The 57,671-nt window shown below is 43.0% G+C and carries 51 protein-coding genes, 2 tRNA genes and 1 pseudogene (2 of these 54 running past the window's edge); 33 read left to right on the forward strand and 21 right to left on the reverse strand.

All coding sequences use genetic code 11. The features are described 5' to 3' along the window. From Xhom_RS44820 to Xhom_RS44810, 3 genes are all read left to right on the forward strand, one after another. Window positions 1–127, forward strand: the final stretch of a protein-coding gene (locus Xhom_RS44820) for a co-chaperone GroES (protein ID WP_069316972.1). The gene continues 167 nt to the left of window position 1, outside the view; 127 of the gene's 294 nt are visible here — the last part of the coding sequence; its start codon lies beyond the left edge, outside the window; it ends in the stop codon at window positions 125–127. A gap of 53 nt (window positions 128–180) precedes the next feature. Further along, complete coding sequence (gene groL, locus Xhom_RS44815) at window positions 181–1,827, forward strand: chaperonin GroEL (RefSeq protein ID WP_069316971.1); 1,647 nt, start codon at window positions 181–183, stop codon at window positions 1,825–1,827. 157 nt (window positions 1,828–1,984) lie between these two features. Next, window positions 1,985–2,326, forward strand: a complete 342-nt coding sequence (locus Xhom_RS44810; RefSeq protein WP_069316970.1) for a DUF4156 domain-containing protein — start codon at window positions 1,985–1,987, stop codon at window positions 2,324–2,326. 69 nt (window positions 2,327–2,395) lie between these two features. Here the strand turns inward: Xhom_RS44810 and epmB are convergent, their stop codons facing one another. Beyond that, on the reverse strand, window positions 2,396–3,421 hold the full coding sequence (epmB, locus tag Xhom_RS44805; RefSeq protein ID WP_069316969.1) for an EF-P beta-lysylation protein EpmB: 1,026 nt from the start codon (window positions 3,419–3,421) through the stop codon (window positions 2,396–2,398). Between the two features lie 40 nt (window positions 3,422–3,461). On the opposite strand from epmB, the gene efp reads away from it, so the two are divergent. Further along, window positions 3,462–4,028 (forward strand): elongation factor P, encoded by a 567-nt coding sequence (efp, locus tag Xhom_RS44800; RefSeq protein WP_069316968.1) that lies wholly within the window; start codon window positions 3,462–3,464, stop codon window positions 4,026–4,028. A 201-nt stretch (window positions 4,029–4,229) separates the two neighbouring features. Next, window positions 4,230–4,544 (forward strand): quaternary ammonium compound efflux SMR transporter SugE, encoded by a 315-nt coding sequence (sugE, locus tag Xhom_RS44795; protein ID WP_069316967.1) that lies wholly within the window; start codon window positions 4,230–4,232, stop codon window positions 4,542–4,544. Window positions 4,545–4,588: 44 nt separating this feature from the next. Here sugE and Xhom_RS44790 read toward each other — a convergent pair whose 3' ends face one another. Further along, window positions 4,589–4,801 carry a helix-turn-helix domain-containing protein gene (locus tag Xhom_RS44790; RefSeq protein WP_069316966.1) on the reverse strand — a complete coding sequence of 71 codons (213 nt, stop codon included), beginning with the start codon at window positions 4,799–4,801 and terminating at the stop codon, window positions 4,589–4,591. Between the two features lie 217 nt (window positions 4,802–5,018). Between Xhom_RS44790 and Xhom_RS44785 the strand changes: the two genes are divergently transcribed. Further along, window positions 5,019–5,195 carry a helix-turn-helix domain-containing protein gene (locus tag Xhom_RS44785; protein WP_069316965.1) on the forward strand — a complete coding sequence of 59 codons (177 nt, stop codon included), beginning with the start codon at window positions 5,019–5,021 and terminating at the stop codon, window positions 5,193–5,195. A 138-nt stretch (window positions 5,196–5,333) separates the two neighbouring features. Here Xhom_RS44785 and uriH read toward each other — a convergent pair whose 3' ends face one another. Next, window positions 5,334–6,284 carry a uridine-preferring nucleoside hydrolase UriH gene (uriH, locus tag Xhom_RS44780; protein WP_069316964.1) on the reverse strand — a complete coding sequence of 317 codons (951 nt, stop codon included), beginning with the start codon at window positions 6,282–6,284 and terminating at the stop codon, window positions 5,334–5,336. A gap of 452 nt (window positions 6,285–6,736) precedes the next feature. Here uriH and Xhom_RS44775 point away from each other — a divergent pair, with 452 nt between their 5' ends. The 5 genes and pseudogenes from Xhom_RS44775 (at window position 6,737) to Xhom_RS44755 (ending at window position 12,100) form a co-directional block, all read left to right on the forward strand. Further along, the gene (locus tag Xhom_RS44775) at window positions 6,737–8,038 is read left to right on the forward strand and encodes an NAD(P)/FAD-dependent oxidoreductase (RefSeq protein WP_069316963.1); all 1,302 of its coding nucleotides are present in this window, start codon (window positions 6,737–6,739) and stop codon (window positions 8,036–8,038) included. Window positions 8,039–8,119: 81 nt separating this feature from the next. Further along, entirely contained in the window at window positions 8,120–8,500 is a 381-nt protein-coding gene (locus Xhom_RS44770; protein WP_069316962.1) for a cupin domain-containing protein, read from the forward strand. A gap of 15 nt (window positions 8,501–8,515) precedes the next feature. Then, entirely contained in the window at window positions 8,516–10,027 is a 1,512-nt protein-coding gene (locus Xhom_RS44765) for an aldehyde dehydrogenase family protein (protein WP_069316961.1), read from the forward strand. Between the two features lie 271 nt (window positions 10,028–10,298). Next, window positions 10,299–11,685, forward strand: a pseudogene (gene phoA, locus Xhom_RS44760) (alkaline phosphatase). A gap of 133 nt (window positions 11,686–11,818) precedes the next feature. Next, a complete protein-coding gene (locus Xhom_RS44755; RefSeq protein ID WP_069316960.1) occupies window positions 11,819–12,100 on the forward strand; it encodes a DUF1435 family protein in 282 nt (93 codons plus the stop codon). Between the two features lie 105 nt (window positions 12,101–12,205). Here the strand turns inward: Xhom_RS44755 and Xhom_RS44750 are convergent. The 3 genes from Xhom_RS44750 to rsmC all read right to left on the reverse strand — a co-directional run bounded on the left by Xhom_RS44750 (window position 12,206) and on the right by rsmC (window position 13,650). Further along, window positions 12,206–12,292 (reverse strand) — tRNA-Leu (locus Xhom_RS44750). A gap of 46 nt (window positions 12,293–12,338) precedes the next feature. Beyond that, window positions 12,339–12,425 (reverse strand) — tRNA-Leu (locus Xhom_RS44745). A 211-nt stretch (window positions 12,426–12,636) separates the two neighbouring features. After that, window positions 12,637–13,650, reverse strand: coding sequence for a 16S rRNA (guanine(1207)-N(2))-methyltransferase RsmC (rsmC, locus tag Xhom_RS44740; protein WP_069316959.1), 1,014 nt, complete (start codon window positions 13,648–13,650; stop codon window positions 12,637–12,639). A 145-nt stretch (window positions 13,651–13,795) separates the two neighbouring features. Here rsmC and Xhom_RS44735 point away from each other — a divergent pair, with 145 nt between their 5' ends. From Xhom_RS44735 to Xhom_RS44655, 17 genes are all read left to right on the forward strand, one after another. After that, entirely contained in the window at window positions 13,796–14,206 is a 411-nt protein-coding gene (locus Xhom_RS44735) for a DNA polymerase III subunit psi (RefSeq protein ID WP_069316958.1), read from the forward strand. After that, complete coding sequence (rimI, locus tag Xhom_RS44730) at window positions 14,175–14,624, forward strand: ribosomal protein S18-alanine N-acetyltransferase (RefSeq protein WP_069316957.1); 450 nt, start codon at window positions 14,175–14,177, stop codon at window positions 14,622–14,624. The genes Xhom_RS44735 and rimI overlap by 32 nt, the downstream gene beginning before the upstream one ends. A 566-nt stretch (window positions 14,625–15,190) precedes the next feature. Continuing rightward, a complete protein-coding gene (prfC, locus tag Xhom_RS44725) occupies window positions 15,191–16,780 on the forward strand; it encodes a peptide chain release factor 3 (protein WP_069316956.1) in 1,590 nt (529 codons plus the stop codon). Between the two features lie 326 nt (window positions 16,781–17,106). Beyond that, complete coding sequence (locus Xhom_RS44720) at window positions 17,107–17,475, forward strand: BON domain-containing protein (RefSeq protein ID WP_069316955.1); 369 nt, start codon at window positions 17,107–17,109, stop codon at window positions 17,473–17,475. A 268-nt stretch (window positions 17,476–17,743) separates the two neighbouring features. Then, a complete protein-coding gene (locus Xhom_RS44715; protein WP_069316954.1) occupies window positions 17,744–18,868 on the forward strand; it encodes a patatin-like phospholipase family protein in 1,125 nt (374 codons plus the stop codon). An 11-nt stretch (window positions 18,869–18,879) separates the two neighbouring features. Further along, the gene (locus Xhom_RS44710) at window positions 18,880–19,650 is read left to right on the forward strand and encodes a TatD family hydrolase (protein ID WP_069316953.1); all 771 of its coding nucleotides are present in this window, start codon (window positions 18,880–18,882) and stop codon (window positions 19,648–19,650) included. Between the two features lie 348 nt (window positions 19,651–19,998). Further along, window positions 19,999–21,264, forward strand: a complete 1,266-nt coding sequence (locus Xhom_RS44705; protein ID WP_198148783.1) for a NupC/NupG family nucleoside CNT transporter — start codon at window positions 19,999–20,001, stop codon at window positions 21,262–21,264. A 218-nt stretch (window positions 21,265–21,482) separates the two neighbouring features. Continuing rightward, a complete protein-coding gene (gene deoC / locus Xhom_RS44700) occupies window positions 21,483–22,262 on the forward strand; it encodes a deoxyribose-phosphate aldolase (protein WP_069316951.1) in 780 nt (259 codons plus the stop codon). Window positions 22,263–22,346: 84 nt separating this feature from the next. Then, window positions 22,347–23,714 (forward strand): thymidine phosphorylase, encoded by a 1,368-nt coding sequence (deoA, locus tag Xhom_RS44695; protein WP_069316950.1) that lies wholly within the window; start codon window positions 22,347–22,349, stop codon window positions 23,712–23,714. An 80-nt stretch (window positions 23,715–23,794) separates the two neighbouring features. Beyond that, complete coding sequence (gene deoB, locus Xhom_RS44690) at window positions 23,795–25,018, forward strand: phosphopentomutase (protein WP_069316949.1); 1,224 nt, start codon at window positions 23,795–23,797, stop codon at window positions 25,016–25,018. A gap of 75 nt (window positions 25,019–25,093) precedes the next feature. After that, entirely contained in the window at window positions 25,094–25,810 is a 717-nt protein-coding gene (gene deoD / locus Xhom_RS44685; protein ID WP_069316948.1) for a purine-nucleoside phosphorylase, read from the forward strand. A 731-nt stretch (window positions 25,811–26,541) separates the two neighbouring features. After that, window positions 26,542–27,084, forward strand: a complete 543-nt coding sequence (locus Xhom_RS44680; protein ID WP_069316947.1) for a fimbrial protein — start codon at window positions 26,542–26,544, stop codon at window positions 27,082–27,084. Between the two features lie 549 nt (window positions 27,085–27,633). Further along, window positions 27,634–30,342, forward strand: coding sequence for an outer membrane usher protein (locus Xhom_RS44675; RefSeq protein WP_069316946.1), 2,709 nt, complete (start codon window positions 27,634–27,636; stop codon window positions 30,340–30,342). A gap of 143 nt (window positions 30,343–30,485) precedes the next feature. Next, the gene (locus tag Xhom_RS44670; protein ID WP_069316945.1) at window positions 30,486–31,244 is read left to right on the forward strand and encodes a fimbria/pilus periplasmic chaperone; all 759 of its coding nucleotides are present in this window, start codon (window positions 30,486–30,488) and stop codon (window positions 31,242–31,244) included. A gap of 115 nt (window positions 31,245–31,359) precedes the next feature. After that, window positions 31,360–31,923, forward strand: a complete 564-nt coding sequence (locus tag Xhom_RS44665; RefSeq protein WP_069316944.1) for a fimbrial protein — start codon at window positions 31,360–31,362, stop codon at window positions 31,921–31,923. Between the two features lie 64 nt (window positions 31,924–31,987). Beyond that, entirely contained in the window at window positions 31,988–32,830 is an 843-nt protein-coding gene (locus Xhom_RS44660) for an MrpH family fimbial adhesin (protein WP_069316943.1), read from the forward strand. 18 nt (window positions 32,831–32,848) lie between these two features. Beyond that, a complete protein-coding gene (locus Xhom_RS44655) occupies window positions 32,849–33,127 on the forward strand; it encodes a helix-turn-helix domain-containing protein (RefSeq protein WP_069316942.1) in 279 nt (92 codons plus the stop codon). A 319-nt stretch (window positions 33,128–33,446) separates the two neighbouring features. Here Xhom_RS44655 and Xhom_RS44650 read toward each other — a convergent pair whose 3' ends face one another. The 5 genes from Xhom_RS44650 to Xhom_RS44630 form a co-directional block, all read right to left on the reverse strand. Further along, window positions 33,447–34,127, reverse strand: coding sequence for a tyrosine-type DNA invertase (locus Xhom_RS44650; RefSeq protein WP_084023335.1), 681 nt, complete (start codon window positions 34,125–34,127; stop codon window positions 33,447–33,449). 221 nt (window positions 34,128–34,348) lie between these two features. Next, window positions 34,349–37,570: a carbamoyl-phosphate synthase large subunit gene (gene carB / locus Xhom_RS44645; RefSeq protein WP_069316941.1), complete on the reverse strand. Its 3,222-nt coding sequence runs from the start codon at window positions 37,568–37,570 to the stop codon at window positions 34,349–34,351. A 17-nt stretch (window positions 37,571–37,587) separates the two neighbouring features. After that, a complete protein-coding gene (gene carA / locus Xhom_RS44640; protein WP_069316940.1) occupies window positions 37,588–38,748 on the reverse strand; it encodes a glutamine-hydrolyzing carbamoyl-phosphate synthase small subunit in 1,161 nt (386 codons plus the stop codon). A gap of 436 nt (window positions 38,749–39,184) precedes the next feature. Then, complete coding sequence (gene dapB, locus Xhom_RS44635) at window positions 39,185–40,006, reverse strand: 4-hydroxy-tetrahydrodipicolinate reductase (protein WP_069316939.1); 822 nt, start codon at window positions 40,004–40,006, stop codon at window positions 39,185–39,187. 166 nt (window positions 40,007–40,172) lie between these two features. Further along, complete coding sequence (locus tag Xhom_RS44630; RefSeq protein ID WP_069316938.1) at window positions 40,173–41,174, reverse strand: LysR family transcriptional regulator; 1,002 nt, start codon at window positions 41,172–41,174, stop codon at window positions 40,173–40,175. Between the two features lie 92 nt (window positions 41,175–41,266). Between Xhom_RS44630 and Xhom_RS44625 the strand changes: the two genes are divergently transcribed. After that, complete coding sequence (locus Xhom_RS44625; RefSeq protein ID WP_069316937.1) at window positions 41,267–41,908, forward strand: alanyl-tRNA editing protein; 642 nt, start codon at window positions 41,267–41,269, stop codon at window positions 41,906–41,908. Between the two features lie 184 nt (window positions 41,909–42,092). Further along, on the forward strand, window positions 42,093–42,767 hold the full coding sequence (locus tag Xhom_RS44620; protein WP_069316936.1) for a GNAT family N-acetyltransferase: 675 nt from the start codon (window positions 42,093–42,095) through the stop codon (window positions 42,765–42,767). A gap of 179 nt (window positions 42,768–42,946) precedes the next feature. On the opposite strand, the gene ispH is transcribed toward Xhom_RS44620, so the two are convergent. The 5 genes from ispH to ribF all read right to left on the reverse strand — a co-directional run bounded on the left by ispH (window position 42,947) and on the right by ribF (window position 48,823). Then, the gene (ispH, locus tag Xhom_RS44615) at window positions 42,947–43,900 is read right to left on the reverse strand and encodes a 4-hydroxy-3-methylbut-2-enyl diphosphate reductase (protein ID WP_069316935.1); all 954 of its coding nucleotides are present in this window, start codon (window positions 43,898–43,900) and stop codon (window positions 42,947–42,949) included. Further along, on the reverse strand, window positions 43,881–44,351 hold the full coding sequence (fkpB, locus tag Xhom_RS44610) for an FKBP-type peptidyl-prolyl cis-trans isomerase (protein WP_069316934.1): 471 nt from the start codon (window positions 44,349–44,351) through the stop codon (window positions 43,881–43,883). Before fkpB ends, ispH begins: the two co-directional genes overlap by 20 nt. A 137-nt stretch (window positions 44,352–44,488) precedes the next feature. Then, on the reverse strand, window positions 44,489–44,995 hold the full coding sequence (lspA, locus tag Xhom_RS44605) for a signal peptidase II (protein WP_069316933.1): 507 nt from the start codon (window positions 44,993–44,995) through the stop codon (window positions 44,489–44,491). After that, complete coding sequence (ileS, locus tag Xhom_RS44600) at window positions 44,995–47,808, reverse strand: isoleucine--tRNA ligase (RefSeq protein WP_069316932.1); 2,814 nt, start codon at window positions 47,806–47,808, stop codon at window positions 44,995–44,997. The genes lspA and ileS overlap by 1 nt, the downstream gene beginning before the upstream one ends. Before the next feature lie 70 nt (window positions 47,809–47,878). Then, window positions 47,879–48,823: a bifunctional riboflavin kinase/FAD synthetase gene (gene ribF, locus Xhom_RS44595; RefSeq protein ID WP_069316931.1), complete on the reverse strand. Its 945-nt coding sequence runs from the start codon at window positions 48,821–48,823 to the stop codon at window positions 47,879–47,881. A 348-nt stretch (window positions 48,824–49,171) separates the two neighbouring features. Between ribF and rpsT the strand changes: the two genes are divergently transcribed. Next, on the forward strand, window positions 49,172–49,432 hold the full coding sequence (gene rpsT, locus Xhom_RS44590) for a 30S ribosomal protein S20 (RefSeq protein WP_069316930.1): 261 nt from the start codon (window positions 49,172–49,174) through the stop codon (window positions 49,430–49,432). A gap of 113 nt (window positions 49,433–49,545) precedes the next feature. Here the strand turns inward: rpsT and nhaR are convergent, their stop codons facing one another. Together nhaR and nhaA are read right to left on the reverse strand one after the other, a co-directional pair. Further along, a complete protein-coding gene (nhaR, locus tag Xhom_RS44585) occupies window positions 49,546–50,472 on the reverse strand; it encodes a transcriptional activator NhaR (protein ID WP_069316929.1) in 927 nt (308 codons plus the stop codon). A gap of 247 nt (window positions 50,473–50,719) precedes the next feature. After that, window positions 50,720–51,889 carry a Na+/H+ antiporter NhaA gene (nhaA, locus tag Xhom_RS44580; protein WP_069316928.1) on the reverse strand — a complete coding sequence of 390 codons (1,170 nt, stop codon included), beginning with the start codon at window positions 51,887–51,889 and terminating at the stop codon, window positions 50,720–50,722. 206 nt (window positions 51,890–52,095) lie between these two features. On the opposite strand from nhaA, the gene Xhom_RS44575 reads away from it, so the two are divergent. Next, on the forward strand, window positions 52,096–52,941 hold the full coding sequence (locus Xhom_RS44575) for a DMT family transporter (RefSeq protein ID WP_069316927.1): 846 nt from the start codon (window positions 52,096–52,098) through the stop codon (window positions 52,939–52,941). A gap of 13 nt (window positions 52,942–52,954) precedes the next feature. Here the strand turns inward: Xhom_RS44575 and Xhom_RS44570 are convergent, their stop codons facing one another. The 3 genes from Xhom_RS44570 to dnaK form a co-directional block, all read right to left on the reverse strand. Beyond that, entirely contained in the window at window positions 52,955–53,695 is a 741-nt protein-coding gene (locus Xhom_RS44570) for a hypothetical protein (RefSeq protein ID WP_069316926.1), read from the reverse strand. Window positions 53,696–53,992: 297 nt separating this feature from the next. Next, window positions 53,993–55,120: a molecular chaperone DnaJ gene (gene dnaJ / locus Xhom_RS44565; protein WP_069316925.1), complete on the reverse strand. Its 1,128-nt coding sequence runs from the start codon at window positions 55,118–55,120 to the stop codon at window positions 53,993–53,995. 228 nt (window positions 55,121–55,348) lie between these two features. After that, complete coding sequence (gene dnaK, locus Xhom_RS44560) at window positions 55,349–57,259, reverse strand: molecular chaperone DnaK (RefSeq protein WP_069316924.1); 1,911 nt, start codon at window positions 57,257–57,259, stop codon at window positions 55,349–55,351. 349 nt (window positions 57,260–57,608) lie between these two features. Between dnaK and satP the strand changes: the two genes are divergently transcribed. Further along, on the forward strand, window positions 57,609–57,671 hold the beginning of the coding sequence (gene satP, locus Xhom_RS44555; RefSeq protein ID WP_069316923.1) for an acetate uptake transporter. 510 nt of this gene lie beyond the right edge of the window; the window shows 63 of its 573 coding nt (coding positions 1–63); its start codon is at window positions 57,609–57,611; its stop codon lies off the right edge, out of view.

The following is a 57,671-nucleotide window of genomic DNA, read 5'->3' on the forward strand; positions in this document are numbered from 1 at the left end:
GCTGGATGTAAAAGTGGGTGATACCGTCATTTTTAATGAAGGTTACGGCGTTAAAGCAGAGAAGATCGATAATGAAGAAGTATTGATCATGTCTGAAAGCGACATTCTTGCAATTGTTGAAGCGTAATTGAATCCTCACGCTAACCCTTCTTAATTGAGCGAATTTAAAGGAAAGACACAATGGCAGCTAAAGACGTAAAATTTGGTAATGATGCTCGCAGCAAAATGCTGCGCGGTGTGAATGTACTGGCTGATGCAGTTAAAGTGACCTTGGGTCCTAAAGGCCGTAACGTAATTTTGGATAAATCTTTCGGTGCGCCTGTTATCACTAAAGACGGTGTATCTGTAGCACGTGAAATCGAATTAGAAGATAAATTCGAGAACATGGGTGCACAAATGGTTAAAGAGGTTGCCTCTAAAGCCAACGATGCAGCCGGCGATGGTACTACTACTGCAACCGTATTGGCTCAATCTATCGTCACTGAAGGTCTGAAAGCTGTTGCCGCTGGTATGAACCCAATGGATCTGAAACGGGGTATCGATAAAGCGGTTGTTGCTGCTGTTGAAGAGCTGAAAAACCTGTCCGTACCTTGCTCTGATTCCACTGCCATTGCGCAGGTTGGTACTATCTCCGCAAACTCCGACGAAACTGTAGGTAAACTGATCGCAGAAGCGATGGACAAAGTCGGTAAAGAAGGTGTAATCACTGTTGAAGAAGGTACTGGCCTGGAAGACGAACTGGATGTTGTTGAAGGTATGCAGTTCGACCGTGGTTACCTGTCTCCTTATTTCATCAACAAACCAGAATCAGGTTCTGTTGAACTAGAAAGCCCGTACATCCTGCTGGTTGACAAAAAAATCTCCAATATCCGTGAACTGCTGCCAGTTCTGGAAGGTGTTGCTAAAGCAAGCAAGTCTCTGGTTATCATCGCTGAAGACGTTGAAGGTGAAGCACTGGCAACTCTGGTTGTTAACAACATGCGTGGTATCGTGAAAGTTGCTGCGGTTAAGGCACCTGGTTTCGGTGATCGTCGCAAAGCGATGTTGCAGGATATCGCTACCCTGACCAATGGTACTGTGATTTCTGAAGAGATCGGTCTGGAGCTGGAAAAAGCGACTCTGGAAGATCTGGGTCAGGCAAAACGCATTGTTATCAACAAAGACACCACAATTATCATTGATGGTGTAGGTGAAGAAGTCGTAATCGCTGCACGTGTTACTCAAATTCGTCAGCAAATTGAAGAATCTACTTCTGATTATGACCGTGAAAAACTGCAAGAGCGTGTAGCTAAACTGGCAGGCGGTGTTGCTGTAATCAAAGTAGGTGCGGCGACTGAAATTGAAATGAAAGAAAAACGCGCTCGCGTTGACGATGCTCTGCACGCAACCCGCGCAGCAGTAGAAGAAGGCGTTGTTGCTGGTGGTGGTGTCGCACTGGTTCGCGTTGCTAGCGCGATCTCTAACCTGACTGGCGACAACGAAGATCAGAACGTTGGTATTCGCGTTGCACTGCGTGCAATGGAAGCGCCAATGCGTCAGATCGTAGACAACGCAGGTGAAGAGCCATCTGTTGTTGTTAACAACGTGAAAGCGGGTAAAGACAACTACGGCTATAACGCATCAACTGAACAGTACGGCGATATGATCGACATGGGTATCTTGGATCCAACTAAAGTAACCCGTTCCGCGCTGCAATTCGCCGCTTCTATCGCTGGTCTGATGATCACCACTGAAGCAATGGTGACTGATCTGCCTAAAGATGACAAATCTGACTTAGGTGCAGCTGGTGGAATGGGCGGCATGGGTGGAATGGGCGGCATGATGTAATGTTGCTCATCCTGCTGATGGAATTGCCCATCCGATAGGATAAGATTTTAAAGGCGAGCAGATTTTTCTGCTCGCCTTTTTATTTTTTGTTCTAATGGAATACAAAAGGGTATATTTATCATCATTATAGAAATTTCTATAATCAATGAGGAAAGTTATGCGAATCAAAATGTTATTTGGTGCGTCAGTATTGTTGCTGGCGGGGTGTACAACAAACCATCAATTAACCTCTGCTGGTGCTAATGTACGTTTCATGGATACTCAGCCGGGCAGTGAATGCCAACGGTTAGGTGAAGTTGTTGGTACTCAAAGCAATTGGTTCAATGGTGTCAGCAATGAGAGTAGCTCTATGCGTAGCGCCGCCAATGACCTGCGTAATAAAGTGGCTGAAATGGGCGGAAATGTTATTTATGGCGTAAATAGCCCATCCCAGAATCTATTGGGAAGCTTTGTTCCCCTTGATAGCAAAATGGTTGGTCAGGTCTATAAGTGTCCTTAATCACTAGTATCCCTAATGGGATTTCAAGTTGCAGCCCAGTCAACGAAGCTGCAACTTGAAAGGGGAAGATTATAGCCCTAAGCCCAAATCCAGAGGCGTTTTACTGGGTTCTCCACCAATTTCTCTTGTCAGGCAAGGAACCAGATAACCGGAGACTTTCGTTAATAATTCCCGCATTATTGCTTTTGCTTCTTCATCATCAACGAGAAAGTGTGCGGCGCCTTGAACTTTATCCAGAACATGGATGTAGTAAGGCAAAATACCCGCATCGAATAATGCATTACTTAAGTCTGCCAGTGTTTCTGCATTATCATTGATATCACGCAGCATCACGCTTTGATTTAGAAGTGTCACGCCAGCCTGTTTTAGCCGAGTTATACTTTCTCGGAAGGCATCATCAATTTCATTTGCATGGTTGATGTGGGTCACCATGATCACCTGCAAGTTTGATTGTGCCAAACGATTACACAGGGTTAGGGTGATACGATCAGGGATAACAACCGGTAAACGTGTGTGGATCCGTAAGCGTTTAATGTGTGGAATAAATTCAATGTGGCTAATTAACCAGTCCAATTCATGATCTTTCGCCATCAATGGGTCACCACCAGAGAAGATGATTTCATCTAACTCAGTATGTTGCTCGATATAATCCAGAGCGAGCTGCCAATTGTTTTTATTTCCCTTGTTATCTTCATAAGGAAAATGACGACGGAAGCAATAACGGCAATTGACTGCACAACCCCCTTTGACTAATAGCAATGCTCGGTTGCGGTATTTATGCAACAGCCCGGGCACGACATTACGCTGTTCATCTAGCGGATCTGTTGAAAAGCCAGGAGATATTACAAACTCTTCCCGTGCAGTCAGGACTTGCAATAGTAGAGGATCACGCGGATCGCCTTTTTTCATTCGTGCTACAAATGCTTTTGGCACACGTAGGGGAAATAATCGCTTCGCCTCATTACCGTCTTTCAGTATGGCGTGTGAGTTTAGGGATAATAATTGCAACAACTCATTGGGATCTGTAATTACATCCGCAAGTTGTTGTAGCCAGACTTCTCTGACAGGGGGAATATGGGTTATAATGTGTGCCATTTTTTGGCTAAGCCATTTTGTTAAAAATTAGAGGATCTCCATGGCTACTTATAGTACCAATGAATTCCGTTCAGGTCTTAAAATCATGTTAGATGGCGAGCCGTGCGCTATTCTAGAAAGTGAATTTGTTAAACCAGGAAAAGGGCAGGCATTTGCCCGTGTTCGTATTCGTAAACTGATTTCTGGTAAATTACTAGAAAAAACCTTTAAATCAACAGATTCCGTTGAAAGCGCAGATGTCATGGATATGAACCTGACCTATTTGTACAACGACGGTGAATTCTGGCATTTCATGAACAACGAAACTTTCGAGCAGTTAGCTGCAGATGAGAAAGCCGTTGGTGACAATGCAAAATGGCTGATCGATCAGGCAGAATGTATTCTGACTCTGTGGGATGGCCGTCCTATCGCTGTAACCCCGCCAAACTTTGTTGAACTGGAAATTACTGAGACTGATCCAGGTCTGAAAGGTGATACCGCCGGTACTGGTGGTAAACCTGCTACCCTGAGCACTGGTGCTGTAGTAAAAGTTCCTCTGTTCGTACAGATCGGTGAAGTTATTAAAGTTGATACCCGTTCCGGCGAATACGTTTCTCGCGTGAAATAATCGCGTTTGCTATTTTAGAAAAGCCGTGGCCTCTTCGTCTAGAGGCTGCGGCTTTTTTTATTGTGTTTTTGTTCTGCGATTGCGGTTGTAAAATCGGCTAGTTATAATTCAGTTTCATTTCTTAATCGTTGTCTGGGACGACCCAGATAAACGCCATCATATTGGGGACGGCCCCATTTGCCACTCGATAAAGGGAAAATCATGTCTTGGTTGGTCCTCCTTATAGCAGGTTTGCTGGAAGTAGTGTGGGCTGTAGGCCTTAAATATACCCACGGTTTTTCACGTGTGGTGCCGAGCTTAATTACGATCAGTGCGATGATTGTCAGTGTGGGATTGCTGGCCTACGCCATGAAAAATTTACCGACAGGAACAGCCTATGCTGTGTGGACAGGCATTGGTGCTGTAGGTACGGCGATTTTTGGCATAGTGGTGTTGGGGGAGTCAGCAAACTTGGCCAGGGTGATAAGCCTTGGCCTGATTATAGCTGGTATTATTGGTTTAAAGCTGGCGAGTTGATAATTGGTGAGTAAACCCAGCATTGAGCTGGGTTCTATTGCAGGTCATTTTCTTTCATAGCGCGAAGGCCATATCTCTTCTGGTGTGCTTTCCAGCGCTGCCGCGATAAGACGTTCGCCTTTTGGCCAGTGGCGTTGCAGTGCGTTGGCAAGAGTTGATGAAGCCAGTCCCGCAGCACGCGATACTTCTGATAACGTGGTTCCGCGTTTTTTCAATGCTGCAATGATGTCAGCAGAGTGCCAGTCTTTTTTTTCCATTCTAAATCTCCAGTTACCTATCATTTTTTTAAATTAAAAAGTAAGCCATTAATAAGTAGACTATAAGTCACACATCATAGCATAAATTAGATTGAAATGTGACTCATAGTCCGTGGTCGGATAAGTAACAAGAATCGATACTTTTCGGATGAAAACGTCGAACAATATCAGATCCCTTTTTGGGCAAAGAATTAGGTATCTCAGGAAAGAAGCAGGGATGTCGCAGGAGGCTTTTGCCGATAAATGTGGATTGGATCGAACTTATGTCAGCGGTATTGAGCGCGGAGTAAGAAATCCTACCTTAGAAATTATTTATGTCATCTCCAATGGATTACAAATTGAACTGAATGAATTGTTCGATTTTGAGACGATGACTTCGTTTCATGAAGTCTAATTTATAAATTAAATAGAAGTTCCTTTGGCCATTAGTTAGAGAAGTTTTTCAATGGTCAAAGGAAATACCTCCCTTCATCGTTCAAGTTGTAGCCTGTAAAGCGGTAACTCGGAATTTATGGAGCCGTGGTGATTGAAATCAATAAGTGGTTTCACCGATATTTTTCAAGGCATCAATCACTAACTGCCAGAATTTAGTTTGATCCAATTTGACGGCAACTTGCGTATGGCAATCGTCAGGAAGAGGCCAACGAAAATCTGCGACGGTCATTCCTGTTGTCAGTGTTCCTGTCAGCTCGATATTAACGGGGACTTTTTGAGTCGTCATCACAGTAGGGTCAATCACGTAGGCTACTGCACAGGGATCATGCACAGGAGGATAGCTAAACCCTTGAGTTTCACGACATCTCTTCCCATAAAATTTCAGAGCATCCAAAACGAACTGAGCAGAACGTGTTTTAATCTGGGCGATAGCTTCAAGAATATCAGGTGTCGCTTGAGCTTGGTGAGTGAGATCTAAGCCGACCATTGTCAGCGACCATTTTTCATTAAAAACGATATGTGCCGCTTCCGGATCTATAAAGATATTGAATTCTGCAACAGCACTTCTGTTACCTTTATGATAGCCACCGCCCATCAAGACCACTTCCTTCACCCGCTCAACGATATGAGGAGCCTTACGTACAGCCATGGCGATATTAGTCAAACCGGCAGTCGGAACCAGAGTCACACTTTTGGGGGGATTTTCCATAATCACATCAATGATTAAATCAACGGCGTGACGGGCATCTAGCCTCGTTGCAGGTTCAGGCAGAATCGGACCATCTAAGCCTGTTTCACCATGAATATCCGGCGCAGTTTTGATTTCTCTAACAAGTGGTCTGTGACATCCTGCAGCGAAAGGAACATTGTGAATATTGGCTATACGGGCAATGCAGAGGGCATTACGGGTGACTTTGTCTAGGGTTTGGTTGCCAACAACGGTTGTTACCGCCAATAGTTCAATATTAGGGTCTCCGTGGGCAAGCAGGAGGGCAATGGCATCATCATGACCGGGGTCGCAATCAAGGATAATTTTTTTGGGTAGCATATTTATTCCTTTTAGTCATTATCCCCTTTCATCTTTCAAACGGTTGCTTTGTGATCGCAAATTGAAATCGATTGGGTACACATGCAAATATCCATTCTCAGAATAATTCACTATTGGAAAAAATTCCCCTTCCGCTCATCACAAAATGAAAACATAAAAACTATAAATAATTAATAAACATGTCTTTAATTGTGATTTAATTAACATATAAATAACAAATGATTTGAGCATTTTAAGTACATATGATTCATATATAGGCAAGATAAGGGGTGCGCCGATATCTGCCTCATTATTTTATTAATTTGTTAATGGTTTTGGTCTTGATTGCTTTGTTAATACACCTGAATAATTAATATTCAACAACATGATAAATGCTCCCCCTGAAAAATAGCAGTAGTAAGACAGATGGCAGTACATCATCAGGGGATAGGCAGAGGCTCACGGGGTATAACATGTACAATGATATTGATTCATTAACCTATTATGCGGCAACTAAAAAATACGATCTCCATTTCCCGACACTGACAGAAGATTTGGATGTTGATGTCGTTATTATTGGTGGCGGCTTTTCCGGTATCAATACGGCACTGGAACTAGCTGAAAAAGGAATCACCAATATCGCTATTTTGGAAGGTCGAACCTTGGGATATGGCGGAACAGGTCGTAATGGTGGTCAGGTGATGACGGGGATTGGTCATGACTTGGACAGGATCAAACGCCATATTGGTGAAAAAGGCCTAGAAACCATATTTAAAATCAGTAGCTTGGGTGCTGGAATTATTCGAGAGCGAATAGCCAGATACGACATTAAGGCCGATTTTTGTCGAGGTTATGCGTATCTTGGTTGGAACTCTCGACACGATAAAACCTTACAAAGTTGGTTGAAAGAGTTTCGTTTAGCTTCTCCTGATGAGGAAATTGAACTTTATACTGGCTCTGATGTGAAACAAGTCATTGGCTCAGATCGCTATACCAGTGCATTGAAGCACATGGGAGGCGGGCATGTTCATTCACTCAATTTGTTGTTAGGGGAGGCCAAGGCAGTCTCGGAATATGGCGTCAAAATTTTTGAGAACAGTCAGGTTGTGAATGTAGAGTATGGCTCAAGGGTCACAGTGCATACACCATTAGGTTCGGTTCGTGCCAATAAAATGTTGTGGGCATGTAATGGCTTTTTGGATGGGCTTGATCCCACTATCTACAAAAAAACCATCAATACCTATGCCTTCCAATTGATGACGGAAGAACTGCCAGACGATCTGATCGAAAGGATCAGCCCGATTCGGGGCGCTTACAGTGATATTAGCCCTGTCATCGATTACTACCGCGTTACTAAAGAAAACCGCCTGTTATATGGCAGTGCGACACATTTTATTGAATATATGCCTTCCGATTTAAAAGCATGGAACCGCAATCTCATGCTGAAAACCTTTCCTTACCTGAAAGATGTGAAAATTGAACTGGCATGGGGTGGTCCATTATGTTGTAGCGCTAATTTGTTCCCACAAATTGGTTCCCTGCCTAAGCATAAAAATGTGTTCTATGTTCAAGGTTATTCAGGTTTTGGTGTGACACCGAGTCATATTATCTGCAAGATTTTGGCTGAGGGAATGAGTGAAGGCTCTGATCGTTACTCGCTGCTGAGCTCTATTCCACATCTCGATATTATCGGGAAAGACAAATTGAGAAATGTGCTTCTCTCTGCTGGCAAGATTTGGCACCAAACTTCAGGTTATTGGAAAGGGCGTCGTTAGTTTTATCCCTGTTTAACGTTTTTTCTTTTTCTATTTTTGAACTGTAACTTTTTGAACGGTAACTGTTAAAAGGTAAAAGTCATGATAAAGCCATTATTGTTAGATAAAGAACTTCCTGAATTAATGCCAATTGGCAGTGTTACTAATCTCGGTTCTATTGTGGTAGAGGGTGATCCACAGGCGAGTGGAGCAATGATTCACGGAGAACCAATGGATAACCTGACTTGCGGTATTTTTGTCTGCACTAAGGGGAAATTCAAAATGACTTACCCCTTTGATGAACTGGCAACGGTTCATGAAGGTTCAGTGAAACTGACTGATATTAAAACTGGGATGACGGTTGAATATCATAAAGGGGATTCTTGGTTTGCCGCGAAAGGTACGGAAGTGTTGTGGGACATCACCAGTGAACGTTTCGTCAAACATTATATGGCTTGTATAAATGCTCAAATGTCAGGCTAACCAGAGGAAAAAATAATGAGTGAAATTAATTTGCTGGAGTCAGTTACGGCTTTTTTGCAACGTTCTCACGGTCATTATATTAATGGAGCCTCTGTTCTTAGTCAGGAAAGTACGATAAATCAGAAAAATACGATGCTTTCTGTCGTTAATCCAGCTTCCGGTGAAATCATAGCTACAGTCAATCAAGCCGGAGAGGCAGAAGTTAATCAAGCAATGCAGGCGGCATCTAGCGCTTTTCACGGCGTCTGGGCTCAGACTTCTCCCATCGAGCGGGGAAATTGCCTAAATCGGTTGGCTGACTTACTGCAAAAAAATGGTGAGGAGCTGGCACAACTGGAAAGTTTATGTTCCGGTAAACCGATTCAACTATCTCGTATGCTGGAAGTGGGGGCATCTGCCGACTACTTACGTTATTTTGCAGGTTGGTCGAGTAAAATCAGCGGGGAAACACTGAATGTTTCTTTGCCATCGCTCAAAGGGGAGCATTATACCGCGTTTACCCGGCGTGAACCCATTGGGGTTGTGGTTGGCATTATCCCATGGAATTTTTCCATTATGATAGCTATTTGGAAATTGGGAGCGGCATTGGCCAGTGGTTGCACCATTGTACTCAAACCCAGTGAATATACCCCTTTAACTATATTGCGAGTGGCTGAACTGGCAAAAGAAGCGGGAATTCCAGATGGTGTGATCAATATCGTTAATGGTTCAGGTGCTCATATTGGATCGGCTCTGGTCAGTCATCCACAATGTGCCAAAGTTACTTTTACTGGTTCCGTTTCAACGGGAATGAATGTGGGAAAATCAGCTCTGGAGCAAGGATTAAAGCGGGTAACATTGGAGCTGGGAGGTAAAAATGCGGCAGCTTTCCTGCCAGATATGACTGTTGATAAAATCGTTGATGGCATATTGGAAGCGGGGTATGTGTATCAAGGGCAAATTTGTGCAGCTGCGGAACGCTTTTATATTCCTTCCATTCATATGGATGCGGTTTTGAAACTGCTTTCTGAACGTTTGTCAGCGATGAAAATTGGCTCTCCTCTGGATGAATCTACTGAGATGGGGCCTTTGGCAAATAAAGAACATTATGAAAAAATTCTGTCTCTGTTTGAAAAAGCGCGTCAGGAAGGTAATGAAATAGTTTATGGCGGCCATGTGCTGGAAGGCGCCGGATTTTTTGTCGCACCAACGATCATTAAAGCCAATAGTGCTGATGACACGTTGATGAAAGAAGAGACATTCGGGCCAATTGGTACTTTCCTCAGTTACGATGATGAGGAAGAATTGATAACCATGATGAATGCGACACCATTTGGCTTGTCTGCCAGTTTATGGACTAATGACTTGAGCAAGGCAATGCGTATGCTTCCTCGCATAAAAGCCGGCACTCTATGGGTTAATATGCATACGTTTTTAGACCCAGCAGTTCCATTTGGTGGCATGAATTCTTCCGGCATTGGCCGCGAGTTTGGCAGTGCATTCATTGAGCACTATACGGAGTTGAAGTCGGTTATGATGCGTTACTGATAGATAATTGACGGATAACTGACGGTTTATGAAGAGCCTATTCTACTGGGCTCTTTTTTCAGGTGAAAATCACATTCATCATTGATAGGGCTAAAGAACGATCAATCGCCTGTCACAATAATGTCGCCATAGGTTCAAATAAGTGTCATACGACATATTTATTATTCCTGCAATTCAACATCAGAATTTTTATTCTCTATCCGATTGCAAGGAAAATAATATGTCGCGTAATTATGAAAAAAATCTGCTTGCTGCTGTGATTGCTGTATTGATGTCAGGCACTACACTGCCTGTATGGGCAGCAAGCAATCCAGAGAATATTATGGCGCAACAGCGTGTAGCACAAGGTGATGTTACTCAGTTTGGTGGTGCTCGCCGCTTGACCCAAGATCAAACTGAGGCACTTAAGGCTGCGTTGAATAATACAAAAGCCAAGAATGTGATCTTGTTTATCGGCGATGGGATGGGGGATTCTGAAATTACTCTTGCTCGTAATTATGCAGAAGGTGCAGGAGGTTTCTTCACGGGAATAGATGCCTTGTCATTTACCGGTCAATACACACATTACTCGCTAGATAAGAAAACGAAAAAGCCGAATTATGTTACCGACTCTGCGGCTTCAGCCACAGCTTGGGCAACGGGAGTCAAAACCTATAATGGTGCGTTGGGAGTCGATGTTTTTGGCAAAGATCATCAATCTCTTTTAGAGCTGGCTAAAAAGAACGGCAAAGCAACGGGAAATGTCACCACGGCTGAAATTCAGGATGCAACACCAGCAGCTTTGTATGCCCATGTTACGGATCGTAAATGCTATGGGCCGGACGAAACGTCGAAAAAATGTCCCGAAAATGCTTTAGAAAATGGCGGTAAAGGCTCTATTACAGAACAATTGCTGGCAGCTCGTGCTGATGTGACTCTGGGAGGCGGAGCAAAATTGTTTACTCAACAATCGGTATCTGGCGTCAATAAAGGAAAAACTCTGCAACAACAGGCTTTGGCGCAGGGATATCAGTGGGTAACAGATACGAAATCGTTGGCGGCTGTTAAAGAGGCTACTCAGAAAAAGCCGTTGTTGGGGCTGTTCCACGATGAAAACATGGATGTGGCATGGGAAGGGCCAAAAGCTGTTTATCACGGCAATCTTACTGAAGAGCCAGTGAAGTGCGAGGTTAATTCTAAATTAGATCCTAACGTTCCGACGTTAGAACAAATGACAGAAAAAGCCATTGATTTACTGAAACAGAACAAAAATGGTTTTTTTCTGCAAGTTGAAAGCGCTTCGATTGATAAACAGGATCATAATGCCAATCCTTGTGCACAGATTGGTGAAACAGTCGCTTTGGACAAGGCTGTACAAGTTGGCCTTAAATTTGCGAAAGAACAGGGGGATACTTTAGTGATTGTGACCGCTGATCATGCACATGCCAGCCAGATCATTGAACCCAAGGTTAAATCACCGGGTTTTACTCGTTCACTGATTACTAAAGATGGTACTGTGATGACGGTAAATTATGGTAATTCAGAAGGGGGATAGTCAGAAGCATACTGGTACACAGTTGCGGGTTGCAGCGTATGGTCCTTATGCTGCCAATGTTGTCGGTTTGACCGATCAGACGGATCTATTCTTTACCATACGTGGTGCGATGGATTTGAAATAATAGATATACCTTGATGCAACTCGAAATCTATTGGGTATATCTTTCATTTTCGTTATTGATTTCTTGATTGTGATTAAGCTGCCATCACTATATGATATTGCGAATTATTATCATTTGTGTTTGGCGGTTTATCATGCTCGGTGCAAAACGGAGTTTAAAGCTCGCTTTTTGGCAAAGTATTACGGGATCTTGGGGAATGCTGTTATTTAGCTTGATAGGATCAGGATTGGTCGTGTCAGTGCTGATAATAGAGGGTGCTGGGATCGAGCAATTTAAAATCAGTATTCAAGGAGCTTTGTTATTGACGCTTGCGTTATTGTTACATCGTAATGCGCGTCATTTCTTGTTGATTCCAGCTTGCATTGCTATTGTTTGCAGTCTGTTCGCTATTTTGCGCCACCTTGCGTACTTATGATAAGAATTTAATGCTTGATTAATTGCTGAAATAAGGAAAATTGCTTAAATAGAGTAAAGCGAGAAGAGAGCAAAAGAAAAGGAATAGAGCAGGAAAATGAAACAGTGGTGCGAAGGGGGGGACTTGAACCCCCACGTCCGTTAGGACACTAACACCTGAAGCTAGCGCGTCTACCAATTCCGCCACCCTCGCAGGTACTGTCATTCATCCAATTTGTTTAACTTATAATTATCTGATTTGGTGCGAAGGGGGGGACTTGAACCCCCACGTCCGTTAGAACACTAACACCTGAAGCTAGCGCGTCTACCAATTCCGCCACCCTCGCATACCCAGATACTATCACTTAAACAAATAGCATGGAGGCGCATTCTAGAGATTTTATGGCTGGCGTCAATCATTATTTAGCGAGATAACGTGCAATTGGTGCAAAAATCAGCGTGTTGATATTTTGAAAGGGAGGATGTTCCAGATGGGAAAATAGAAATTGCCTGCCCGTGGAACTGGAGCAGGCAAAGTAGCGGGATTTAATGCCTAAATTACTTTTTCGTTGCTTGATACACTTTAAATTTACCTGTCTGTGCAATCACTTCATGATTCCCGAAAGCACTATCCAGCAAATTAGAATAAGGCAGGAAAGAGTTTGCGACGATCCGCAATTTACCACCGGATTTTAAATGGCTCGGAGCCATGCGGATCATGTCATCAGCGGCAGACAGATTAGTCTTTAAGCCATCATGGAATGGTGGATTGGAAATAATCCAGTCGAATTTTTCCTCAATCGCTGAATACACATTGCTGGTGATAACATTGCCTTCCAATTTATTGGCTTTCAGTGTCGCTTTACTGGATGTGATAGCTGCAGCATTAACATCACTCAATGTTAGGGCCAAATCAGGGTTCTTTTTACCCAGTACAGTCGCCAATACTCCGGAGCCACAGGCAATATCCAGCAGACTGCCAGAAACAGGCGCATCAAATGTCGAAAGCAACAGACGGCTGCCGACATCCAAATCATCCTGACTGAACACGCCGGGCAGGGTATTGATCGTGACATCATCCACCTGATAGCTATTCCACCAATTGTTTTGATCAAACTGAACCTGATTTTTCAGTTGACCATAAAACAGGCTACAACGGCGAGCAGTGTCAATTTTATGAAAAGTTGCTATACCTTCCATTAACTTATCAACACTGCGTACACCACTACGATTTTCTCCTACAATAAAAATATCTGTCCCGGGAGGCAGAATGGAAAACAGATTACGTAGTTGGAAACGCGCTTCTTGCTTGCTTTTTGGCCAGTAATAAATCAGGGTATCACATCCTTTGATAAATGCGCTGTCTGCTACAAGGCCAAACCACGCATTTTCGCCGAGTTGGCGGATCAAAGATTGCCAGTGGTGATACTGGTTAGTGTGCACTCGCACGCTTTCAGCTTCAATTTCCGTTGCCAGATTATCCTGAAGATCACCCGCAAAGAGCAGATGATGGGAGTGCAATTGCTCCTGATGGCGCAGGATAACTTCGCTGGCTGGGGTTAATACAGACATCTATGTATAAGCTCCTTATAAATCTTTATCCAAGTATCATAAATAGCAGAGGGCAGAATTGAAATGCCATGCCGATTGGCGCAGAGATAAGCCCTCTGATAATATGTTACCTGTTATTTTTTTATGGCAGATGGAATAAAACACGATGACGAAGCGTGACAGATTACTCTCCCAATTGGGGATCACCCAATGGGTTCTGCGTAGCCCGATGGCCTTGCAAGGTGAATTGTCTGTCCTCATCCCTGACTCAACCCGTCTATTGATCATTAGCCATGATCAAATTGATTTAAGTCATTCATTGTTTGCTGATATTTTTACAGCCATGGGGATTGATGCCTCATCGGTATATTGCATCACGACAAAAGATGTTGAGCTACTTTCGGAATCAATCCACTGTCCGTGCTGGCTGTTGGGGGTTGATATTACCGTATCAATACAAGGGATTTCTTTGAGAAGCCCAGCATTAAATGACTTATCTCTTGATGGGAATGCAAAACGCGCTCTTTGGCAACAAATTTACCATTATGAAGAATATTTCTCTATTAACTCCCGCTGATCTTTCCATAGCATTGCAAATAGAACAGGCCAGTCATATGTTTCCGTGGAGTGAAAAAACGTTTTACTCCAATCAAGGGGAGCGCTATCTCAACTATAAAATAACGCTGAATGACCAAATTATCGGCTTTGCGATCACGCAATATGTGATGGATGAAGCCACGTTATTTAATATTGCTATTCACCCTGATCATCAATCGCGGGGATATGGCCGGGCATTGTTGGATCATCTTATCAATATATTGCCTGAAAAACAGATAAATACACTATGGCTTGAAGTACGTCGTTCTAATCAATCCGCAATCCGTTTGTATGAAGACCTCGGCTTTAACGAGGTTTTCATCCGCAAGAATTATTACCCGACAACAACAGGAAAGGAAGATGCCATTATTATGGCGTTGCCGTTATTTGGGGGATGAACCGTTTTTGATGAAAAATCTTGCGAGGCGGAATGCAAAATCATCTGATAAAAAGAACATTTTTGACTGAGTATCGTATAAATGCAGGAAAATTAATAGGCTGTTTTAGGTAAGGATGGTCGGAAATGAAAACCTCGGCTTAAGGCCGAGGCGGATTTTCCAGATCGTTGTGGATGGTCATAGATTAAATCCATTGGAACCAAACACCAATCTTGTTACCTAATTTATAGCCTGTAGCTAGCAGAGTCAAAGATTCTAAGTAGATGAAAAAATTTGATAAAAATAGGCATCGGATGCTAAAAAACACACCTTCTCTTTCCATTCTCGTTATATTTGGAACAGCTACATTTGTGCTTCTTTGTATCCCCTTTTAAATATCGTTGAAGTTTCTCTGAGAAATTCCATTGATTCGGCACTTATCTTGAACATCATTGGTTGTTTATAAATCCAAGTTCAGCGAAAATATGCTCCAATCACGATTAACCTGACGGATTTGAAGGCGGGGCGCCAATAGGGGCATTTCCCAATTGATATTAATCCGTGTACTGACTAGAAGATTCCAATTGATGTCAAATTCCCCATTTCTGCAAGAAGTCGCGAAAAGGCGCACCTTTGCGATAATTTCGCATCCTGATGCAGGTAAAACTACCATTACCGAAAAAGTGTTATTGTTCGGACAGGCTATCCAAAAAGCAGGTACGGTAAAAGGCCGAGGCTCTAACCAACATGCTAAATCCGACTGGATGGAAATGGAAAAACAGCGTGGTATCTCCATTACCACTTCTGTGATGCAGTTTCCTTATAGTGATTGTCTGGTGAACTTGCTGGATACGCCAGGGCACGAAGACTTTTCCGAAGATACCTACCGTACTTTAACGGCGGTGGACTGTTGCCTGATGGTAATTGATGCCGCAAAAGGGGTTGAGGATCGCACCCGTAAGCTGATGGAAGTTACCCGCCTGCGTGACACACCAATCCTGACATTCATGAACAAGCTTGACCGTGATATCCGTGATCCGATGGAGCTGATGGATGAAGTGGAAAATGAACTGAATATCGCCTGTAGTCCAATTACATGGCCGATTGGCTGTGGTAAATCCTTCAAGGGCGTTTATCACCTCTACCTTGATAAAATTTATCTATACCAATCCGGTCAAGGTCATACCATTCAGGAAGTGCGCGCTATCAAAGGGTTGGATAACCCTGAATTGGATGCGGCAGTGGGTGAAGATTTGGCGAATCAATTGCGTGAAGAGCTGGAACTGGTTAAAGGTGCGTCCCATGAATTTGATCAGGATGCCTTTTTGCAAGGGGAGTTGACACCAGTCTTTTTCGGTACTGCATTGGGCAACTTTGGTGTTGATCATATGTTGGATGGCTTGGTTGAATGGGCTCCGACCCCAATGCCCCGTCAAACTGATGCACGTGTAGTCACTGCTAATGAAGAGAAGTTTACGGGCTTTGTTTTCAAAATCCAGGCCAATATGGATCCGAAACACCGTGACCGTGTTGCATTCATGCGCGTTGTTTCCGGTAAATATGAAAAAGGCATGAAACTGCGCCAAGTCCGCATTAAGAAAGATGTTGTCATTTCCGATGCACTGACCTTTATGGCAGGAGATCGTTCTCATGTTGAGCACGCTTATCCAGGGGATATTATCGGCCTGCACAACCATGGCACAATCCAGATTGGTGATACCTTTAGCCAAGGTGAAGAGTTGAAATTCACCGGTATCCCTAACTTTGCACCAGAATTGTTCCGCCGTATTCGTCTGCGTGATCCATTGAAACAGAAGCAACTGCTGAAAGGTCTGGTTCAATTATCAGAAGAAGGGGCTGTGCAGGTATTCCGTCCATTGTCCAATAATGACCTGATCGTTGGCGCGGTCGGTGTGCTCCAGTTCGATGTTGTTGTTGCTCGATTGAAGAGCGAGTACAACGTTGAAGCACTGTATGAGCCGGTGAATGTATCTACGGCTCGTTGGGTAGAGTGTTCTGATGTGAAAACATTAGAAGAGTTTAAACGCAAGAGTGAGCAGAACTTAGCTCTCGATGGCGGTGATAATCTGACTTACATTGCTCCAACAATGGTCAACCTAAACCTGACCAGCGAACGTTATCCTGATATTGCTTTCCGTAAGACACGGGAACATTAATGTTTGGGGAGCCAACTATTTTGTTCTGTTGGCTCTTTTTTTTTCGCATATCCTCGTCGTCTTTCAAGTTACCGCTTTGTTGGTTACGCTCTTTTACCCCAGTCATGTAGTTATAAACATAGAGTTAGCGATGCTTCCGAGAAGATATAAGTGCTGCATCTTGGAATCTATCGGGTACACAACGCTTACCTTTTTTCTTCATTTAGAATAATTCCCTGTTTTAATGAAAATATACGTTATTTTTTGTAAAGCTCATTTTATCACTTCGGTCTAATTGACATACTGTTCTGGTAACAATTCCGGCTAACGTAAAAGAAGGTGGTAGGATGAAAAATATTAAGTTTACACATTCACTACTGGCTGTTGTTCTCGGCTCGGTACTGATCAGTAGCAGCGCTCTAGCAGAAGAAAGTCCTTCAGGAAAAATATTTGAGAGCGCGGGACAGAAGATAGATAGCTCTTTACAGCATGCAGATAATTTTCTTGATGACAGCACCATTACGGCAAAAGTGAAAGGGGAATTGTTAGGGCATAAGGGCTTGAACAGCAATGAAATCTCAGTGAAAACGGAAAAAGGCATTGTTTACCTTTCGGGGTTTGTCAAAAACAAGAGGCAAGCAGCAGAAATAGCTGAAATTGTCCATGGAGTGGAAGGTGTCAAAGCGGTTAAGAGTACGTTAGAGATTAAAAAATAACTGAAGTTACTTATAGAGTGGCTGATAATAAGCCACTCTTTTTCTTTCTTTTCCCTTCTTTTCCTCAAGTAAAACCCTGCTAAATTAGGCGATTATCTCATAGGAAAATCTATTGGGATAATTTGCTGAATTAATCTCTTTTGATATTTTAGTTTTCACTACTTAACGAAAATTTTACAAACAGGTTGTTTGAACAACAATATACTGATAGATATTCGACATGCGGATTATGCTTTGATGTCGTTATTGATTTTGAGGGAGGAGAATAGTGGGGAAACATATTCCAATAACGTTGGGTAATATAGAACCTTTAGCTTATAAATCACAGATCAAACCAGGAAAAATAGCGCTTGTTTGTGAAGGTGGGGGCCAGCGAGGTATTTTTACAGCAGGTGTTTTGGATGAATTCCTTCGTCTTAGCTTTAATCCATTTGAGTTGTTTCTTGGGACATCGGCAGGAGCCCAAAACCTCTCGGCTTATATTTGTGGTCAGCAGGGTTATGCCCGCAGAGTGATCAACCGTTATACAACCGATCCCGCTTTTTTTAATCCATTTCGTTTTGTTCGCGGTGGGCACCTGATCGATCTGGATTGGTATATTGATACTATATCTGAACAATTACCACTCGATATCACAGCAGCGATGCGCCAGTTTGATGCAGGGCGTGAATTCTACATGTGTGCCTGTCGTGCTGATAACTTTAAACCTGATTATTTGCATCCTGATGACAAAAATTGGATGGAAATCATTAAAGCCTCCAGTGCTATTCCCGGTTTTTATCGTAATGGTGTCTCCTTTGGCGATGTAATCTATCAAGATGGTGGTATTTGCGATGCTATTCCTGTGCAAGAAGCTTATCGCCGTGGTGCAGATACGATTGTTGTGATCAGGACAGTTCCTTCACAGCCTTACTATACTCCTCAGTGGTTCAAGAGAATGGAACGCTGGTTGGAAACCAGTAGTTTGCAAAAGATGGTCAAAATGCTCAATCTTCACGCCCAGAGTTACCGTCGGACGCAGGAATTTATCAAAAAACCACCGGATGACGTGCAAATATTCGAAATTTATCCACCTGCACCATTGGCTACGATGGCGTTGGGCAGCAAAATTAGGGCATTAACTCAGGATTACCACTTGGGACGGCGTTGTGGTCGATACTTTTTGGCGACTATTGGTCATACTTTTGTGGGTGGGAAATTTGGGCAAGCAGAACGCAAGAGTTATGGTGTATGCCGTAATAGCTTAAGTACTGATGGCGTCAATCGTCATTGCTTCCGGCGAAACCATTTCCTGAATAATATAGAACGTTCGGTAGCCGATGTGCCCATTGTTGAGATAGTTGATAACGTTCCGCCGACAGAGAAAATAGTGGTGAACAACACGGACAAGTAACGGACAAATAGATGTTTATCGATACACATTGTCATTTTGATTTCCCTCCCTTTTTGGGTGATGAAATAACGAGCTTAGAACAAGCCAGACGAGTGGGAGTGGAAAAAATTATTGTGCCTACAGTCAGCGAAAGGAATTTTCAGCGAGTTGTTGCGTTAGCAGAAAATTACCCTGCAATCTATGCTGCTTTGGGGTTACATCCACTCTATATCCGTGAACATCAAAGTGCTCATTTGGATGAGTTGGCTCAGAGGTTACAGGAAAAAAATGCCAAATGCGTAGCCGTCGGGGAAATTGGTCTTGATCTTTATATGCCAGAACCGCAGTTTGAGAAGCAAAAAAGTGTGTTGGAAGCGCAGGTAAAGCTGGCTAAACAACATGATTTACCGGTGATACTGCACTCCAGAAAAAGCCATGATCAATTGGCTGCCATTTTGCGAAAGCATAAATTGCCCCGCACAGGGGTAATTCATGGTTTTGCGGGCAGTTTATCTCAAGCTCAAGCTTTTATTCGACTGGGTTTCTACATTGGTGTAGGGGGAACGATTACTTACGATCGGGCACAAAAAACACGTCATACGATTTCACAACTCCCCCTGTCATCTTTGGTTTTGGAAACAGATGCACCGGATATGCCATTGTCGGGATACCAAGGGCAGCCAAACCGACCAGAAAGAGTTGCTGCGATTTTTTCAGTACTTTGTGACTTGCGCCAAGAATCATCAGATGAAATTGCTAATCAAGTTTATCAAAATAGTATGGCATTATTCGAACTGAACTGATCTTAGTCAGTGAGAATTAAAGAGATTTTAGTATATAAAACATTCGATTGGTTTTTAGTAATCATTAATGATGTTTAACTTATATTGCTTGCTTATTTATCCTTTTTTTTACCATTTTACCCGTAAGATTATCTAATCCCCCCGAAATTAGATGGTTTTATGTGACGGGTATCTCATTTTGCGTTTTTATATTACTTTTTGCTGTATTAATTTGTGAAGTTAGTTACTTGTTCCTTTTAGGTACTAGGTATAATCGGCTCACACACAATGTCAGTAGAAACTCACAAAATAACTGACATATTTTTATTATTCATTCAGTGAACAGGGATTCTTCCAATGCAACTCTTTATGAGCCTGGTCGGGATGGCAGTGCTGATTTTCATCGCAGTACTCTTCTCCAGTAACTATCGAGCTATTAAAATCCGTACTGTCCTGGGCGCCTTTCTGATTCAGGTTGCTATTGGGGCATTTGTGCTTTACGTGCCAGCGGGCAAAGACATTCTAGGGGGAATGTCAAGAGGTGTGTCCAACGTGATTGGATATGGTCAGAAAGGAACAGACTTTATTTTTGGCGGATTAGTCTCTGACAAAATGTTTGAATTGTTCGGTGGCGCTGGCTTTATTTTTGCCCTGCGTGTTCTGCCAGTAATCGTTTTCTTCTCCTCACTTATTGCGGTGCTGTATTACATGGGCATCATGCAGATCATCATCAAAGTATTGGGTGGTGGCTTGCAGAAAATGTTGGGAACATCACGCACTGAATCTTTGTCTGCGACAGCAAATATTTTCGTAGGCCAAACCGAAGCACCTCTGGTTGTTCGTCCTTATATTGCGACCATGACCCAATCTGAGCTGTTCGCCGTTATGTGTGGTGGATTGGCTTCTGTAGCAGGTTCAGTATTGGCGGGTTACGCATCTATGGGTGTTCCACTGGAATATCTGATTGCAGCTTCCTTTATGGCTGCGCCGGGTGGTTTGCTGTTTGCTAAACTGATCGTACCTGAAACCGAAGAAACACACGATACCGTTGATGCAATGTCTCTGATTGCAGCGGAAGATCGTCCAGCCAATGTCATTGATGCCGCAGCATCGGGCGCAGCATCAGGTATGCAACTGGCTTTGAACGTTGGTGCAATGCTGTTGGCATTCACCGCATTGATTGCTTTGCTGAATGGTATTTTAGGTGGCATCGGCGGCTGGTTCGATTACCCTCAATTATCCATGGAATTGGTGTTGGGCTGGGTGTTTTCGCCAATTGCTTACCTGATTGGTGTTCCATGGCATGAAGCGACTATCGCGGGTTCTTTCATCGGCCAGAAAGTCGTGGTCAATGAATTCGTGGCATTCATGAACTTTGGTGAATACCTGAAAGCAGATGATGTTGTTCAGGCTGCAGGTCTGCAAGTGCTTTCCGACCATACTAAAGCGATTATCGCTTTTGCTCTGTGTGGCTTCGCTAACTTGTCTTCTGTTGCTATTCTGTTGGGTGGCTTGGGTGGTATGGCACCAAACCGTCGTGGTGACATTGCACGCTTTGGTATCAAAGCTGTACTGGCCGGTTCACTCTCTAACTTGATGAGTGCAACTATTGCAGGCTTCTTCCTCGCGTTGTAATACGTAGAAAGTGAGTCTCAAATTAAATGCAGGTGAGGTTTCTCACCTGCTTTTGTTTTTCCTGAAAGCAGAAAAACAAAATAAAAAAGCAAAATGAAAAAGCAAAATAGTGCGGAGAGAAGGAACTCTGTTGTTGTTGTGGTATATAACCATAGCGATATCTTCAAGGAACCAAGTCCGCTCACCAACAAACGAACCTAATACCGTTGGAGAGTTTTATGACCGATTTAACCGCCGCCGCTCAGCGTGCGCTGAGTTTGATGGATTTAACGACACTTAATGACGATGACACAGATGAGAAAGTGACTGCACTTTGTCGTCAAGCTAATAGTCCTGCCGGACATACCGCTGCTGTCTGTATCTACCCTCGTTTTATTCCTGTGGCACGTAAGGTATTACGTGAACAGGGAACCCCTGATATTCGTATTGCCACCGTGACCAACTTCCCACATGGCAACGATAATATTGATATTGCACTGGCTGAAACTCGCGCTGCTATAGCCTATGGTGCTGATGAAGTGGATGTTGTTTTCCCTTATCGTGCCTTGATGGCAGGCAATGAACAAATCGGTTTCGAGCTGGTTAAAGCTTGCAAAATGGTTTGTGCTGAATCCGGTGTTTGGCTAAAAGTGATTATTGAATCCGGTGAATTAAAAGAAGTTGACCTGATTCGTAAGGCATCAGAAATTTCAATTAAAGCCGGTGCGGATTTCATCAAAACCTCAACAGGTAAAGTTCCCGTTAACGCGACGCTGGAAAGTGCTGAAATCATGCTGAGTGTTATCCGTGACATGGGCGTGGGTGAAACCGTTGGTTTTAAACCTGCTGGTGGAGTGCGTACTGCCGAAGAAGCGGAACAGTATCTGATGCTGGTTGGACGTATCATGGGAGACAAATGGGCTGATTCCCGTCATTTCCGCTTCGGTGCTTCCAGTTTGTTGAGTAGTTTGCTGACCGTGCTTGGACATCAGGGCCAAAAGCAGAACAGTAGTTATTGAGATCAATAATGACTTATTCAATACGCACTAAGATAGTGTGTATTACTGCCATTCTTTTCAGATAATAATGATTGGGGGGTAGCTTTGTTGCTGGCACAGGAAATAATCCGCAAAAAACGTGATGGTCACCCTTTGAGTGCAGAAGAACTCCGTTTCTTTATTAATGGAGTGCGTGATAACACGGTCTCCGAAGGGCAGATCGCTGCATTGGCAATGACCATCTATTACCATGATATGACGATGGAAGAGTGCGTTGCCTTGACATTGGCAATGCGTGATTCTGGTACAGTCTTAGATTGGAAGAAATTGAACCTCCCCGGCCCGATTGTGGACAAGCATTCAACGGGCGGAGTAGGTGATGTTACCTCTCTGATGCTTGGGCCGATGGTGGCAGCCTGTGGGGGATATGTACCGATGATCTCTGGACGGGGTTTGGGACATACCGGAGGCACACTGGATAAATTAGAGTCTATCCCCGGTTTTGACATTTTCCCTGATGAGCAGTGTTTCCGTGACATTATTCGGGATGTGGGAGTTGCAATTATCGGGCAGACCAATTCATTAGCACCTGCGGATAAACGCTTTTATGCGACGCGTGATATTACTGCGACTGTTGATTCCATCCCTTTGATTACCGCTTCGATCTTGGGTAAAAAACTGGCCGAGGGATTGGATGCACTGGTAATGGATGTGAAAGTCGGCTCAGGTGCATTCATGCCGACTTATGAACAATCAGAACGATTGGCTGAGTCCATCGTCAGAGTAGCCAATGGGGCTGGTTGTAGAACAACCGCGTTATTGACAGATATGAATCAAGTCTTAGCATCCAGTGCCGGCAATGCGCTGGAAGTGCGTGAAGCTGTTCAATTCCTGACAGGAGAATACCGTAATCCTCGGTTATTTGAGGTGACAATGGCATTGTCTGCTGAAATGCTGCTGTCAGGTCATCTGGCAACTGATCGTGATGATGCCCATCGTAAGTTACAGGCGGTGCTGGACAGCGGCAAAGCCGCTGAAATATTTGGTCGTATGGTGGCTGCACAGAAAGGGCCAGTTGATTTCGTCGAAAATTACCCCCGTTATCTACCCACTGCCGGATTCAGCAAGCCAGTATTGGCAGGAGAAAGGGGCATCGAAAGTGGCATTGTTACAGAGATGGATACCCGAGCGTTGGGAATGATTGTTGTTGCATTGGGAGGTGGTCGTCGTAAAGCGGCCGATCCTATTAATTACAGTGTGGGGCTGAGTAATATCGTTGCGTTGGGGACAAAAGTGAATGCAGATACCCCTCTGGCGATGATTCATGCTAATAGCGAGAACGCTTGGCATGAAACCGCAGAAGCAGTACGTAACGCTTTTGTTTTTAATGATACAGTTTTTGATGAAACCGTTTTAGAGAAAACCAAGGTAAAAACCGGCACGCCAATGGTTTATCGTCATATCAGTGAATAAACCATCACAAGTATTTAAAATAGATTTTAATAGCTGGCAGTTTCCGCATTGATAGGCGTGAATTGACGCAGGAGAAAATTATGAAACGTACATTCATCATGGTATTGGATTCCTTTGGTATTGGTGCAAGCGCAGATGCTGGAAAGTTTGGCGACCAAGGATCTAACACCTTAGGGCATATCGCAGAACAATGTGCCCGTGGTGAGGCTGATATCGGCCGTAAAGGGCTATTAACCCTACCGAACCTGAGCCGGTTGGGATTGGGCAAAGCAGCGGAAGAATCCAGTGGAACTTTCCCGGTTGGTCTGGATAAAGATGCCGAAATTATTGGCGCCTATGGTTATGCAAGTGAACTTTCTTCTGGTAAAGACACGCCATCAGGTCACTGGGAAATTGCGGGCGTTCCGGTTTTGTTCGATTGGGGATATTTCCACGACGAAGAAAACAGTTTTCCACAAGAATTGTTGGATAAACTCGTTGAACGTGCCAACCTGCCGGGATATCTGGGGAACTGCCACTCTTCCGGTACGGTTATCCTGGATAAACTGGGCGAAGAGCACATGAAAACCGGCAAGCCAATTTTCTATACTTCTGCGGATTCTGTTTTCCAGATTGCCTGTCATGAAGAGACATTCGGCTTAGATCGTCTCTATGAGCTGTGTGAAATCGCTCGTGAAGAGCTGAATATTGGCGAATATAATATTGGCCGTGTGATTGCCCGCCCATTTGTAGGGGATAAAGTGGGTGATTTCCAACGTACCGGTAACCGTCATGATTTGGCGGTTGAGCCACCAGCGGCAACCATCCTGAAAAAGTTGGTTGATGAAAAACAGGGTGAAGTCGTTTCTATTGGTAAAATTGCTGATATCTACGCGAACGTGGGGATCACGAAAAAAGTCAAAGCGACGGGAATTGATGCTTTGTTTGATGCTTCACTGATTGAAATGGAGCAGGCCGGAGATAACACCATCGTATTTACCAATTTTGTTGATTTCGACTCCTCTTACGGCCATCGCCGTGATGTTGCCGGTTATGCGGCAGCACTGGAACTGTTTGATCGTCGTCTGCCAGAAATGCTGAAACTGGTTAAAGAAGATGACATTCTGATCTTTACCGCTGACCATGGTTGTGACCCAACTTGGGCGGGTACTGATCATACACGTGAACACATTCCTGTTTTGGTATACGGCCCTAACGTTAAACCAGGTTCATTAGGGCATCGTGAAACATTTGCCGACATTGGGCAGACAGTGGCGAAATATTTCGACCTGACGCCGATGGATTACGGGAAAGTGATGTTTTAATTTTTGTGGGAGGTCAATTGGCTTTCCTCGATTTTCACCTATTTTGATACGTAATAAAAACAAGGAAATAAATTTATGGCTACCCCACATATTAATGCTGAGATGGGCGATTTTGCTGATGTTATTTTGATGCCGGGTGATCCACTGCGTGCAAAATATATTGCGGAAACCTTTTTGGAAGATGCCCGTCAAGTGAACAATGTTCGCGGTATGTTGGGCTTTACGGGTACTTACAAAGGCCGTCGCATCTCTGTTATGGGCCACGGTATGGGTATCCCATCCTGTTCAATCTATGCCAAGGAATTGATCACTGAATTTGGTGTGAAAAAGATCATTCGTATCGGCTCCTGTGGTGCAGTTAGTGAAGACGTTAAAATCCGCGATGTTGTGATTGGTATGGGAGCATGTACCGATTCCAAAGTGAACCGCCTACGTTTTAAGGATCATGATTTTGCGGCGATTGCTGACTTTGAGCTGGTTCGTAACGCTGTTGACGCTGCTAAGGCGAAGAATATCAACACGCGCGTTGGTAATATTTTCTCTGTAGATCTGTTCTATACGCCAGATCCTCAGATGTTCGACGTGATGGAAAAATACGGTATTCTGGGGGTTGAAATGGAAGCGGCGGGCATTTACGGCGTTGCTGCTGAATTTGGCGCAAAAGCACTGGCTATTTGTACTGTTTCTGACCATATTCGTACTGGCGAACAAACAACTGCTGAAGAACGTCAACATACATTTAATGACATGATCGAAATCGCGCTTGAATCCATTTTACTGGGTGATAATTAAAAAAGCGTAAATAGTTTTATCACTTTATATAGAAATTATAAGCCCTTTCCATTATTGGAGAGGGCTTTTTATTTGTAAGTCGTGTATTGGCTTGATGTATTTTTTAAAATATGTTTGGTCTATTTATGTAATAGGTATTTTCTTTTTTACTAATTTGCTTAAAAAATGAGTAAAAATAATAAAATTAACAATGTAAAAATTATTTTTTAGAAATAATAATATTTATTAATAATTATCTTGACAATTATATTTCTTGGGGAATGTTTTAGTTTTATTTTGAAATAGTCGATAATATCGATAATAAAATCCGAATGTTATAGTTATGTCAGGATAATAAATTTTTTATTTTTTTAAGAAATATAAAATAGAGCAAGAAAGCAGCATGAATTAAGATTCTAAATTACTAAACATCACCCGATATAACTCAGTGTAATAATCCGAATTTAAAAATTTATTAGTAAAATATACTACTCATTACACGTACTTTTTTGCAAAAACTCATATTTCATATGACGTTAAAGCACATAGCTAGTTTTATCGCCTGAAATTTGACTTAAGAATCATTATGTAGAATGATATTTACAGTTTCGGTCATTTTGACTACTTATGATTTGAGTCAAGAAACTAAATAATAATTTGCCTAAGCGCCTAAGTGTCAGAAATTAATTTCTGTGCTTCGGCTTCCTTTTGGCTATCAATATCTATTTAACATTTAAAGGCATAAGTTGATTATGAAACTTAATAAATTGGCAATGGTTTTAGGTTTTGGTGTGGCTTTAACTGCGGGAGCGGCAAGTGCAGCTAACCAAGGTAGCGGTACAGTTAGATTCACTGGTGCTATCATTGACGCGCCTTGCTCAATCAAAAACACCAATATCGAAGTTAATATGGGACAAATTTCTAGCGATAAACTGCAAAATGGTGGCCGTTCAGAATCCAAATTGTTCAAAATTGAATTAGAAGGTTGTACTGATCAAGCTAAAAAAGGCTTAACAACAACTTTCACTGGTCAGAACAATTACGGTTTAGCTTCTCAAGGGCTGCTGGGCATTGAAGGAACTGCTAAAGGTGCAGCAATCGCTATCACTAACGCTGCTGGAAAAATCATTCCTATGGGTACAGCATCAGACGTAATGTCTTTGAACGAAGGCAACAACGATCTGAATTTCGCCGCTTACCTGCAAGGTGTTAAAGCAAGTGATGACAAAGGTGCGAGCTTAGTCGTTCCTGGTAACTTCACTGCTATTGCTAACTTCTCTTTAGCGTACCTGTAATATTACAAATAAGCAGATAATTTTTAGTAGCTGAATATCAGGAAGTTCACTTTTATCTTTGTTTAGGATTTCCTGATAATATATTTAGGGTATTTCTGGGATTAACACGTTAGTAGAAAACGTGATCATAGTATTCTGTAATGAGCTCTGTTTTATTGATATAGATCAAGATCGCTGTTAATTCATAGTAACAAAAAATTAACAACAGAGTTATCCCTATAGTGGTAAATTGAAATACCCTTTTTTATTTAACCTACGGTGTTCTCTATTGGCTGTATTCGGAAAATAAAGATTTTTTGCCATACAAAGGTGATTTTTAATGGCATACCGATGATGACATGTTTCCTCTACTTCCCGCATTCCGGTATAACTAGTGAAGCACAAACAGAGAACATAGCATATTATGGATTAAGCAGGACATGTGGCTATCTCTGCAACCCTCATTATCGGTCAGGGTCCTCAAATTTAGATCGATGAATTTTAATGATGTCATGTATTAAGTGAAAAGTTTTGCACACTTAAGACGTGTCTGTATCAGACAGCGGCTAAATTCAAATCGGATTATTAACGATTCATTGTTCAGAGGATGCTATGGCTTTGTTTTCAGATTCTATGAATCATGTTTTTTCATCTTTTAATAAAAAATTGAACAGTAATAGAAAAAATGTCTTTAATAAAAATAAAGTGGTTAATAAAAATAAGACATCGAACAAAATAAAAACAAAAAAATTAATATACGGAATTAAGCCGCTTTCTGTCTTTGTATTGTTTGCATTATCGGGTATTAATGTTGGCTATTCTAAGCCTATTGAATTCAATACTGATGCATTGGACATCGGTGAACGAGCTAATATTGATTTGGATAAATTCGCTCGTTCAGGTTATATCATGCCGGGTAACTACATCATGAGTGTCCGGATGAATAAGAATGAATTTCCAGATACCTATACTATCGATTTCATTGCGCCCGCTGATGATCCAAAAGGGAGTGAAGCCTGTATATCTCCCGAATTAGTAAATCATATTGCATTGAAGTCGCAGTGGGCAGAAAAATTAGGTTGGTACAACGATGGGAAATGTCTTGATCTCAATACCCTGCCAGGCATGTCAGCCAGAGGCGATCTGGCTACTTACACATTGTATTTAGTTGTACCCAAAATCTATCTGGAATATGACTTACCGGACTGGGATCCACCATCCCGTTGGGACGACGGAGTAGCTGGGTTATTGTTTGACTATAACTTCAATGCTCAAACATCCAAACCAACTCACGGCAGTAATAATCAACAGTTAAGTGCTAATGGTACTGCCGGTATGAATGCCGGAGCGTGGCGTTTCCGGGCTGACTGGCAGGCCAGATATGAGCGTTCCAAAAATAAGGGCGATAAATCGTATTACGCAGATAATTCAAAGGGAAGAGAGCGTAATTGGGATTGGAGCCGTTATTACATGTACCGTGCGATCCCTCAATTGGAATCGAAATTGACATTGGGAGAGGATTATCTCAATTCCAATATTTTCGATAGTTTCCGTTATACGGGAGTGAGTTTGGTCACCGATGAAAATATGTTGCCGCCGAATCTGCGTGGATATGCTCCTGAAGTTTCGGGTGTCGCAAGAACTAATGCCAAGGTGACTGTCAGTCAGATGGGCAGGGTGTTGTATGAAACGCAGGTTGCTTCTGGCCCATACCGTATTCAGGATCTCAGTGATGCTGTGTCAGGCACATTGGATGTCAGAGTTGAAGAGCAGGATGGCAGCATACAGGAATTTAAGGTCAATACCGCTACGATCCCTTATCTGACGCGCCCCGGACGTGTGCAGTACAAATTGATTGGGGGGCAATCCACTAATGATAAACACCGTCGTGAAGGGCCCGCATTTGGTATGGGGGAGTTCTCTTGGGGGATCAATAACGGTTGGTCATTATATGGCGGTCTTTTGGGGGCGGGTGATTACAATGCCTTGTCTCTGGGGATCGGCCGCGACTTGATGATGTTTGGTGCATTGTCGTTTGACGTGACGGAATCAAGGGCAAAACTGCCGAGAGAAAATAAAACCTTCACAGGTGGATCTTATCGTCTCAGTTATTCGAAACGTTTTGATCAATACAACAGTCAGGTGACGTTTGCCGGATACCGCTTTTCAGAACGTGATTTTATGAGTATGGGGCAATATATTGATCGCCGCTATCGCAACAATACTTCTGATAGTGGAAAAGAGCTTTATACCATTATTTTCAATAAACAGTTTACGGATATTGGTCTCAGTGCCCATTTAAACTATAGCCATCAAACCTACTGGAATCGGCCGACAAACGATCGCTATAACCTTTCTTTATCTAAGTATTTGGATATCGGACGTTATAAAAATATCAACGTCAACTTATCGGCTTATCGCAACAATTTTGACGATAAAAAAGATGATGGCATGTACCTGGGTCTTTCCATTCCTTGGGGAGAAAGTGGCACCATCAGCTACAGCGGGATTGTTAATCGTCAGGGTAATTCGCATAGGGCAAGTTATTTTGACCGTATTGATGACCGTAATAACTATCGTATATCAGCGGGAACTAGCATTGACGGTAAGGTGACAACGGACGGTTATTATACCCATTATGGTGACAAAGCATTGCTGACTGCCAGCGCCAGTTATCAGGATGGCGGTAATACTTCGGCAGCACTCGGCTTACAAGGTGGAGTAACAGTAACCGCACATGGTGCTGTTTTACATCGTATCAATATGCCGGGTGCAACTCGCCTGATGGTGGATACGGAAGGTGTCAGGAATGTCCCGATTAGGGCATTCGGTTCAGCGGTGCATACCAACTTTTTTGGTAAAGCTGTGTTGGTAGATGTGAATAACTATTTCCGTAATACGGCAAATATTGATCTGGATAACTTACCGGATGATGTAGAAGCACTGCGCTCTGTGCAGCAAGCAACATTGACGGAAGGCGCTATTGGCTATCGTAAATTCCAGGTTATGTCAGGTATCAAGGCGATGACGATTATCAGTTTACCTGACGGTTCATTCCCACCTTTTGGTGCATCCGTCATGAATGCAGCTCAGCGGGAAATTGGGATTGTGAGTGATGATGGATACGCTTACCTGAGTGGAATGAACAAAGGAGAAAAGCTGAAAGTGCATTGGGGTGGGCAAGCACAATGTGAAATCACCGTGCCTGATGAAGTTGCAGAAGCATCTTTGGCTTCACTTTTGCTGCTATGTCAGTTTTTAAAAGGCGAAGATAAGTAAATTGTAATAAAACAAACCAAGAAGTTGCTATTAATTAGCGTATTATATTGATTTAATTGGTTTAAAGCGTGCGAATATTAGTTGGCACAGTCATATAAACATTCGCTTATTTTGAGCACGAGCAACACGAGTAAACGGACATTATGAAACTGAAAAAAATTCTCATGATAACTGCCATAACAGTGACAAGCCTGATGTCAGTACATCAGGCGATGGCAGCAATAGCGTTGGATCGTACCCGAGTGATTTTTAACGGTGATGTGAAATCAGTTAGCCTGAACATTGAAAATCAGCACCTTGATTTGCCTTATTTGGCACAGGCATGGATTGAAGATGACAAGGGAAATAAGATCAATAGCCCACTTGTGGTTGTTCCTCCAGTACAGCGTGTTGAAGCGGGAGCGAAGAGCCAAATCAAGATTCAAACACTACCTGCGGTGGCTCAATTACCACAAGATCAAGAAAGCTTGTTCTATTTCAATATTCGTGAAATTCCACCACGCAGTGAGAAACCCAATGTTTTGCAAATCGCTTTACAGACGCGTATCAAGCTGTTCTACCGCCCAGAAGCGGTGATTGCACGCCGTATAGATATCGATAACCCATGGCAGGAAAAACTCACCTTAACCCGTCAGGGAAACCAATATTTGGTGAATAACCCAACACCTTATTACGTCACTATTTCTGAAGCATCCAACAAAGTGAATGGCAAAAGTGTAGAGGGTTTTCAACCTTTGATGTTGGCCCCTAAAAGCAGTGAAAAACTGGGTGGTTCAACTAATTCACTGGGCAATACACCCGTACTGACCTACGTCAATGACTATGGTGGTCGTCCACAGCTAACATTCAGCTGTAGTGGTGATACCTGCACTGTGGCAAAAGTAGTAAATGAAGAAAATTAAATTAATTAACTAGATTTCGAGTTGCATTAAGGCGGCAATCATCAGGTTGTGATGGGGTTCTTTAGGTAAACGGATTTTTTAGGTAATTAGTTAGATAAATGTCGGGTAAATGATAATGAGTCAGTTAAGCATCAAACTATCCAGATATGCCTTGCTGGTGTTGTTTCTTTTTGGCGTTGCTGGTCAGCAAAGTGCATATGCAAAAGATAACCTGAGTCAAGATGTCAAAATTACGCTAACTGTCCTTGCTCCTACTTGTTCTATTAAGGCAGAAGATAAAAGTATGGAAGTGGAGTTTGGGAGCATTCTTAACAGTGATCTTTACCTGAGGCATCGCACGATAGCCAAGCCATTCTATCTGCGTTTAGAGAATTGCGATCCTCGTATAACAAAGCGCTTAAAAATTAAATTCTCAGGGCAAACAAGTTCAGAGCTACCGGATTTGTTGGCCTTTAGTTCAGCTAGTAGCGCGAAAGGTGCGGCCATTGGTATGGAAAAAGTCGATGGTACGCCGATGCCGTTCAATAAAACCAGTGAATTCCCGTTACTCGCCAATAGCAGAAATAATGTGATCCCGTTCCGGGCTTATGTGCAAGCGGAGCCGAGCGCTCTTCAACGGAAGAAAATTAGTACGGGTCCATTCAGTGCAACTGCGACTTTTGAAGTTAATTACGACTAGTCATGCTGACTGGTTTTTCATCCACGATCTTTAGCCAGAGTTTGATGCATTTGGAAAATAAGTTATGTGCCATATTAAGAAATCGTTGTTGAAGCTAACGGCTCTGTTGTTTTTATTAAGTGCCACACATGTCTATGGTGGGGCTTATGTTATGCCGGTGAATACTATTAATCAATCGAATGGCAACATCCTAACGACCATGGAAATTATTGCCTGGACAGAGGAAGAGGGGATCCCGAATGATTGTTATGGATGGAGCAAATGCTATGTTGGCCCCGATGTTCAGTATCGCACCGGCGGCCAACCCGGTATGTATGGCTCCTGTCATGATGCAAAGGTATGCTTAACTGATGCACATAAATACCGAACCACCGCAGAGGTTATGCGAGCCTATAAACGTCAGTTTGGGATACCTAAACGAGTGACATTTTCCATTCTGAACGTAAATGCGGACTGTGTAGGTTTATTTTATGCTGACAGTCTGTTCGAGAGATATGGTAATGCTCAACAATTTCGGGGCTCTGTTTGCAATAAAATGCCCCCTCTGAATCAAAGCTGTGAACTCAGTCTGCCTTCTGAAATTGCTTATGGGGAATTAACCGCGCCAGAAGTGAATAATGCGACCCGTTCCATTAACGGTCAATTTAAATGTGCTGTCTATAGTAATCAAATAATGCTGCAAACTAAGTCAATCAATAATGAACCAAAAGTTTATCTCGATACTAATAAGCAAATGTATTCGACATTGCAGATTAATGGGAGAAATGCAGCAGATGGCGTGAATGTTACCGCTCAAGGGCGGAATGTGCCTACGAATTTCACGCTGACATCAATGCTGCACACCATAACTCCACCAAAAGCCGGTAAGTATGAAGGTACCGCAATAGTTTATTTAATTTATTTATAAATCAAGAGTAAAAATATTATGCAAGTCAGTATGCTGGTAGGAAAAAGAATCCAAATGAGAAGGAGAGAAATTGGAGTGACAGCAGCAGAGCTGGCAGACAGAATTGGTGTTAGCCATCAGCAATTGTCACGTTATGAACGAGGAACCAATAAAATCAGTTTGGAGCATTTAGTTGATATTTCTATTGCTTTAAAGACTCCCGTTGATTGGTTTTTAGAAGATTGCTTTCGTAGCCCTGCCGCCCACATGAATAATCAATATTCCTATGTTGCGGAAACAGTATTGGGTTCATATTGACCTCAATTAGAAAAAACATTCAGGCATCAAAATTCTAAGCCATTCCTTAATCGGAATGGCTTTTTTTTGACCAATATTCATAGGGCAACATAAGATCTTTACACATCAAATGGTTAACATTTAGTACCAAACTGTCAACTCAAGAAGATTAGGCTTGGTTTGATTATTATTTTGGTTAGTTATTCCAACACTATTAATAGTTTTGATTTATATGGCTTTCGATGTCGCGCAATTTAAATTTTTGCTCAACATAATAAAAAACATGAAAATTTTTATGAGAGATAAATAAGATATAGAGTGAAAAAAGAGGAGATATTTTTCAGAAATGAATCAAAGAGTTGATTTGTTTTTGGTGAGAAAAGTTAAGATGTATCAAGTTGAAATGGTGGGGTAATTGATGGGTTGACAGTTTGGTACTAATTGTTGACAATTTTCGTTTTCCTCTTTCCAGCCATATAGTCTCGAAGCGACCAGCATTACTCGCGGTGTAGCGAACGGTATGACGAATATTTCGATGGCCTAAATAGTCTTGAATCAAGCGGGTATCCACGCCATTGTCCGCCAGAGCATAGCCACAAGAGTGTCGTAACATGTGCGGATTCGCGCAAACCGATAAATTAGCCTTTAAACTGGTCTGCCGGATGATTTTATAAAATTGCTGGCGCGACATGCGTGTTCCTGTTCGTGACAAGAATAGCCAGTCACTCTGTTCACTATTTTTATAGCCTTGGCGCAATGAAAGCCATTTCCGTATTAGCTGAATTTCTCTCGCAACCATAGGATGGATTGTGGAAAAACCATTTTTCAGGCGTTGTACACGTAGTTTTTTCCCTTCCAAATCGACATCGGATAGTTGTAATCCAAGCAACTCAGATACCCGGAAACCATGAATAAATCCCATGAATATCATGCAAATATTACGGTCAGCATGAGGGTGCTTTTCGAGCTCCTTAAGTAATACTTCAATTTCTGAGTGAGTTAAGTATTTACGCTTTAATATGATATTTGACACAGTATTCGACTCCTTATGATGATCAAAGATGCCTACTATGATTGTTGCTGATTATTCCTAGACTGCAATATTAAGCTTCATTAATTAACAAAAACTCACGAAAACGGCTTCCTTACTCGTTGGATTTCCAACTTTGGGGAAGCCGTTGTTTTAGGAGGATACTATCAAAAAAATGACGGTATTTGATTTCCGTTAGTTATGGGAAGCTATCAGGCAATTTTCGCGTGCATTTCCTGTACAGAAATGACTTGTTCAGTCGGATCTGCACTGAGTGCCAACGTTGTTGCAAAGCCGCCATTCAGGGTTGTGTCATAATGCACTTTATATTGCAGTGCGCTGCGACGCAGGAGTTTTGAATCTTCAATCGCCTGACGGCCAGCCGTGGTATTGACAATATAGTCATATTCACCATTTTTGATTCTGTCCTGAATGTGTGGACGCCCTTCGTGGACTTTATTGACCAAACGAGGGTTAATACCCGCTTCACCCAATACAATCGCAGTACCGTGGGTCGCATCCAGTTCAAAACCGTGCTTCAGCAATTTCGCAGCCAAATCAACGATACGTTCTTTATCTTCTTCGCGTACAGATAACAGCGCCCGGTTCTGCTTGCGCATGGTGGAGTTACTTCCCAGCATGGCTTTTGAGAAGGCTTCAGCAAAGGTACGACCAACACCCATCACTTCACCTGTAGAGCGCATTTCTGGCCCGAGGATCGGGTCAACACCCGGGAATTTATTGAATGGCAATACCACTTCTTTCACGGAGTAGTAAGGTGGAATAATTTCTTTTATCTCACCTTGTTCAAGCAGGGATTGGCCTGCCATCACGCGTGCTGCAATTTTTGCCAATGGCCGACCTGTTGCTTTGGAAACGAATGGCACAGTACGTGCTGCACGTGGATTCACTTCGATCAGGTAGACTTCGTTGTTCTTCACGGCAAACTGCACATTCATCAAACCACGGACGCGCAGTTCAAAAGCCAGTTTTTCAACCTGATGACGCATGACGTCCTGAATTTCCTTGCTTAATGTGTAAGCAGGTAAAGAACAGGCTGAGTCACCGGAGTGAACACCCGCTTGTTCGATATGTTCCATGATGCCGCCAATCAGGACTCTCTCGCCGTCACAAATCGCATCAACATCCACTTCAATGGCATCATCAAGGAAACGATCCAGCAGGACAGGGGCATCATTAGATACGCTTACTGCGGTTTGGAAATAACGGCGCAGATCTGATTCGTCATACACAATTTCCATCGCCCGTCCGCCTAATACATAGGAAGGACGAACCACCAGCGGATAGCCAATCAAATTACCTTTTTCAATGGCTTGTTCAATGGTGGTCACGGTAGAGTTCGCTGGCTGTTTCAGTCCAAGGCGATTAACCGCTTGTTGGAAACGTTCACGGTCTTCCGCACGGTCAATTGCATCAGGGCTGGTACCGATAATAGGTACACCAGCAGCTTCTAGCTCACGAGCCAGTTTCAGCGGAGTCTGGCCGCCATACTGAACGATAACGCCTTTTGGCTGCTCAACACGCACGATTTCCAGCACATCTTCCAGCGTAACAGGCTCAAAGTAGAGACGGTCGGAAGTGTCGTAATCGGTTGAAACGGTTTCTGGGTTACAGTTCACCATGATGGTTTCAAAACCATCTTCGCGCAGAGCCAGTGAAGCGTGTACACAGCAGTAATCGAATTCAATGCCTTGTCCGATACGGTTCGGGCCACCGCCTAATACCATGATTTTCGGCTTGTCATTGTTCGGATTAGCTTCGCATTCATCTTCGTACGTGGAGTACATGTAAGCGGTGTCAGTAAAGAATTCTGCCGCACAAGTATCAACACGTTTATATACCGGATACAGGTTATGATCATGGCGCAACTTACGAATTTCTTTACCAGAAATACCCACCAGTTTAGCCAGACGGGCATCGGCAAAACCTTTGCGTTTAAGATGGCGTAGGAAATCAAAGGTCAGGCCATTCACGCCTTGTTCTGCTACCTGTTCTTCCAGACGAACCAGTTCTTCAATCTGCACCAGGAACCAGCGGTCAATGTTGGTCAGGTTAAAGATGCCATCAACAGACATACCTGCACGGAACGCATCAGCAATGAACCAGATACGATCAGAACCAGCACTTTTCAGTTCACTGCGAATTTTGGTCAGTGATTGTGGATCATCCAAGTTGACTTTGGGATCAAAACCGATTACGCCGACTTCCAGACCGCGAAGGGCTTTTTGCATGGATTCTTGGAAAGTGCGTCCAATCGCCATCACTTCACCAACCGATTTCATCTGAGTCGTCAGACGGTCATTACTGCCTGCAAATTTTTCGAAGTTAAAGCGAGGAATTTTGGTAACGACATAGTCAATGGATGGCTCAAAAGAGGCAGGAGTACGTCCACCAGTAATGTCGTTCATCAATTCATCAAGGGTATAGCCGACGGCCAGTTTTGCCGCGATTTTTGCGATTGGGAAACCTGTTGCCTTGGACGCCAGTGCCGATGAGCGGGATACACGCGGGTTCATCTCAATAACAATCAGTCGGCCATTTTTCGGATTCACGGCAAACTGAACGTTTGAACCGCCTGTTTCTACACCGATTTCACGCAATACCGCCATCGAAGCGTTACGCATGATTTGATATTCTTTATCGGTCAGAGTCTGAGCGGGAGCGACGGTGATGGAGTCACCGGTATGAATACCCATTGGATCGAAGTTTTCAATGGAGCAGACGATGATGCAGTTATCGTTTTTATCCCGCACTACTTCCATTTCATACTCTTTCCAACCAATCAGGGATTCATCGATCAGTAATTCATTGGTCGGAGAGAGGTCTAAACCGCGTTCACAGATTTCTTCGAATTCTTCACGATTGTAGGCAATACCGCCCCCGGTTCCACCCATGGTGAAAGAAGGGCGAATAATACAAGGAAAGCCAACATCGTTTGCGACTGCCAGCGCTTCTTCCATTGTGTGAGCGATGCCAGAACGCGCGGTATCCAGACCAATTTTTTTCATCGCTTTGTCAAAACGTTGGCGGTCTTCTGCTTTATCGATAGCATCAGCAGTGGCACCAATCATTGTAACGCCGAATTCGGCCAGTACGCCCTGACGTTCCAATTCCAATGCGCAGTTCAGTGCAGTTTGTCCACCCATGGTTGGCAAGACGGCGTCCGGACGTTCTTTTTCAATGATTTTGCGCACGACTTCCCAGTGGATTGGCTCGATATAGGTCGCATCTGCCATTTCAGGGTCGGTCATAATGGTTGCTGGGTTAGAGTTGACCAGAATGACACGATAGCCTTCTTCACGCAGTGCCTTACAAGCCTGAGCGCCGGAATAGTCAAATTCACAAGCCTGACCGATAACAATCGGGCCTGCACCTAAGATCAGAATACTTTTAATATCAGTACGTTTTGCCATTTTTTCTTTTCTCCTGATTATTTGGTGTTCTGAACGTTATTCTGACGATGCAGCTCAATTAGCTCGATAAAATGATCGAACAGAGAGTCAGCTTCATGCGGGCCAGGGCTGGCTTCAGGGTGTCCTTGAAAACTGAATGCTGGCTTATCAGTACGATGAATGCCTTGCAGTGTTCCATCAAAAAGGGATTTGTGCGTTACGCGCAGATTGTCTGGCAGTGAACTTTCATCAACAGCAAAACCGTGGTTTTGTGCGGTGATCATGACGACATTGCGATCCAGATCTTTAACGGGATGGTTGCCACCGTGGTGACCGAATTTCATTTTCACGGTTTTTGCACCACTGGCGAGTGCCAGCAATTGGTGCCCCAAACAGATACCAAATACAGGAATATCGGTATTCAGAAACGTTTTGATTGCTTCGATAGCATAGTCACACGGCTCCGGATCGCCGGGGCCATTGGACAGGAAAATACCATCCGGCGCCATTTTCAGTACTTCGTCTGCGGAGGTTTTTGCAGGTACAACAGTAACGCGGCAGCCGCGATCTACCAGCATACGCAAGATGTTGCGTTTTACACCAAAATCATAAGCCACAATGTGGTAAGGCAATTCTTGTTCTTCGCGAGCTTCTGGCAAGCCACCCGCTAATGTCCAGCTTCCTTGTACCCATTGATAAGATTGTGCAGTCGTCACTTCTTTCGCGAGATCCATGCCTTTCAAGCCAGGGAATGCTTTTGCTTTTTCCAATGCAACTTGGGTATCTGCCTCATTCCCGACGATGATGCAGCCGTTCTGCGCCCCTTTTTCTCTCAAAAGGCGGGTCAGTTTACGTGTATCGATATCAGCAATGGCGACAATGTTGTGACGTTTCAGGTAATCAGACAGATTTTCTTCACTGCGGTAGTTACTGGTCACTAAGGGTAAATCACGAATGACCAGGCCTTGGGCTTGAATGGTTGGGGATTCTTCATCAGCGGCATTGATGCCGACATTACCAATATGGGGATAAGTAAGAGTAATAATTTGGCGGGAATAGGAAGGGTCGGTAAGTATTTCTTGATATCCGGTCATTGAGGTATTGAAGACCACTTCTCCAACAGCCACACCTTCTGCACCTATGGCGCGACCGTGAAATTGGGTTCCATCTTCCAGAACCAATATAGCTGACTTAATCAAAACGCCCTCCAGAATGAATAATCAGTCTCATTTACTGCATATTAATTCAGAATTGACACTTAAAATCAATTCGAATCATCATTTTTATCAAAATTTTGGCAAATTGCGCGCATTCTAATGAGGAGAGGGGGGCTTGTCTACAAAAAATGGCATTTTTATTGGCTTTTTTACATCTTTCAGCCTTGTATTGGGTAAATATGGCTGAAAAACATAAGGAAAGTAGCATGGATAGTTGATTACTGTAAGAGAAAATTTAAAAACAGAAAAAAAGTAGGTTTTTTTCATGTCCGAAGAAAAAAATTAACAAAAAGGTGACTTTTAATCATGAATTTAAGTGGTAATTCTGGTAATTATATTAAAATATTAAGTAATTATTAAATTGCACGGTTAAATATAATTAATCGTGCAATTACAATTAGTTAAAATTTAATATTTATTACAATTTGTCTAAATTAAGTACGTCTTTCATATCATAGAGTCCTGCTTTTCTTGCTTTAAGCCATTTTGATGCCTTTATAGCGCCATTGGCGAAAGTCATCCGGCTTGAGGCTTTATGGCTTATCTCTACACGCTCTCCGATATCTGCAAAAATTGCAGTGTGTTCTCCGACAATATCACCTGCTCGTATGGTGGCAAATCCAATGCTGTTCGGATCACGTTCTCCAGTATGGCCTTCACGAGCATACACTGCACAGGTTTTGAGATCGCGACCTAAGGTATTGGCGATGGATTCACCCATAGCTAGCGCTGTTCCTGATGGGGCATCCACTTTATGGCGATGATGGGCTTCAATAATTTCGATATCCGTATTCTCCCCCATAATGGTCGCCGCTTTTTCCAGTAATTTAAGTACCAGATTGATTCCGACACTAAAATTCGCTGCAAAAACAATAGGAATTTCACGGGAAGCTTCTTCAATGGCTTGTTTGCCTGCATCATCAAAGCCTGTTGTACCAATGACCATCGATTTTTGATACTGCCGACAAATAGAGAGGTAAGCTAATGTGCCTTCCGGGCGGGTAAAATCAATCAATACATCAAAATGTTCAATGACATGATTCAGATCGTCACTGATAGAAACCCCGTTCTTACCAATTCCTGCCAGCTCTCCGGCATCCGCTCCCACTAATGAAGAGCCGGAACGCTCCAGTGCTGCGCCAAGTGTAATGCCATCCTGCTGCTGGACAACTTGAATAAGATTGCGTCCCATACGCCCACCTGCGCCTACGATCGCAACACGAATATCTGTATCAGCCATAAGGCCCTCGCTATAAGTCATTTTTAATTGAGGTGATATGCAAATTGTTTAACAGCTTAACTGGCAACCGCAGGCTACGCCAGATTTAGGGGAAAACCATTAGAAAAATAGAGATCAGGTAGTTTGTTATAAAAAATACTAAATAGCGGATACATGTTACATATCGCTATTTTTCTGTCTCAGGCAACTTTTCTGCCTCAGGTAACTCGTAATGATTAGTCGTCAGGTTCTTAGCCTCCATTTTATCTGAGGTGATTTCCTTACGGAGACGTTCGGCCAGAAACTCTATAAACACTCTTAGTTTTGGTGGTAAGTGTCGTGTTGGTGGGTAAAGTATCCAGAGTTCCCCCGTATAGTTGGCTTTAAAACTCCAATCAGGCAGAACCTGAACTAATCGCCCCTGCTGCAAAGCATGTTTAGCGGTAAAGTACGGCAAACTGCCAATGCCGATATGTTGCAGTACGGCATCAAGCCGTACCCCCGTATGATTGGCCGCATAACGGCCATGGATATTAACAGTGGCTACTTTGTTGCCTTGACTAAACTTCCAGCGTGAATCCCCAGGTTCTTCTCCAAGATAGATGCAGCTATGAGTTTTCAAGTCGTGCGGATGCTGTGGAGTGCCGTGCTCTGCGAGATATTCAGGTGTTGCACATAACATATGCCAAATATTCAATAAACGTCGTCCCATAAGACCCGGGGGAGGTTGGTCTGTAATTCGGATAGCGAGATCAACCTGATCGTCTATCAAATCGACATAACGATCATCGAGCCGTAAATTCACATCCACTTTGGGATATTGAACAAGGAAAGCCGCTATATGAGGATGAACAACGAAACGTCCAACTGCTTTAGGAACACTGACACGTATTATACCTTGTGGTTCACGGCTAAAATTTCCTGATACTGCCATAATCTCTTGAGCAGCCTCCATCATATTCAAGCAATGTGCGTAAACTTCTTGCCCACTTTCACTTAAGCGTAGTTTACGTGTTGTTCTCTGTAAGAGACGAGTTCCAAGCGCTTTTTCTAGCTTAGCTACAGAGCGGCTAATGGCGGAAGGTGTTGCTGCAAGTTGACGGGCTGTTTCGGAGAAACTACCCGTTTCAACTACTTTTGCAAAAATGGCCATTTCCCGCATCAAGTTTATCGTGCTATTTGTGCTCATAAGTCAAAAATTATTTGATCTTTTAATGGATTATCGAAAATAAGTTTATTTAATACAATTAGGTAACTTACTCATATAAAAGAATACTCATTATGTCTGAACGCCTTTATTTATCCAGTCCCATACTGACAGGGGAAGTTGAAATCTTAGATTGTTCTCTTTGTGATGATGAACGTTATGCAGTTCAATTAAAAGAAACGCCATTTCATCCTCAAGGAGGAGGGCAACCCAGTGATACTGGCTGGCTTAACGATGTGGAAGTTATCCATGTTACGTTAGAGAATAACAAAATAATCCATTACACAACACATCCAATAAATACAGGAATGGCTTTTGCCAGAGTTGATGACAAGCGCCGTCAATTGCATTCAAGATTACACTCGGCAGGCCACCTTATTGGTCATATTGTCGAACAGCTGGGGTGGCATCCCATCAAAGCGCACCATTGGCCCGGAGAAAGTAAGATTACCTTCAAACCAGGAAATCATGTGCAAGTTTTTTCAGTTGAAGAACTACAAGCAAGATGTGACCAACTTATCTCTGAAGATTTACCTTGCCAAATTATTATGCGGAATGATGGATTTCGAGAGGTTGGTTTTGGCGAATTGATGCCTTATCCTTGTGGTGGAACACACGTAGTGTCATTAAAACAAATTCATAGAATTCTGATAGAGACTATAAAGGAAAAGAAAGGCAGATTATCTGTGCAATATAATGTGGTATTTCCATCGTAATTCATGTATTAATAGTCAACACTCTATTTTTTACTGGAGTATAAAACATAATTAACATTTGATAGTGTAAAAATATTTATTTCCGATGTTAATTTAAATTTTAAATGATATTAATGGATGGGTGTTAATCATTTGATGCAATGAAAAATCAGTAAGTTAAAGTAAATAATCATATGGGAGTGATATGATGTTCAGATCAAAATCTTTTAATATTAATCAGCCCGTCGCATTGAATTCACTACCTCATTATAATTCTGTACCTAATATGAAATTCATATCAGTTAATGTAAGATCATCGATAATAATCAAAGAGGTTGATAAAAATGAGGCGTTAAATACAACTAATATGCTTATTAACGAAACCATGAATAAAGAATGGAGATATGAGAATTCTGTTGGTTTTCTTAATGATGATGATGAAGAAAAAAAATGGAATGACAGATATAACAGCGCAAATTATATATTCAAGCAAATATCTATTTCAGCGAAGAGTGACATTGATAAAAAAAACAGACCAAAAGATAGCATTTTTTTTGCTGCATATTTCAAAGGGGTACCTATAGGAGTTTTACAATTTTCCCCTCAGAATAAAGATTATCCTGAATTACCGATCGTAGATTATTTGGCTACTCATTGTGGTATTCGAGATTGTGGTGTTTTACTAATAGAGTGTGCAGTAAATAAATCACAACAATTAGGAATGAAAGGAAAACTAATTCTTTCTTCAGTAAAAGCAGCTAAACAGCTATATATTAGTATGGGTTTTACTCAATTAGATGACGAAGTATATTTACAGCTAAATCCTAATGAAAGTAGTAAATGGTATTTTATAAATAATTGTTATAAGTTCATAGGTTAATAAATTAATGAGTTTGCAGGAATGTGGATGCTAGCTGATATCGTGGAAGTGTTTAAATTGAGCATCCAAGATACCATAGTATATTGTATACTCGGCTTTTTGTTGGTGATTGTGTCGGGGTTAATTGCTTAAACCTTCCAACCCGAAAAAGCCGAGTTTCAATTTACGCAGACCTGATATTAATTGACTTCTTTCACTTCAACACGTAATTCTTTTGGTACTTCAAAAACAATATTTTCTTCGCGGCCATGCAGTTCGTTAACTGTTTGCGCACCAAAAGTTTTCAAACGTTCGATCACCTGCTGAACCAAGATATCCGGCGCAGATGCTCCAGCAGTCACACCCACTGCACTGACGCCTTCAACCCACTCTTCTTTAATATCATCAGCAGAGTCAATTAAATAAGCTGGCTTGCCTACTCGCTGTGCTAGTTCTGCCAATCGATTTGAGTTTGATGAGTTTTTGGAGCCGACGACCAAAACTACATCAGCACCTGAGGCCAAGTCACGTACGGCTTCCTGACGGTTAGTTGTGGCGTAACAGATATCATCTTTACGTGGCCCGATAATATTCGGGAACCGGGCATTAAGTGCATCAATCACTTCTGATGTGTCATCGACAGAAAGCGTTGTTTGTGTCATAAAGCAAAGGTTGTTTTCATCCTTTACTTGCAGTTTCCACACATCTTCCGGTGACTCGACCAGATACATACCGCCTTCTGGGTTATTGTATTGACCCATTGTGCCCTCCACTTCAGGATGACCAGCATGTCCGATCAGAATCGCTTCTTTGCCTTTACGACTGGCTCTTGCAACTTCCATGTGTACTTTAGTGACCAATGGACACGTCGCATCAAACAGCATAGTTAAATTACGGGAGCGGGCTTCGGCACGGATAGCCTGGGATACACCGTGTGCGGAAAAAATCAGAATCGCCCCATCAGGGACTTCTGAAATTTCTTCAATGAAAATGGCTCCACGTTCCCTTAGATTATCAACAACATAGCGGTTATGAACCACTTCATGACGAACATAAATGGGAGCACCGTACAATTCCAACGCACGTTCTACGATGCTGATGGCACGATCTACACCAGCACAGAAACCACGAGGGTTAGCCAGCAATATTTGCATGGGTTTCCTCCAACTGAGGGTCAATTTCCAACACTTCAATATCAAAAGTGATGTTTTGTTCAGCCAGTGGATGGTTAAAATCAACCGTAATGGAACCTTCAGCAACTTCTTTAACCAGCCCCGGCATTTCACTGCCGTTCATGGCGGTAAATAACATAATGGTTCCCACTTCAGGGGTTCCGGCATCGGCAAAATCACGCGGGGTAAAGTATTGCACCAAGTCAGGGTTGTGTTTACCAAAAATGGTTTCACCCGCCAACGTGAATTGGTGTTTATCACCCAGTTTTAAGCCAAGAAGCTGTTGTTCCAGTGGTACGGAGAGGCTGCCATCACCCAAACGGAATAATGCAGGCTTGCCTTGACTGTAAGTTGAATCTGCCGTTGAACCATCATCCAGCTTTAACGTGAAGTGTAATAAAACCGCACTGTGCGCTTGCACCTGCATTGACATATCGCTCAAACCTTTTAATCAAAAACGATTGCAAGTATACCCTCTATCTTTCAAATTGGCTCTCGACTTGAAATCTATCGGGCATAGATAAAATTAGTAGCCCCAGTTGGGGCTACTTCTTATTTTTCTTTTAATGGCTATGCCTTCGGTACAGCTTTCTTGTCATCTTGGCTGATAAAACTCTCTATGATGATGAGAGCTGCTCCGATGCAGATGGCTGAATCTGCAATATTAAAGGTGGGCCAATGCCATTCACCGACATAAAAATCGATGAAATCAACAACAAAGCCATGCACCAGCCGATCAAACAGATTCCCCAATGCCCCACCGATGACCAAAGCATAAGCGATATTACTCAGTTTCTGCTTAGCACTGGAGCGATACATCATCACCATCAAAACGACTGAGATAACAATGGCGATCAGCGCAAAGAACCAACGTTGCCAGCCGCCTTTATCCGCCAGAAAACTGAATGCTGCTCCCAGATTCTGGGCATACATCAGATTGAATGAAGGTATCAAGGGTATCGGGTTGTACAGCGCTAAATGCTGCAATACTAAGTGTTTACTTCCCAAGTCCAGTATCAATATCACTACAACCAGCCAAAGCCAGCGAAGACCAGTGGAACAAATGGGCTTATTCATCAGGCAAATTTACGCTCTTCACCGTTACCGGCAACGTTAGTCACACAGCGGCCACAAAGTTCAGCATGTTCCGCCACCAGACCCACATCTTTAGCATAGTGCCAGCAGCGTGGGCATTTTTCTCCGTCCGCTTTGCGGAAGGCCACTTTTAGACCTGCAATCTCGCTTTGTTGTGCACCTTCATTGGCGGCTGCATAGTCTGCAATTTCAACCTGAGAAGTCAGCAGCACAAAACGCAATTCGTCAGAAAGTTGGTTGAGTTTTTCTGCCAGTGTTTCATCTGCATAAAGCGTTACAGCGGCTTCCAGTGAACTGCGGATATGTTTATCAGCACGTGCCTGTTCCAGAACTTTATTCACTTCGCCACGAACTTCCAGCAGTTCAGCCCAGAATGTGTCGTTCATGTCTTCGCCATCAGACAGACCAAACAGCCCTTCATACCACTCTTCGGTAAAGACATATTGAGCACGTTTGCCCGGCAGTTCATTCCAAATTTCATCAGCAGTGAATGACAGGATTGGTGCCATCCAGCGAACCAGCGCTTCTGCGATATGGAACAAAGCAGTCTGGCAACTACGGCGTGCAAGGCTGTCACTTTTCGCGGTGTATTGGCGATCTTTGATGATATCCAGATAGAACGAGCCCATTTCCACGGAGCAGAACTGCATCAAACGCTGAACGACGGAATGGAAATCATATTCGTCATAGTATTTAAGGATATCTGCCTGAGCTGCCTGAGCGCGGCCTACTGCCCAACGATCCAGTACAGCCATGTCTTCAGCTTTCACCATATGTTGTTCTGGATCGAAACCGTTCAGGTTTGCCAACAGGAAGCGAGCGGTATTACGGATACGACGATACGCATCAGCAGAACGCTTTAAAATCTCGTCAGAAACTGCGATTTCACCTGAATAATCCGTTGATGCAACCCACAAACGCAGGATATCCGCACCCAGTTTATTCATCACATCTTGCGGGCTGACAGTGTTACCGATGGATTTGGACATTTTACGTCCCTGCTCATCAACGGTAAATCCGTGAGTCAGAACCTGACGGTAAGGGGCCTTGCCTTTGATTGCGGTTGACAGCATCAGTGAAGACATAAACCAGCCACGGTGTTGGTCAGAACCTTCCAGATAGATGTCGGCTGAATTACCGTGAAATTCTGGGCGCGCATCCACAACTGAAGAGTGAGTGCTTCCTGAATCAAACCAGACATCCAGCGTATCCGGTGCCTTAACGTAATCAGCGGCTTCAGCTCCCAGCAGTTCGGCTGTGTCCAAATCCCACCATGCCTGAATACCATCGACTTCGACACGCTTCGCAACTTCTTCGATCAATTCGACAGTGCGTGGATGTGGCTCTTGTGTCTCTTTATGAATAAACAGAGACATCGGAACACCCCATGTGCGCTGGCGGGAAATACACCAGTCCGGGCGGTTTTCTACCATTGATTCGATGCGAGCCTGTCCCCAACCTGGGATCCACTGAACATCTTTGATCTCTTTCAATGATTGTTCACGCAGGCCGTTCTGATCCATGCTGATAAACCATTGAGGTGTTGCACGGAAGATGATCGGTTTTTTGTGACGCCAGCAGCAAGGGTAACTATGTTGGATTTTTTTCAGGCTCAGCAGTGCGCCTTTTTCCTGCAACAGCTCAACAATGATATCGTTCGCCTTGAAGACAAACTGACCATCCAGTGAAGGATAGGTGCCGGAGATATAGCAACCGTTCGGGCCTACAGGATTCGCGATTTCAAGGCCATATTTCAGGCTGATGGAGTAATCGTCCGGGCCATGACCACCTGCGGTATGTACTGCACCTGTACCTGCATCGAGGGTAACGTGGTCACCCAGAACAGCAGGAACGTCATAACCCATGAATGGATGATTGAAACGCATTAATTCCAAATCTGCGCCAGTGCAATCGCTCACGACCTCCCATGAAGTGATGCCTGCGCGTTGCATGACGGATTCAACCAATTCCGCTGCCAGAATCAGACACTTATCTTCAACTTTAACTAACTGATACGTAATTTCCGCATTCAGTGAAATAGCGCGGTTAGCAGGTAATGTCCACGGTGTGGTTGTCCAGATAACCAGAGAAACGGGTAGGCTCAGATGCCGTACATCAAATTTAGCGTACACGGCATCAGCATCAACGGCGGTAAAACGCACGTCAATGGAAGGGGACGTTTTGTCGTAGTATTCCACTTCTGCTTCGGCAAGGGAGGAACCACAATCTGTACACCAATGAACAGGTTTCACACCTTTCAGCAAATGACCATTGTCGATAATGCGGCCTAGTGCCCGAATGATGTCGGCTTCAGTTTTGAAGTCCATCGTCAGGTAAGGTTTATCCCAGTCACCCAGTACACCCAGACGCTGGAAACCCGCTTTCTGTGTTTCGACCTGAGTCATGGCATATTTGCGGCACTCAGCACGGAATTCAGCGGCGGAAAATTTTTCCCCCGGCTTACCGATAATTTGCTCAACCTTGAGCTCAATTGGCAAACCGTGGCAGTCCCAACCCGGAATATAAGGCGAATCGTAGCCTGATAATCCTTTGGACTTAATAACAATGTCTTTGAGAATTTTATTAACTGAGTGACCAATATGAATATCGCCGTTTGCATAAGGAGGGCCATCATGCAAAATAAACGTTTTCTTGCCAGATTTTGCTTTTCTAATTGCCTGATACAAACCTTCCTTGTACCAACGTTTCAACATATCTGGTTCGCGCTTGGCTAAATCCCCGCGCATGGGGAACCCTGTTTCCGGTAAATTCAGGGTGTCTTTGTAGTCACTCATTATAGATTCTCAGTTCCAATTTTCCGCTATACCCTAATATTTCAAGCTTCAGTGTGAAATTTATCGGGTATCAGATACATGACTCGGATTGCTGCAAAAGATATTCTTTTGCTGCAACCACATCATTTGCGATTTGCTGTTTAAGCGCATCAAGTGAAGCAAATCGCTGCTCATCACGCAATTTTTTGCGTAATACTACATTGATATGACGCCCATATAGATCCATTTGGGTATCAATCAAATGCACTTCAAGTTGCTGGCCCTGACCAGAAACGGTGGGGCGACTGCCTATATTTGCAACACCCGGTAAGGGCGTATTGCCTAATCCGTGGACTTCAACAGCATAGACGCCCTTAACAGGCGCAACCAAGCGTTTTAACGGCAGGTTGGCTGTGGGAAACCCAATGGTGCGTCCCAATTGGTTACCGTAAACCACTCTACCGCTTATGCTGTAAGGGTGCCCCAGTAATGTTTCGGCCAGAGCCAGATCATCATTTTGCAATGCCTGACGAATAGCTGTACTGCTGATCCGAAGGCCGCTATCACAAAAACTGTCTGTGTTGGCGACATCAAAATTGTATTGTTTACCTGCTTGCTGCAAATAGTGGAAATCGCCAAGGCGATTTTTGCCAAAGCGAAAATCATCGCCTATTGCCAGAAACTTAACACCCAGTTTTTCAACGAGCAACCGTGAAACAAAGGCTTCAGGTGAATTAGCGGCAAAATACTGGTTAAATTTCGCACATAATAAATAATCAACACCATTTTGGGCTAGATATTTTATTTTATCTCTTAGCCGTGTCAGGCGAGCTGGCGCTTTATCTGCAACAAAAACTTCCAATGGCTGCGGTTCAAAAATCATGACCACCGTCGGTAATCCGAGACGCAGCCCTTCTTGTTTCAAGTGTTTTAATAAAGCTTGATGCCCGCGATGGACACCATCAAAATTACCAATCGTCAGCACGCAACCATGGTGACGCGCCCGGATATTGTGTATACCGCGAATTAGCTCCATAGCTGGCTCAATACCGTGGAAATTGCCGGATTATACCTTGTACAAGGCTCAAGGTTAACCCACGATCACAAAGGGTTTAAATTAATAACCTGATTCATACAATAAAAATAGGCCAGACGCCCGAAAAATATTTAATTTATTGCATTTCTCTGCGATTCATTCAGTTTTTTATTGCTAAAGACTGTATTCCCTCTCAGTAAGCTGATAAAATCCTGCCCCATCACAACGTAACCAGCGTCGCAGTACAACGACGCTTATTTGCACAAATCCATTGACAAAAGAAGGCTGAACAGGCATATTCCTCGGCCTTTGAATTGTCCTCGATAGAATATATTTGGGAGTTGGACCTTGGCTAATATCAAATCAGCTAAGAAACGCGCCGTACAGTCTGAGAAACGCCGTCAGCACAACGCAAGCCGTCGTTCTATGGTGCGTACTTTTATCAAGAAAGTATACGCGGCTATCGCTGCTGGCGATAAAGAAGCTGCACAGAAAGCATTCAGTGACATGCAACCAATTGTTGATCGTCAAGCCTGTAAGGGTCTGATCCACAAAAATAAAGTAGCACGTCATAAGTCTGCTCTGTCAGCACAAATCAAAGCAATGTAATTATTGTTTTGATTATGTTAAAAAAACCGGCCTTCTAGCCGGTTTTTTTGTATCTGTTGTTATATCTATATTGTTATATCATACAGTTAGAACATCTGGTTATAACTGTCGATTTAATATAATTTTTTAGGGCTGCTTTTGGGTGGTGCGCTGAATAAAGCAGAAAAGTCCTTGTTGCACACTCGTTGAACAGCAGGGTGCTGGATCATGCGTTCCGCAAAAATGACGTAATACTCTTCTTGTACGGCATCCAGTCGGCCTATCTCAACAATATCACTATCAGCAAAAGTATCGTTGGCATAAAATGAAGGCGCAATGAAAATAGCATTATGATACAGGCCAAATGCTTTCATCAGTGCGGCATCATCGAATTCGCCCAGCACTTCAACCTGAAGATTTTTATTGCGTATCCATGTCAGGAGTTTCCTGCCTAGCATAGAGCGGCGCCCCGGGATCAATAAACGGCGTTCTTCCAAACATTCTGGAAACGGTTTTTCCGGGATCGGTTGACGGCAATAAAAACTGATATTGCACTCACCCAATTTCACGGAGAACAAACCTTCTTGTTGAGAAGAATCTACTGGACAATCTGACAGGATCATATCCAGCTTATGCTGGCTGAGTTGCTCAAGCAGCATTTCATGAGTTGATTCGAAACAGCGTAAATGGATTTTCTCATGTTCTACAACAGTGGTTTCGAGTACTTTGCTGACTAAACGTTTGGAAAGAGCATCCGCGACGCCCACATCAAACAGTAGGTTTGATTCTCGGCTGTAGGTAACGATATCCAGCATTTCCTGACTGAGCGTAAACATTTTATCTGCATAACGGAAAATCAATTGCCCCAGTTCAGACGGTACCAAGCCTCTTCCCTGACGTTTGAACAATTTTCCACCCAATCGTTCTTCTAATGCTTTAATCTGCCCTGTAATGGTTTGTGGCGTCAAATAGAGTGCTTCTGCTGCACCCACAACAGAACCTTCCTTGCAAACATGCCAAAAATAATAAAGGTGGTTAAAATTTAAATGTGAAACCTGCATATATTGATCCTTATGTATGCCTTATATCTGTATACCTTTCATCTATCGCTCTTGAAGCCTGTCGGGTATATAACAGTCGGCCATACATTTTGTTTCGCCAAATTGTGGCGTAATCCTATTTTTCTATTGAGATGAAATATTATGGCAAAGTAGGTAAAAAATACTGTAGCGTAATATTAATAGGTTGAATTAATTCGGAAATTGTTTATAAATTTGTGCTTAAATTAATCTATTCACTTGCATTTTTCTACGTTTTTCTCTTCGGTAATAGTATATTTAGTAATCCATAACCAACGACAGCCGCAGTTGTAGAACCAATTAATATACCTAAACGGGAGTAAGTACTGAAAGAATCATTTAGACCTTCAAATGCCAAACCGGAAATAAAGATAGACATAGTAAAACCGATCCCACACAGTACGGAAACAGCGAAAATTTGCTGCATACCAATTTTTTCCGGTAATTTAGCAACACCTATTTTTACCGAAACCCAGCTAAACAAGAAAATACCTAATGGTTTTCCAATGAATAGACTAATCGCAATGCCCACGGGTAGCATGCCTGTTAAGCCATCGAGTGTAACGCCTTGCAATGAGACACCAGCATTGGCGAAAGCAAATAATGGCAGAATTAAATACGCTACCCACGGATGTAATTCATGCTCCAGTGTTTCGGAAGGTGAATCATCTTTTTTGTCGCGCAGAGGGATCAAGAACCCAACGATAACGCCTGCTAGTGTTGAATGAACACCAGATTTCAGAATACAAACCCACAAAACAACACCAACAACCAGATAAATGGAAGTTTTGGCTATGCCTCTCCAGTTCATCCATGCTAAAAGCGCAATCATGGCAGCGGCGAGACCAAGTGCTCCTAAAGAAACGCTTTTGGTATAAAACAACGCAATAATAACGATCACACCTAAGTCATCAATGATTGCCAGAGCAAGTAAAAATACTTTTAGTGCGGTGGGAACACGTTTTCCTAACAATGCCATGATCCCAAGTGCAAAGGCGATATCTGTCGCAGCAGGAATAGCCCAACCTTGTTGTGTGATGTCATCATTGCCATTAAATAGCAAATAGATCAGCGCAGGAGCGAGCATGCCTCCCAACGCAGCAATTGCAGGGAAAATTGCTTTGTCACGGCCGGCAAGTGAGCCTTCCATCAGTTCCCGCTTCACTTCCAATCCGACAATCAGGAAAAATACTGCCATTAAGCCATCATTTATCCATAGCAATAGTGGCTTATTGATTTCCAATGCGGCAAATTGCACTGCCACTGGAAGGTTGAGAAATTGATGATAAATACCCTGCAATGGCGTATTCGCCATAACCAGCGCAATGATGGCCGCTATGATGAGGAGAATTCCTCCTGCTGCCTCTAATTTCAAGAATTGGCGAATGATTGCAGTCATGAATAGATAACCTATGGAAATTGATTAAGGTGTCAATGTTATGACAGTCATGGTATCGGAAAAAGTAGATTATTTGTGCCAAATAAATCGATATATACGAACTATAACTTTATGAAAGTAACATATTTTGCAATATTGATAAATTATCTTAGATAGTAGATGATGTTTTTATCGCCTGTTATGTTAATAATTAAACAAAATATTTCATGACCACTTTACTTTTCTTGTTTGTTCTCAGCGCTGCTCTGCTGCATGCTAGTTGGAATGCGTTAGTAAAGATTAGCGCTGATCGATTCTTGGGTATTTCTATTATTGTCTTTTTTGCCGGGTTGATTTCAACATCAGGATTATTTTGGGTGGGATTGCCGACACTTGCCTCGTTACCGTGGTTAGCATTATCTGCCATTCTGCATATTGGTTATTGTCTGTTTTTGAGCCGTTCTTATAAGACGGGAGATTTAAGTCAGGTATATCCGATTGCTAGAGGATGTGCACCACTCATCACCGCTTTATTGAGTTGGTTATTTCTGCGAGAAATGTTACCGCCCTTTGCCATACTGGGGGTTGGGTTAATTATTGTGGGGATCATTTTGATTGCGTTTCCGCAAGGGAGAAAATCTCTTCACTTGGATCGCAACACATTGATTGCTGCGATTACAACATCAGTATTTACCGCCTGTTATACCTTGTCTGATGGTGTCGGCTCCCGTGCCAGCGATAATGCTCTGACCTATATTTTGTGGTTGTTTGCTATTAATGGCTGGGTAATGGGCGCGGTTATGTATTTCAAATATTGGGATACAGTTGGAAAAAGTATTCGTCAATACTGGAAGCAGGGTTTGATGGGAGGGCTGATGCAATTATTGAGTTATGGCATTGTTATTTGGACAATGAGTCATGCTCCTATTGTGTTGGTGGCTGCATTACGTGAAACCAGTGTGCTGTTTGCCATGTTATTGTCTGTGTTTATCTTGCGGGAACCATTTAGCAAAATGCGATTATTGGCTTGTGTTGTGATCGTAGCGGGAGTGATTGGAACAAAATTGGGGTAACGAGTTTATCTCGTTACGGATGAGTTATCTTAACCTGACCATCAGGAAATATCATTCCTATACACAACACCTTTTTTTGGCTGAGGGTCACAGCATGATAGTTAGCCTGCCTCATTGGTGATGGAGGGGGGTTCAAATTCTCATGTTGATATACTGATGTTGATTTACCTACCAGATGCCATCTCAGCATTTTAACTTTCCATCTAGTGTTATATTCTTTAGATGAGCACGCTATATTAGCCCAAGGGTCACATACCCAAGCGTTATCAGGTAAGGCACCATATACTTTATTTAATTCGGGCAAGTCCTGAGCTTTTTCAGGAAGCATGACAACAACGAGCCCATGATCATAAGGGTCATTAAATGTGATAATAAATATATAGATAGGCATTTTTGCATTATTTACATTCCGTTTTCCGCTTGTCATAAACCAATTTAAAATATTATTAGCATGATGATTGAGTAAATAGCCAAATACTGCCGCTGATAATTCGCCACAGTTTCCAATTAATACTTTGCCAGCATCTGATTCAGATACGACATATTTATATTTATCAATGATATTCCTTATTCCCCGACAAGTATTTACAAATTCATTATGTATATTTTCCTTTTCTCTGATACGTTGAGGGGTATACATTACTCTCTTATTTTCAGGCAGTCTTTCAATGTTAATATAAGTTTTATTTGTTGTTTTTGCTTGAAAAATATGCCGTGCATGCTTAATCGCATCGTTTAGAATATTTTCAATCATAATCTGCCCCTGTTATCGCTTAGAATTTTATCTGGAATAGACTTGTATAATTAAATTCAACAATTTTATTACTGTTATTGGGCTTGTTTATATAGATAGGATGTTATTTTTAAGGCGTCCAGCAGTGATACTTTCTGCTTTTTTTAAGGAAGTTTCAAGGTTAATCAGATGATAACGTTGCTTTAAACGGCAGAAAATAGAGAGGGAATCAATGAATAAAAAAAGAACCCCCTGATAATCAATAAATTAAATAATAATCAGGAGGCGCTATTATCGAGATCTTACAAAAGCATGAAATTACTTAGTCAGATCATCAAAAAACTTCTTCACACCATCAAGGAAGCTCTTAGAGCGAGGGCTATTGGTTTCACCGCCTTTCCCGCCAAAAGACTCACCTAATTGACGCATCAGCTCTTTTTGCTCTTCATTCAATTTAACCGGTGTTTCTACAACAACACGGCACAGTAAGTCGCCCTGAACGCCGCCACGGACGGATTTAACACCTTTGCCTTTCATGCGGAACAGTTTAGCAGTTTGTGTTTCAGCAGGAATTTTCAGACTGACGCGGCCATCAAGGGTAGGGACTTCAATTTCGCCGCCCAATGCCGCAGTTGCGAAGTTGATTGGCACTTCACAATAGAGGTTGCTGCCGTCGCGTTCGAAGATATGGTGAGCCTTGACTTGAACCTGTACGTACAAATCACCTGCTGGTGCTCCATGTTCACCTGCTTCACCTTCACCACTTAAGCGAATGCGGTCGCCAGTATCAACACCTGCTGGAATTTTGACAGACAGCGTTTTGTATTTTTCAACACGGCCATGTCCATGACATTTACCGCAAGGTTCTTTGATGATTTTTCCGCGACCATGACAATGAGGACAAGGCTGTTGAACCGCGAAGAAACCTTGGCGCATTTGTACTTGCCCGGCACCGTGACAGGTTGAACATGTTTCTGGGCTGGTCCCCGATTTTGCTCCGCTGCCATGGCAGCTATCGCAAGATTCCAATGTCGGAATGCGGATCTCTTTGGTCACACCACGGACAGCTTCTTCCAGTGTTAAATCCATGCTGTAACGCAGATCTGAGCCACGGCTAGCGCGTTGCTGACGGCGGCCACCACCGAAAATATCTCCGAAAACGTCACCAAAGATATCGCTAAAGTCAGCTCCGCCACCGGCACCACCACCCATACCACCTTGTTCGAAGGCTGCGTGACCATATTGATCATAAGCGGCGCGTTTCTGTGAGTCTGTCAGGATCTCATACGCTTCTTTAATTTCTTTGAATTTACTTTCTGATTCTTTATCACCCTGATTACGGTCAGGATGATGTTTCATTGCCAGTCGTTTATAGGCCTTCTTTATCTCTTTTTCATCTGTGGTTTTGGATACACCCAGAACTTCGTAGTAATCTTTTTTTGCCATTGTATTTTTTACCCTTAATACGCACACACGGGCGTAGAGTTACCTCAACGCCCGTGCAATTAACAAGTAACAGGGCGCCCTGTTACTTTGCCCGCTATTCCCTTCATCTTTCAAATTGTTTCTTTGTTGGCTTCGCTCATCCACCCCAGTCACATAGCTATTTATGTTTCTGGGGCTTAGTCGTTTATTGCCGAGATACAACTCGAAATCGATTGGGCTTAAGGGCTATTATTTTTTGTCTTTAACTTCTTCGAATTCAGCGTCTACAACGTCGTCTTCTTTCTTCGCGTTGTCTGTGCCTGCATCAGCAGCACCAGCCTGAGCTTGTTGCTGTGCAATTTCCAGAAGTTTTTTGGAAGCTTCAACCAGAGCCTGAATCTTCGCTTCGATCTCAGCTTTGTCTTCGCCTTTTGATGCTGTTTCCAGTTCAGAAATCGCTTTCTCGATAGCCGCTTTATCATCCGCAGTCAGTTTGTCGCCTGCTTCTTCGACTTGTTTACGAGTACCGTGAATCAGTTGGTCAGCTTGGTTGCGGATCTGAACCAGTTCTTCAAACTTACGGTCAGCTTCTGCGTTTGCTTCTGCGTCACGTACCATCTGTTGGATTTCTTCTTCGTTCAAACCAGAAGATGCTTTGATAGTAATGTGCTGCTCGCGACCAGAGTTCTTGTCTTTCGCAGAAACGTGCAGGATACCGTCAGCATCGATGTCGAAAGTCACTTCGATCTGTGGGGTGCCGCGCATTGCAGGCTGAATACCATCCAGGTTGAATTGACCCAGAGATTTGTTATCGCCTGAACGTTTACGCTCACCCTGCAATACATGGATAGTTACCGCAGACTGGTTGTCTTCTGCTGTAGAGAACACTTGACTATGTTTGGTTGGGATCGTGGTGTTCTTAGTAATCAGGGAGGTCATGACGCCACCCATGGTTTCGATACCCAGAGACAGTGGAGTTACGTCCAGCAGCAGAACGTCTTTTACGTCACCAGACAGTACACCACCCTGAACTGCTGCACCCATAGCAACCGCTTCATCTGGGTTCACGTCTTTACGTGGCTCTTTGCCGAAGAAATCTGCAACCGCTTTCTGTACCATTGGCATACGAATTTGACCACCAACCAGAATCACGTCTTGGATGTCAGATACAGACAGGCCAGCGTCATTCAGGGCTACTTTCAGAGGCTCAATAGTACGTTTAACCAAATCTTCAACCAGAGATTCCAGTTTTGCACGGGTAACTTTAACGTTCATGTGCTTAGGACCGGTCGCATCTGCCGTGATGTATGGCAGGTTAACGTCTGTTTGCTGGGCAGAAGAAAGCTCGATTTTCGCTTTTTCTGCGGCTTCTTTCAGACGCTGCATTGCCAGTGGGTCGTTACGCAGGTCGATGCCTTGTTCTTTTTTGAACTCATCAACCAGATAGTTGATCATACGGCTGTCGAAGTCTTCACCACCCAAGTGGGTATCCCCATTGGTTGCCAGAACTTCATAGGTTTTTTCGCCATCAACTTCGTCAATTTCTATGATAGAGATATCGAAAGTACCGCCACCCAAGTCATAAACTGCGATGGTGCGGTTACCGACTTCTTTATCCAGACCATAAGCCAAAGCTGCTGCGGTTGGTTCGTTAATGATACGCTTAACTTCCAGACCTGCGATACGGCCTGCATCTTTAGTTGCCTGACGTTGCGCATCGTTAAAGTATGCAGGAACGGTGATAACAGCTTCAGTTACTGGCTCACCCAGATAATCTTCTGCTGTTTTCTTCATTTTTTTCAGAACTTCAGCAGAAACCTGAGGTGGTGCCATTTTCTGGCCTTTCACTTCTAACCACGCATCACCGTTATCCGCAGCGATGATTTTGTATGGCATGATAGCTTCGTCACGCTGTACTTCTTCGTCCTGAAAACGACGGCCAATCAAACGCTTGATGGCGAACAGGGTGTTTTGCGGGTTAGTAACAGCCTGACGTTTAGCTGGTTGACCAACCAGAGTTTCACCATCCTGAGTATATGCGATGATAGAAGGAGTGGTACGATCACCTTCGCTGTTTTCAAGCACGCGCGTAGTTGTGCCGTCCATAATTGCTACACAAGAGTTGGTAGTTCCCAAGTCGATACCAATGATTTTACCCATCTAAACGCCTCCACAAAGAATTCATATATTCGGTCAAGTTACTAAGCTATATGAGGACGAATGTTTTATTTTCAATGGCACTGATTGCCAGACATTCCCCATTTTATGTTTCCAGCTCATGCCGAAGTATCGGTAGTAACTGTAGTTGAGACTTAGATGGGGTCATTCATCTCATCATCAAGGGGCAGATTGAAAAAAAATTGAGATTTAATAAAAATTTTTTTCGAAGGCCATTGTGTAGTTGATGTCATCACATTATGATTCGCCGCCTTTTACGTTTTATTGGTGCAGTAAAGCACCATGAGAACTTTTTTACTTTTTGTTTTTATTTGTATTTTCTAGGGGACGTATGCACTCTAATCAGTTGGCGAACCCAGGCCCATTGGGTTTAATGGGTTTTGGAATGACAACC

Source organism: Xenorhabdus hominickii, from assembly GCF_002632725.1.
GTDB lineage: Bacteria > Pseudomonadota > Gammaproteobacteria > Enterobacterales > Enterobacteriaceae > Xenorhabdus > Xenorhabdus hominickii.

What these genes read in the sequence shown, in the direction of transcription:
- Xhom_RS44765 (WP_069316961.1), top strand. Translation starts at nt 8,516, where the DNA reads ATGAGTGAAATTAATTTGCTGGAGTCAGTTACGGCTTTTTTGCAACGT.
- ileS (WP_069316932.1), bottom strand. Translation starts at nt 47,808, where the DNA reads ATGAGTGACTACAAAGACACCCTGAATTTACCGGAAACAGGGTTCCCC.
- deoC (WP_069316951.1), top strand. Translation starts at nt 21,483, where the DNA reads ATGACCGATTTAACCGCCGCCGCTCAGCGTGCGCTGAGTTTGATGGAT.
- ispH (WP_069316935.1), bottom strand. Translation starts at nt 43,900, where the DNA reads ATGCAAATATTGCTGGCTAACCCTCGTGGTTTCTGTGCTGGTGTAGAT.
- Xhom_RS44680 (WP_069316947.1), top strand. Translation starts at nt 26,542, where the DNA reads ATGAAACTTAATAAATTGGCAATGGTTTTAGGTTTTGGTGTGGCTTTA.
- ribF (WP_069316931.1), bottom strand. Translation starts at nt 48,823, where the DNA reads ATGGAGCTAATTCGCGGTATACACAATATCCGGGCGCGTCACCATGGT.
- carB (WP_069316941.1), bottom strand. Translation starts at nt 37,570, where the DNA reads ATGGCAAAACGTACTGATATTAAAAGTATTCTGATCTTAGGTGCAGGC.
- dapB (WP_069316939.1), bottom strand. Translation starts at nt 40,006, where the DNA reads ATGGCTGATACAGATATTCGTGTTGCGATCGTAGGCGCAGGTGGGCGT.
- Xhom_RS44570 (WP_069316926.1), bottom strand. Translation starts at nt 53,695, where the DNA reads ATGATTGAAAATATTCTAAACGATGCGATTAAGCATGCACGGCATATT.
- uriH (WP_069316964.1), bottom strand. Translation starts at nt 6,284, where the DNA reads ATGCTACCCAAAAAAATTATCCTTGATTGCGACCCCGGTCATGATGAT.
- nhaR (WP_069316929.1), bottom strand. Translation starts at nt 50,472, where the DNA reads ATGCAGGTTTCACATTTAAATTTTAACCACCTTTATTATTTTTGGCAT.
- prfC (WP_069316956.1), top strand. Translation starts at nt 15,191, where the DNA reads ATGTCAAATTCCCCATTTCTGCAAGAAGTCGCGAAAAGGCGCACCTTT.
- Xhom_RS44790 (WP_069316966.1), bottom strand. Translation starts at nt 4,801, where the DNA reads ATGGAAAAAAAAGACTGGCACTCTGCTGACATCATTGCAGCATTGAAA.
- fkpB (WP_069316934.1), bottom strand. Translation starts at nt 44,351, where the DNA reads ATGTCAATGCAGGTGCAAGCGCACAGTGCGGTTTTATTACACTTCACG.
- groL (WP_069316971.1), top strand. Translation starts at nt 181, where the DNA reads ATGGCAGCTAAAGACGTAAAATTTGGTAATGATGCTCGCAGCAAAATG.
- deoD (WP_069316948.1), top strand. Translation starts at nt 25,094, where the DNA reads ATGGCTACCCCACATATTAATGCTGAGATGGGCGATTTTGCTGATGTT.
- dnaK (WP_069316924.1), bottom strand. Translation starts at nt 57,259, where the DNA reads ATGGGTAAAATCATTGGTATCGACTTGGGAACTACCAACTCTTGTGTA.
- Xhom_RS44720 (WP_069316955.1), top strand. Translation starts at nt 17,107, where the DNA reads ATGAAAAATATTAAGTTTACACATTCACTACTGGCTGTTGTTCTCGGC.
- Xhom_RS44630 (WP_069316938.1), bottom strand. Translation starts at nt 41,174, where the DNA reads ATGAGCACAAATAGCACGATAAACTTGATGCGGGAAATGGCCATTTTT.
- Xhom_RS44770 (WP_069316962.1), top strand. Translation starts at nt 8,120, where the DNA reads ATGATAAAGCCATTATTGTTAGATAAAGAACTTCCTGAATTAATGCCA.
- Xhom_RS44660 (WP_069316943.1), top strand. Translation starts at nt 31,988, where the DNA reads ATGTGCCATATTAAGAAATCGTTGTTGAAGCTAACGGCTCTGTTGTTT.
- Xhom_RS44785 (WP_069316965.1), top strand. Translation starts at nt 5,019, where the DNA reads ATGTCGCAGGAGGCTTTTGCCGATAAATGTGGATTGGATCGAACTTAT.
- Xhom_RS44620 (WP_069316936.1), top strand. Translation starts at nt 42,093, where the DNA reads ATGATGTTCAGATCAAAATCTTTTAATATTAATCAGCCCGTCGCATTG.
- Xhom_RS44625 (WP_069316937.1), top strand. Translation starts at nt 41,267, where the DNA reads ATGTCTGAACGCCTTTATTTATCCAGTCCCATACTGACAGGGGAAGTT.
- Xhom_RS44655 (WP_069316942.1), top strand. Translation starts at nt 32,849, where the DNA reads ATGCAAGTCAGTATGCTGGTAGGAAAAAGAATCCAAATGAGAAGGAGA.
- sugE (WP_069316967.1), top strand. Translation starts at nt 4,230, where the DNA reads ATGTCTTGGTTGGTCCTCCTTATAGCAGGTTTGCTGGAAGTAGTGTGG.
- Xhom_RS44665 (WP_069316944.1), top strand. Translation starts at nt 31,360, where the DNA reads ATGAGTCAGTTAAGCATCAAACTATCCAGATATGCCTTGCTGGTGTTG.
- Xhom_RS44670 (WP_069316945.1), top strand. Translation starts at nt 30,486, where the DNA reads ATGAAACTGAAAAAAATTCTCATGATAACTGCCATAACAGTGACAAGC.
- Xhom_RS44710 (WP_069316953.1), top strand. Translation starts at nt 18,880, where the DNA reads ATGTTTATCGATACACATTGTCATTTTGATTTCCCTCCCTTTTTGGGT.
- Xhom_RS44775 (WP_069316963.1), top strand. Translation starts at nt 6,737, where the DNA reads ATGTACAATGATATTGATTCATTAACCTATTATGCGGCAACTAAAAAA.
- Xhom_RS44735 (WP_069316958.1), top strand. Translation starts at nt 13,796, where the DNA reads ATGACGAAGCGTGACAGATTACTCTCCCAATTGGGGATCACCCAATGG.
- nhaA (WP_069316928.1), bottom strand. Translation starts at nt 51,889, where the DNA reads ATGACTGCAATCATTCGCCAATTCTTGAAATTAGAGGCAGCAGGAGGA.
- Xhom_RS44705 (WP_198148783.1), top strand. Translation starts at nt 19,999, where the DNA reads ATGAGCCTGGTCGGGATGGCAGTGCTGATTTTCATCGCAGTACTCTTC.
- dnaJ (WP_069316925.1), bottom strand. Translation starts at nt 55,120, where the DNA reads ATGGCAAAAAAAGATTACTACGAAGTTCTGGGTGTATCCAAAACCACA.
- efp (WP_069316968.1), top strand. Translation starts at nt 3,462, where the DNA reads ATGGCTACTTATAGTACCAATGAATTCCGTTCAGGTCTTAAAATCATG.
- lspA (WP_069316933.1), bottom strand. Translation starts at nt 44,995, where the DNA reads ATGAATAAGCCCATTTGTTCCACTGGTCTTCGCTGGCTTTGGCTGGTT.
- epmB (WP_069316969.1), bottom strand. Translation starts at nt 3,421, where the DNA reads ATGGCACACATTATAACCCATATTCCCCCTGTCAGAGAAGTCTGGCTA.
- deoB (WP_069316949.1), top strand. Translation starts at nt 23,795, where the DNA reads ATGAAACGTACATTCATCATGGTATTGGATTCCTTTGGTATTGGTGCA.
- Xhom_RS44575 (WP_069316927.1), top strand. Translation starts at nt 52,096, where the DNA reads ATGACCACTTTACTTTTCTTGTTTGTTCTCAGCGCTGCTCTGCTGCAT.
- Xhom_RS44810 (WP_069316970.1), top strand. Translation starts at nt 1,985, where the DNA reads ATGCGAATCAAAATGTTATTTGGTGCGTCAGTATTGTTGCTGGCGGGG.
- rsmC (WP_069316959.1), bottom strand. Translation starts at nt 13,650, where the DNA reads ATGTCTGTATTAACCCCAGCCAGCGAAGTTATCCTGCGCCATCAGGAG.
- Xhom_RS44755 (WP_069316960.1), top strand. Translation starts at nt 11,819, where the DNA reads ATGCTCGGTGCAAAACGGAGTTTAAAGCTCGCTTTTTGGCAAAGTATT.
- rimI (WP_069316957.1), top strand. Translation starts at nt 14,175, where the DNA reads ATGAAGAATATTTCTCTATTAACTCCCGCTGATCTTTCCATAGCATTG.